Source organism: Slackia piriformis YIT 12062, assembly GCF_000296445.1.
Classification (GTDB): Bacteria; Actinomycetota; Coriobacteriia; order Coriobacteriales; family Eggerthellaceae; genus Slackia; species Slackia piriformis.
Genome location: NZ_JH815199.1, coordinates 230,687 through 287,320, shown reverse-complemented (window position 1 = coordinate 287,320; position 56,634 = coordinate 230,687). Strand labels below are relative to the sequence as shown.

General features: G+C 57.9%; 52 protein-coding genes and 1 tRNA gene (2 of these 53 only partly in view). 20 read left to right on the top strand and 33 right to left on the bottom strand.

Translation table 11 applies throughout. The annotated features are described in order from the left end of the window. On the top strand, positions 1–547 hold the 3' portion of the coding sequence (locus tag HMPREF9451_RS09165; RefSeq protein WP_009140015.1) for a sulfite exporter TauE/SafE family protein. The gene continues 212 nt to the left of window position 1, outside the view; only the last 547 of its 759 coding nucleotides appear in the window; the start codon falls outside the window, past its left edge; the stop codon is at positions 545–547. Positions 548–562: 15 nt separating this feature from the next. Here HMPREF9451_RS09165 and HMPREF9451_RS09160 read toward each other — a convergent pair whose 3' ends face one another. From HMPREF9451_RS09160 to HMPREF9451_RS09120, 9 genes are all read right to left on the bottom strand, one after another. After that, positions 563–940 carry a hypothetical protein gene (locus HMPREF9451_RS09160; RefSeq protein WP_009140014.1) on the bottom strand — a complete coding sequence of 126 codons (378 nt, stop codon included), beginning with the start codon at positions 938–940 and terminating at the stop codon, positions 563–565. A 134-nt stretch (positions 941–1,074) separates the two neighbouring features. Beyond that, positions 1,075–3,216 carry an NAD-dependent DNA ligase LigA gene (gene ligA, locus HMPREF9451_RS09155; RefSeq protein ID WP_009140013.1) on the bottom strand — a complete coding sequence of 714 codons (2,142 nt, stop codon included), beginning with the start codon at positions 3,214–3,216 and terminating at the stop codon, positions 1,075–1,077. 88 nt (positions 3,217–3,304) lie between these two features. Next, positions 3,305–4,156 (bottom strand): ankyrin repeat domain-containing protein, encoded by an 852-nt coding sequence (locus HMPREF9451_RS09150; RefSeq protein ID WP_009140012.1) that lies wholly within the window; start codon positions 4,154–4,156, stop codon positions 3,305–3,307. Between the two features lie 175 nt (positions 4,157–4,331). Continuing rightward, positions 4,332–4,922 carry an HdeD family acid-resistance protein gene (locus HMPREF9451_RS09145; protein WP_009140011.1) on the bottom strand — a complete coding sequence of 197 codons (591 nt, stop codon included), beginning with the start codon at positions 4,920–4,922 and terminating at the stop codon, positions 4,332–4,334. Between the two features lies 1 nt (position 4,923). Then, entirely contained in the window at positions 4,924–5,910 is a 987-nt protein-coding gene (locus tag HMPREF9451_RS09140; RefSeq protein ID WP_009140010.1) for an ADP-dependent NAD(P)H-hydrate dehydratase, read from the bottom strand. A gap of 16 nt (positions 5,911–5,926) precedes the next feature. Next, positions 5,927–6,439 carry a holo-ACP synthase gene (locus HMPREF9451_RS09135; protein WP_009140009.1) on the bottom strand — a complete coding sequence of 171 codons (513 nt, stop codon included), beginning with the start codon at positions 6,437–6,439 and terminating at the stop codon, positions 5,927–5,929. An 84-nt stretch (positions 6,440–6,523) separates the two neighbouring features. Continuing rightward, the gene (gene glmS, locus HMPREF9451_RS09130) at positions 6,524–8,359 is read right to left on the bottom strand and encodes a glutamine--fructose-6-phosphate transaminase (isomerizing) (protein WP_009140008.1); all 1,836 of its coding nucleotides are present in this window, start codon (positions 8,357–8,359) and stop codon (positions 6,524–6,526) included. A gap of 314 nt (positions 8,360–8,673) precedes the next feature. Next, a complete protein-coding gene (locus HMPREF9451_RS09125; RefSeq protein WP_009140007.1) occupies positions 8,674–9,189 on the bottom strand; it encodes a ferritin in 516 nt (171 codons plus the stop codon). Positions 9,190–9,395: 206 nt separating this feature from the next. Then, positions 9,396–10,256, bottom strand: coding sequence for a DegV family protein (locus tag HMPREF9451_RS09120; RefSeq protein WP_009140006.1), 861 nt, complete (start codon positions 10,254–10,256; stop codon positions 9,396–9,398). A 160-nt stretch (positions 10,257–10,416) separates the two neighbouring features. On the opposite strand from HMPREF9451_RS09120, the gene HMPREF9451_RS09575 reads away from it, so the two are divergent. Then, complete coding sequence (locus HMPREF9451_RS09575) at positions 10,417–11,085, top strand: DUF1836 domain-containing protein (RefSeq protein ID WP_051001045.1); 669 nt, start codon at positions 10,417–10,419, stop codon at positions 11,083–11,085. Further along, positions 11,079–11,540 (top strand): nitrous oxide-stimulated promoter family protein, encoded by a 462-nt coding sequence (locus HMPREF9451_RS09110; RefSeq protein ID WP_009140004.1) that lies wholly within the window; start codon positions 11,079–11,081, stop codon positions 11,538–11,540. Before HMPREF9451_RS09575 ends, HMPREF9451_RS09110 begins: the two co-directional genes overlap by 7 nt. A gap of 98 nt (positions 11,541–11,638) precedes the next feature. On the opposite strand, the gene HMPREF9451_RS09105 is transcribed toward HMPREF9451_RS09110, so the two are convergent. Beyond that, complete coding sequence (locus tag HMPREF9451_RS09105; RefSeq protein WP_009140003.1) at positions 11,639–12,433, bottom strand: ZIP family metal transporter; 795 nt, start codon at positions 12,431–12,433, stop codon at positions 11,639–11,641. Between the two features lie 119 nt (positions 12,434–12,552). On the opposite strand from HMPREF9451_RS09105, the gene HMPREF9451_RS09100 reads away from it, so the two are divergent. The 3 genes from HMPREF9451_RS09100 (at position 12,553) to HMPREF9451_RS09565 (ending at position 15,526) form a co-directional block, all read left to right on the top strand. Further along, positions 12,553–13,746, top strand: a complete 1,194-nt coding sequence (locus HMPREF9451_RS09100; protein WP_040626947.1) for a pyridoxal phosphate-dependent aminotransferase — start codon at positions 12,553–12,555, stop codon at positions 13,744–13,746. Between the two features lie 178 nt (positions 13,747–13,924). Continuing rightward, positions 13,925–14,470 carry a hypothetical protein gene (locus HMPREF9451_RS09570; RefSeq protein ID WP_009140001.1) on the top strand — a complete coding sequence of 182 codons (546 nt, stop codon included), beginning with the start codon at positions 13,925–13,927 and terminating at the stop codon, positions 14,468–14,470. Between the two features lie 84 nt (positions 14,471–14,554). Next, complete coding sequence (locus tag HMPREF9451_RS09565) at positions 14,555–15,526, top strand: response regulator transcription factor (protein ID WP_009140000.1); 972 nt, start codon at positions 14,555–14,557, stop codon at positions 15,524–15,526. 56 nt (positions 15,527–15,582) lie between these two features. Here HMPREF9451_RS09565 and HMPREF9451_RS09090 read toward each other — a convergent pair whose 3' ends face one another. The 5 genes from HMPREF9451_RS09090 to HMPREF9451_RS09070 form a co-directional block, all read right to left on the bottom strand. Continuing rightward, positions 15,583–17,301, bottom strand: coding sequence for an FAD-dependent oxidoreductase (locus HMPREF9451_RS09090; RefSeq protein ID WP_009139999.1), 1,719 nt, complete (start codon positions 17,299–17,301; stop codon positions 15,583–15,585). A gap of 147 nt (positions 17,302–17,448) precedes the next feature. After that, a complete protein-coding gene (locus HMPREF9451_RS09085) occupies positions 17,449–18,138 on the bottom strand; it encodes a DUF554 domain-containing protein (protein WP_009139998.1) in 690 nt (229 codons plus the stop codon). A 148-nt stretch (positions 18,139–18,286) separates the two neighbouring features. Next, positions 18,287–19,573, bottom strand: a complete 1,287-nt coding sequence (locus tag HMPREF9451_RS10170) for a DUF4190 domain-containing protein (protein ID WP_009139997.1) — start codon at positions 19,571–19,573, stop codon at positions 18,287–18,289. 147 nt (positions 19,574–19,720) lie between these two features. Next, complete coding sequence (locus HMPREF9451_RS09075; RefSeq protein WP_009139996.1) at positions 19,721–20,017, bottom strand: hypothetical protein; 297 nt, start codon at positions 20,015–20,017, stop codon at positions 19,721–19,723. 271 nt (positions 20,018–20,288) lie between these two features. After that, positions 20,289–22,016 carry an FAD-binding protein gene (locus HMPREF9451_RS09070; protein WP_009139995.1) on the bottom strand — a complete coding sequence of 576 codons (1,728 nt, stop codon included), beginning with the start codon at positions 22,014–22,016 and terminating at the stop codon, positions 20,289–20,291. A gap of 332 nt (positions 22,017–22,348) precedes the next feature. Between HMPREF9451_RS09070 and HMPREF9451_RS09065 the strand changes: the two genes are divergently transcribed. Next, positions 22,349–23,782 carry a helix-turn-helix transcriptional regulator gene (locus HMPREF9451_RS09065; RefSeq protein WP_009139994.1) on the top strand — a complete coding sequence of 478 codons (1,434 nt, stop codon included), beginning with the start codon at positions 22,349–22,351 and terminating at the stop codon, positions 23,780–23,782. Here the strand turns inward: HMPREF9451_RS09065 and HMPREF9451_RS09060 are convergent. The 4 genes from HMPREF9451_RS09060 to HMPREF9451_RS09045 all read right to left on the bottom strand — a co-directional run bounded on the left by HMPREF9451_RS09060 (position 23,779) and on the right by HMPREF9451_RS09045 (position 27,702). Then, positions 23,779–24,198 carry a PaaI family thioesterase gene (locus tag HMPREF9451_RS09060; protein ID WP_009139993.1) on the bottom strand — a complete coding sequence of 140 codons (420 nt, stop codon included), beginning with the start codon at positions 24,196–24,198 and terminating at the stop codon, positions 23,779–23,781. The two genes, HMPREF9451_RS09065 and HMPREF9451_RS09060, sit on opposite strands and share 4 nt — an antisense overlap. Before the next feature lie 152 nt (positions 24,199–24,350). Continuing rightward, positions 24,351–25,751 (bottom strand): APC family permease, encoded by a 1,401-nt coding sequence (locus tag HMPREF9451_RS09055; RefSeq protein ID WP_009139992.1) that lies wholly within the window; start codon positions 25,749–25,751, stop codon positions 24,351–24,353. Positions 25,752–26,110: 359 nt separating this feature from the next. Beyond that, positions 26,111–27,013, bottom strand: a complete 903-nt coding sequence (locus HMPREF9451_RS09050; RefSeq protein WP_040626858.1) for an acetamidase/formamidase family protein — start codon at positions 27,011–27,013, stop codon at positions 26,111–26,113. Positions 27,014–27,282: 269 nt separating this feature from the next. Next, on the bottom strand, positions 27,283–27,702 hold the full coding sequence (locus HMPREF9451_RS09045) for an Rrf2 family transcriptional regulator (RefSeq protein ID WP_009139990.1): 420 nt from the start codon (positions 27,700–27,702) through the stop codon (positions 27,283–27,285). A 230-nt stretch (positions 27,703–27,932) separates the two neighbouring features. On the opposite strand from HMPREF9451_RS09045, the gene HMPREF9451_RS09040 reads away from it, so the two are divergent. Together HMPREF9451_RS09040 and HMPREF9451_RS09035 are read left to right on the top strand one after the other, a co-directional pair. Continuing rightward, positions 27,933–28,622, top strand: coding sequence for a beta/alpha barrel domain-containing protein (locus tag HMPREF9451_RS09040; protein ID WP_009139989.1), 690 nt, complete (start codon positions 27,933–27,935; stop codon positions 28,620–28,622). 755 nt (positions 28,623–29,377) lie between these two features. Next, positions 29,378–30,334 (top strand): helix-turn-helix transcriptional regulator, encoded by a 957-nt coding sequence (locus tag HMPREF9451_RS09035; protein ID WP_009139988.1) that lies wholly within the window; start codon positions 29,378–29,380, stop codon positions 30,332–30,334. A 24-nt stretch (positions 30,335–30,358) separates the two neighbouring features. Here HMPREF9451_RS09035 and HMPREF9451_RS09030 read toward each other — a convergent pair whose 3' ends face one another. Next, the gene (locus HMPREF9451_RS09030; protein WP_232204118.1) at positions 30,359–30,958 is read right to left on the bottom strand and encodes a TetR/AcrR family transcriptional regulator; all 600 of its coding nucleotides are present in this window, start codon (positions 30,956–30,958) and stop codon (positions 30,359–30,361) included. A 357-nt stretch (positions 30,959–31,315) separates the two neighbouring features. On the opposite strand from HMPREF9451_RS09030, the gene HMPREF9451_RS09025 reads away from it, so the two are divergent. Next, a complete protein-coding gene (locus tag HMPREF9451_RS09025; protein ID WP_009139986.1) occupies positions 31,316–32,338 on the top strand; it encodes a DUF5692 family protein in 1,023 nt (340 codons plus the stop codon). A 213-nt stretch (positions 32,339–32,551) separates the two neighbouring features. Beyond that, positions 32,552–36,292: a phosphoribosylformylglycinamidine synthase gene (locus HMPREF9451_RS09020; protein ID WP_009139985.1), complete on the top strand. Its 3,741-nt coding sequence runs from the start codon at positions 32,552–32,554 to the stop codon at positions 36,290–36,292. 91 nt (positions 36,293–36,383) lie between these two features. On the opposite strand, the gene HMPREF9451_RS09015 is transcribed toward HMPREF9451_RS09020, so the two are convergent. Further along, positions 36,384–36,623, bottom strand: a complete 240-nt coding sequence (locus HMPREF9451_RS09015) for a hypothetical protein (RefSeq protein ID WP_009139984.1) — start codon at positions 36,621–36,623, stop codon at positions 36,384–36,386. Between the two features lie 168 nt (positions 36,624–36,791). Here HMPREF9451_RS09015 and HMPREF9451_RS09010 point away from each other — a divergent pair, with 168 nt between their 5' ends. Then, positions 36,792–38,111 (top strand): Y-family DNA polymerase, encoded by a 1,320-nt coding sequence (locus tag HMPREF9451_RS09010; protein ID WP_009139983.1) that lies wholly within the window; start codon positions 36,792–36,794, stop codon positions 38,109–38,111. A 158-nt stretch (positions 38,112–38,269) separates the two neighbouring features. On the opposite strand, the gene HMPREF9451_RS10015 is transcribed toward HMPREF9451_RS09010, so the two are convergent. Beyond that, positions 38,270–38,581 (bottom strand): hypothetical protein, encoded by a 312-nt coding sequence (locus HMPREF9451_RS10015; protein ID WP_009139981.1) that lies wholly within the window; start codon positions 38,579–38,581, stop codon positions 38,270–38,272. 115 nt (positions 38,582–38,696) lie between these two features. On the opposite strand from HMPREF9451_RS10015, the gene HMPREF9451_RS10010 reads away from it, so the two are divergent. Both HMPREF9451_RS10010 and HMPREF9451_RS08995 read left to right on the top strand, forming a co-directional pair. Next, complete coding sequence (locus HMPREF9451_RS10010) at positions 38,697–38,975, top strand: helix-turn-helix domain-containing protein (RefSeq protein WP_187364061.1); 279 nt, start codon at positions 38,697–38,699, stop codon at positions 38,973–38,975. 273 nt (positions 38,976–39,248) lie between these two features. Then, complete coding sequence (locus tag HMPREF9451_RS08995) at positions 39,249–39,935, top strand: phosphoribosylaminoimidazolesuccinocarboxamide synthase (protein ID WP_009139979.1); 687 nt, start codon at positions 39,249–39,251, stop codon at positions 39,933–39,935. 82 nt (positions 39,936–40,017) lie between these two features. On the opposite strand, the gene HMPREF9451_RS08990 is transcribed toward HMPREF9451_RS08995, so the two are convergent. The 5 genes from HMPREF9451_RS08990 to HMPREF9451_RS08970 form a co-directional block, all read right to left on the bottom strand. Next, entirely contained in the window at positions 40,018–40,773 is a 756-nt protein-coding gene (locus HMPREF9451_RS08990) for a PDDEXK family nuclease (RefSeq protein ID WP_009139978.1), read from the bottom strand. Positions 40,774–40,780: 7 nt separating this feature from the next. Continuing rightward, complete coding sequence (locus HMPREF9451_RS08985; RefSeq protein ID WP_009139977.1) at positions 40,781–42,295, bottom strand: YARHG domain-containing protein; 1,515 nt, start codon at positions 42,293–42,295, stop codon at positions 40,781–40,783. Between the two features lie 126 nt (positions 42,296–42,421). Continuing rightward, on the bottom strand, positions 42,422–43,273 hold the full coding sequence (locus tag HMPREF9451_RS08980; protein WP_009139976.1) for an N-acetylmuramoyl-L-alanine amidase: 852 nt from the start codon (positions 43,271–43,273) through the stop codon (positions 42,422–42,424). Positions 43,274–43,297: 24 nt separating this feature from the next. Beyond that, complete coding sequence (locus tag HMPREF9451_RS08975) at positions 43,298–44,416, bottom strand: zinc-ribbon domain-containing protein (protein ID WP_009139975.1); 1,119 nt, start codon at positions 44,414–44,416, stop codon at positions 43,298–43,300. 113 nt (positions 44,417–44,529) lie between these two features. Then, positions 44,530–45,393, bottom strand: a complete 864-nt coding sequence (locus HMPREF9451_RS08970; RefSeq protein ID WP_009139974.1) for a TIGR02452 family protein — start codon at positions 45,391–45,393, stop codon at positions 44,530–44,532. Here HMPREF9451_RS08970 and HMPREF9451_RS09560 point away from each other — a divergent pair. Together HMPREF9451_RS09560 and HMPREF9451_RS08960 are read left to right on the top strand one after the other, a co-directional pair. Further along, the gene (locus HMPREF9451_RS09560; RefSeq protein ID WP_083851927.1) at positions 45,341–46,450 is read left to right on the top strand and encodes an SOS response-associated peptidase family protein; all 1,110 of its coding nucleotides are present in this window, start codon (positions 45,341–45,343) and stop codon (positions 46,448–46,450) included. The two genes, HMPREF9451_RS08970 and HMPREF9451_RS09560, sit on opposite strands and share 53 nt — an antisense overlap. Before the next feature lie 151 nt (positions 46,451–46,601). Continuing rightward, positions 46,602–47,363 (top strand): IclR family transcriptional regulator, encoded by a 762-nt coding sequence (locus HMPREF9451_RS08960; RefSeq protein ID WP_009139972.1) that lies wholly within the window; start codon positions 46,602–46,604, stop codon positions 47,361–47,363. A 115-nt stretch (positions 47,364–47,478) separates the two neighbouring features. Here the strand turns inward: HMPREF9451_RS08960 and HMPREF9451_RS08955 are convergent, their stop codons facing one another. Next, entirely contained in the window at positions 47,479–49,146 is a 1,668-nt protein-coding gene (locus HMPREF9451_RS08955; RefSeq protein WP_009139971.1) for an FAD-dependent oxidoreductase, read from the bottom strand. A 434-nt stretch (positions 49,147–49,580) separates the two neighbouring features. Between HMPREF9451_RS08955 and psiE the strand changes: the two genes are divergently transcribed. After that, positions 49,581–50,018, top strand: a complete 438-nt coding sequence (psiE, locus tag HMPREF9451_RS08950) for a phosphate-starvation-inducible protein PsiE (RefSeq protein WP_051001049.1) — start codon at positions 49,581–49,583, stop codon at positions 50,016–50,018. Between the two features lie 405 nt (positions 50,019–50,423). Here psiE and HMPREF9451_RS08945 read toward each other — a convergent pair. The 5 genes from HMPREF9451_RS08945 to HMPREF9451_RS08925 all read right to left on the bottom strand — a co-directional run bounded on the left by HMPREF9451_RS08945 (position 50,424) and on the right by HMPREF9451_RS08925 (position 54,111). Next, a tRNA-Met gene (locus HMPREF9451_RS08945) sits at positions 50,424–50,500 on the bottom strand. A 156-nt stretch (positions 50,501–50,656) separates the two neighbouring features. Continuing rightward, on the bottom strand, positions 50,657–51,079 hold the full coding sequence (locus tag HMPREF9451_RS08940; protein WP_009139969.1) for a PaaI family thioesterase: 423 nt from the start codon (positions 51,077–51,079) through the stop codon (positions 50,657–50,659). A gap of 207 nt (positions 51,080–51,286) precedes the next feature. Next, complete coding sequence (locus HMPREF9451_RS08935; protein WP_009139968.1) at positions 51,287–52,357, bottom strand: class I SAM-dependent methyltransferase; 1,071 nt, start codon at positions 52,355–52,357, stop codon at positions 51,287–51,289. A 23-nt stretch (positions 52,358–52,380) separates the two neighbouring features. Then, a complete protein-coding gene (locus HMPREF9451_RS08930; RefSeq protein WP_009139967.1) occupies positions 52,381–52,998 on the bottom strand; it encodes an NUDIX hydrolase in 618 nt (205 codons plus the stop codon). Continuing rightward, positions 52,999–54,111, bottom strand: coding sequence for an aminotransferase class I/II-fold pyridoxal phosphate-dependent enzyme (locus HMPREF9451_RS08925; protein ID WP_009139966.1), 1,113 nt, complete (start codon positions 54,109–54,111; stop codon positions 52,999–53,001). A 295-nt stretch (positions 54,112–54,406) separates the two neighbouring features. On the opposite strand from HMPREF9451_RS08925, the gene HMPREF9451_RS08920 reads away from it, so the two are divergent. The 3 genes from HMPREF9451_RS08920 to HMPREF9451_RS08910 form a co-directional block, all read left to right on the top strand. Beyond that, positions 54,407–55,687 (top strand): aminopeptidase, encoded by a 1,281-nt coding sequence (locus HMPREF9451_RS08920; RefSeq protein ID WP_009139965.1) that lies wholly within the window; start codon positions 54,407–54,409, stop codon positions 55,685–55,687. 246 nt (positions 55,688–55,933) lie between these two features. Beyond that, positions 55,934–56,506: a CidA/LrgA family protein gene (locus tag HMPREF9451_RS08915; RefSeq protein WP_009139964.1), complete on the top strand. Its 573-nt coding sequence runs from the start codon at positions 55,934–55,936 to the stop codon at positions 56,504–56,506. Continuing rightward, a protein-coding gene (locus HMPREF9451_RS08910) for an LrgB family protein (RefSeq protein ID WP_009139963.1) crosses the window boundary here: on the top strand, positions 56,506–56,634 show its start. 567 nt of this gene lie beyond the right edge of the window; the window shows 129 of its 696 coding nt (coding positions 1–129); it begins with the start codon at positions 56,506–56,508; the stop codon falls past the right edge of the window. Before HMPREF9451_RS08915 ends, HMPREF9451_RS08910 begins: the two co-directional genes overlap by 1 nt.

The following is a 56,634-nucleotide window of genomic DNA, read 5'->3' as shown; positions in this document are numbered from 1 at the left end:
GCGCCTGGCCGTACCCGCAGCGCTCGGGGCCTTGGCGGGATCGGCTATCGGAGCCAAACTCGCTATGCTCACGCCCGACAACGTCTTCGAGATGCTGCTTATCGTGGCTCTGCCTTTCGTGGCCTTCGCCGTCTTGCGAAAGCGCGCCATAGACATTCCCGACGACGTTTCCATCTCGCCCCGCAAACAATATGCCATCGTTGCCGCCGTCTCCGTTTTGATAGGAGCATATGACGGGTTTTACGGACCGGGAACCGGGACGTTCATGCTCATAGCCTTCACAGCCGCAGCGAAGCTTCCCGTGAAAGAGGCATCGGGCGAGGTAAAGGTTGCCAACCTTGCCTCGAACATCGCCGCACTCATCACGTTCCTCATGCACGGCGTCGTATGGATCGGGCTGGGCTTGACGGCAGCCGTATTCAGCATCGCGGGCAATTATCTTGGCGCAGGAATGGTCATGAAAGACGGAACGAAAATCGTAAGGCCCATCGTCATCGTAGTGCTGGGGCTGCTTTTTGCGAAAGTGCTATTCGACCTGATGGCGTAAGAAAGCCGTACAACCCTAGACGAACTTGCCGATGAGAAATCCCGCAATGACGCCGACCATGGCAACGAGGACCGTGAACACGCTCACGAGCCAATCATGACGACGGTCTTCTTTTCGGTGACGCTCGATGCGAAGGACCTCGGCCCGTTCTTCGTCCACTATGCCGAGATACGAATACCCTTTTGCCAGAACCTCGACCACATAGGGGTTATTGTCCTTGTACATGGCCCCGATCATACCCATCTGGTCAAGGCGACGCATGGCAGAGCCGGCTTCGGTGTCGCGCTTCACGAACGCAAGCGGACCCTGCTTTCGTTCTTGACGACGAGCGGTTTCCAGCTGAATCAGTCGGCGAAGAACCTTCTCGTCATATGCGCTCAACCTGTCTTGCATGGCATACCCACTCCCATCGTGCCTATGCGGTCAACTTGTTTCAAATGCGTAGTATAGCGCAGCATGCCAGGCGCGGAACGGATTGCTCCGAACGAATGGCGCTATCAACGCCATTCGTAAAACCCCTCGTCGAATCACTCCTGCGTACGCGCCGCGATTCCGGCTGCTTCAAGCGAGCCGGCCTCGAGCAAACGAAGCAGATCAGCCTCAGTAAGCACGGGCACGCCAAGAGCGATCGCCTTGTCATATTTGCTTCCCGCGGCTTCGCCGGCAACCACGTATCCCGTCTTCTTGGAAACGCTGCCCGAAACCTTCGCACCCATGGCCTTCAAACGCGCCCCGGCCTCATCGCGCGTCATGCCGCTTTCCGCAAGCGACCCCGTCAGGACGAAGGTGATTCCCGCAAGGGTCTGCGGCACTTCCTCGCCCGCCGTGGCGTCCTCCATGCTAACCCCCATGCGCTCGAGACGGCGGATGACCTCGCGGTTGTCCTTGTTGGCGAAAAATGCCCAGATACTCTGCGCAATGACGCCGCCGATACCATCCACTTCAGCAAGCTGTTCTTCGGTTGCTTCCATCAGCGCAGCCATGGACGGAAACGCCGACGCAAGCTGCTCGCCCGTGGTCTTGCCGACATGGCGAATGCCCAGGCCAAACAGCACACGGGCAAGCGGACGCGTCTTGGACGCCTCAATCGACGCAATGAGCTTCGCGGCAATGGTCGACCCTAGATGAATAGGCTCGCCCTCTTTGTTGACGCGTCCCGTCTCAAGCGTTGCAAGTTCGTATTCCGTCAGGCTGTAATAATCCGCGACATCGCGCACGCGCTCGCTTTCCACCAAGCGCGCGACAATCTCTTCGCCCATGCCGTCGATATCCATAGCACCGCGGCTCGACCAATGCAGCAGTCGTTCGAGCGCCTGCGCCGGACAATCCATGGAGATGCACCGAAACGCCGCTTCGCCGTCTTCGCGCACAATAGGGCTGCCGCAACTCGGACAGGACGCGGGCATTTCCCACGGCATTGCGCCTTCGGGACGCAGGCTCAGCACCGGGCCGAGCACTTCAGGAATTACGTCGCCGGCCTTACGCACGATAACGGTATCGCCCACGCGCACGTCTTTACGATGCACTTCGTCAAGATTATGCAGCGTCGCACGCGCCACCGTGGAGCCCGCAACGCGCACGGGGTCGAGCTCGGCCACCGGGGTGATAGCTCCGGTTCGGCCAACTTGCACCGTGATGTCACGCAGGAGCGTGGTCTTTTCTTCTGGCGGAAATTTGTAAGCAATCGCCCAACGCGGAGCTTTCGCGGTGAAGCCTAGCTCGCGCTGCACGGCAAAGGAGTTCACCTTGACCACTACGCCGTCGATTTCATACGGCAGCACCGAGCGCTTCTCGGCAACGTCCTCGCAAAACGCGTGCACCTCGGCGGGCGTGGCGCACAGCTTGACATCAGGGTTGACGTGAAAGCCGCAATCGCGCAGCCACTGCAGCAGCTCCCATTGCGTGTCCGCCTTGATGGACTGCGTGTCGGCAATGGCGTATATGAAGGTCGAGAGGTCGCGACCTTGCGTAATCGTAGGGTCCTTCTGACGAAGGGACCCCGCAGCCGCATTGCGCGGGTTGGCGAACGGGGCTTTGCCGTTTGCGACGGCAGCGGTGTTCAAGGAATCGAAGCTCGCCTTGGGCATATACACCTCGCCGCGCACTTCCACCGAGCCGTCTTCGTCGGAAAGACCCGCGATGCCCTGGTCGCGCAGGCGCAGCGGCACATCACGCACGGTGCGCATGTTCACCGTGACGTCCTCGCCCGTCGTTCCGTCTCCGCGTGTAGCAGCCTTCGCCAAAACGCCGGCATCGTAGGTCATGGCAATCGAAGATCCGTCGATCTTCAGTTCGCATACGAATTCGACGTCACGACCAGCCGCCTCGACCGTACGTGCGGTCCACGCGTCAAGTTCATGCAGGTCCATAGCGTTATCCAGAGAGTACATGCGCTGGGCATGGCGGACGGGAGCAAACTGCTCGCCGACGTAGCCCCCAACGCGCTGAGTGGGCGATGTGGGGTCGACAAGCTCAGGGTTTTCGCGTTCAAGCTCGCGCAGCTCGCGCATAAGAGAGTCGAAGGCAGCATCGGAAATTTCAGGAGCGTCCTTGGCGTAATAGAGATACGTGTGATGCTCTATTTCACGACGCAACTTTTCAATGCGCGTTGCCGGATCGCTTACCACCGAGGCAGCATCCAGCGCGTCAAACATGCTCTCTTGTTCCATGAACGATCTCCGATTCCTCGCTCTTTCCTGGTTTCGCGTGCTTATGATACACGCGCAGACAAAGCGATGCGCTCGGACACACCATTCGTCACAGAGGAACCCTATTCAAAGCTTCGGACTGTTCCTCTGCAGAAATCTCCCCGTCCTCAACCAGTCCTTCCAGATAGCGCTCGAAATAATCCCGAGGAACCAATCCCTGGGAATCGGGCACGTCCGTGCGAGCGCCGGCGTCGACGAGCAAGGCGGCCACTTCCACCGTGTAGTCGACGCGGGCATGCGCGTTTGACGAATCGGGGCTCCAAAGACCTCTTGCCACCCAATGAAGCGGTGTCGTGCCGGAACCGGATGCGCTTGAACAGCCGGGGTCGGCTCCGAATTCCAAAAGAACACGAAGAACTTCGCACGAAACGACAGGGCTTTGAACGGCGATAAGAAGAGCGCACTCTTCTTCGTCCGCATTATCAGGGTCGGCAATGGGCCTGTTGAGGTCTACGGGACGGCCCTGCTCTTCGGCATGCTCGAGCACGGCGCGAAGGCACACGGCATCGTTGTAAGAAAGGGCCTCCCACACAAGGCCCTCATACGAGTTCTCCCCGGATGAAGCAAGGGAGCCCTTCGACGACACAAGCGCACGCTGCAGCCCATCTTCGTCATGAGAGGCGATGGCGCTTACGCACGAGCTGTAATCGGACGTGAAACCGCCGGGAAGAAAAACCGCCGCGAGAAAAATCAGAACGGGGATGCTTACGACATAAAGCGCAATGGGGATGGCAACGAGCCATCCGAGCTTTTTACCCTCCGCCGCACGACGCTTGCGCCGAAGGAAGAATACGATGCTTGCGACTGTCGCAGCCACGAAGCAGCCGAGCGCCACGAATCCGACAACAAGAAGAAGCACCCCAAGCGCCATCATCGCCGAGAAAAGAAGCGTAAAACCCACGGCTTTGCCTCCTGTCTGCCGCTTTTGCGCGGCAAGCATGGCTTCGTGCGAACATGCGACCTGCTGCGCGACACCCGTCGACGCCGAACGACGCCGCAAGCGCGCCAACCCGATCGACCTGCAAACGTGCCTTAGGCGAAATCCCTTGCGCTGCAGGCACGTCGCCTCGCACGACCTACCAGAGCGTGTTGGTGCGGTCGCGCCCGATGGGGAGGCTGAAGACAATCATGTCAACGGCATGAACGCAAGCAAACAGGCCAATAAAGATACCCAGATAAGCCGGCCATATGCACAACAGGATTCCCAAGATGACTTCCGCAGCTCCGGATATCCCCAAGAGGCCGCCCATGCCCGCGCCCACCGCGAAGAACCGCCGCGCGACCACAAGCTGAACAACGCCGAAAAGGACGGCGCCCAGGCCGAGTATCCACCCAATAAATGCAACGCCCAGCATAGGGAAAAAGAGCAACACCACCCCGAAAACCATGAGCATGATGGCAAAGAAGAAGCTCCAGCCGCTCTGTTCGAAAAGCGTATTGCGGGAACGAAAGTAGGACATTAGATTGATAACGCCCGAAACGACGATCAGCACGGCCGCCAGGACGTTAAACCCCATGAGAACCTCAAGCGGGCAGAAAACGCAGACCAGACCGAAAACAAGGAGCAGCACGCCCGAAAGCAGCTGCATCCAGTTCACCGATCCACCGCTGCGGCCGGGTCGGAATTCGTCGCGCGAATCCATGAGCTCAATAGGAATATTGCTCATTTCAGTTTCCTTCTTTCTGAAGCTTGCGCACAAGCGCCGAAACGGCCGGAGCAAGGTGGCTCAAAACGTCTTCGGCAGTCACGCAGGTCTCTCCCAGATCGACCGACGCCAAAACTCCCGCGCGAGCATGGACGAACGTCCCGGCAACGCAGGCGTCATACGCGCTGACCCCCTGCGCCAGCAAAGCCCCTATTACTCCCGCAAGAACATCACCGGTTCCCGCCTTGGCAAGAGCAGGCGTTCCTTGATACAAAGCCGAAACGTCGCGGTCGCTTTCTTCGTCGCCCGATGCAATGAAGGTATCAGGGCCTTTAAGCACGCACACGACGCCGAAAGCCCGAGAGAGGGCAAGCGCCATTTCCTGAGGAGTGGAATTGCCCACCAGCGCACGGGCCCCTCGTGCCGCAAATTCTTTGGCATCCCGCGCAGACCCCAGAACTCCGCGCGAAGCCGTCTGCTCAAGGGCACGTTGCTCGTGAAGAGCCTGCAGCATTCGAAGCGCCTCGCCGCCATGAGGGGTCACCACCGTAGGAAGCCCTTCGATGAAGCGCTTTTTCAAAGCCGCCATGCCATCGGGCATGGCGAGCGCCGCAAGCCCTCCACCGTCCACAAGTACGGGAGCGTCGGTGGACTCAAGCACATCCACCACCAAACGCAGTTCCACCTGGGTGCCCCTCATGCCGCAGCCGACGACCGTCGCGCGCGGGTGGCGCTCATCTTGATTGTGGGAAGCGCTCGCATAATCACCTGCAGGAAGCGTTACCACCGAAGGCTGCACCGCATGAAGAACGCGGGCCGCCTCTTCGCACACATACGCCCTGATGTAGCCTGCGCCCATCCTGTTCGCCGCCGAGACCGCAAGAATCGCGGCCCCTACGAAAGCCTCGCTTCCCACCACAAGCTCGCACACGCCGCGTGTGTACTTGTTGTCGTTAAGGCGGGGGAAGGGCAAAGCCCGCGCTGCTTTTTTCGACGTGATTGACTTCATGATGCGCACCTTTCTCTCATTGCCCGTGGACCTCGTCCGCTTTATGCGCCGTTGCGCTGCTAAGGTCGTCGAGCATGCCTCGCATCTCTTTGAACTGCTGGGCGAGTTCGGCTTTGACATCGCGTCGGCGTTCGCGCTCCACCTGGGAAGCCTCGGTAATGGCAACAGCGTTGGCCACGGCAACGCTGTGCGTATAGGTAAGAGAGAGAGGGATATCGAGAACGCCCTGGTCTTTCGCTCTTGCCGCCGCTTGTCCGTGCAAGGCAACGGTGGGCTTTCCCCGGCTATTGCGCACGACTTCGACATCAGTCATGCGCATGCCGTCTACGAGAATGCCCGTGCCAAGCGCCTTGCATACCGCCTCTTTGGCCGCGAAGCGCGCAGCGTAATGCGTTGTGGGATTCGCCTTGGACTCGCAATAGGCGCGCTCGGCCTCGGTGAAAACCTTCGCGGCAAACGAGGGCGTACGCTCCATCACGCGACGCATGCGCGCGATTTCTACGATATCAACACCAAGGCCGACCGTCATAAGCATTCCTTTCGTCTTTTCGCCATTGTACTCCAGACGAAAGGGGCGACCTGCGAAAACAGGCGAAAAGTACCTCCCTGAAAACTATTCCACGGTCACGCTTTTCGCGAGGTTGCGGGGCTGGTCTACATCGCAGCCGCGCGCAAGGGCTATGAAGCGCGCGAATAGCTGCAAGGGAACGCTCGCCGTAATGGCGCTGAAGCAGTCACGGACTTTCGGTATGTACATCACGTAGTCGGCGTGCTTCTTGATTTCCTCGTCCCCTTCGGTAGCAAGGGCGACAATGAGCGCGCCGCGCGCCTTGCACTCCTGGATGTTGGATATGACCTTGTCGTACGTGGGGCTTTTCGTCGCAACCACAATTACCGGAAAGCCTTCGTCAAGCAGAGCGATCGGCCCATGCTTCATCTCTCCCGCCGCATAGGCTTCGGCGTGAAGGTAGCTGATCTCCTTGAGTTTCAAGGCCCCTTCGTAGCAGATGGTGGAACCTATGCCTCGCCCGATGAAAAGAGCGTTATCGGCGTCCTTGCACGCAAGCGCCGCTTCTTCGATGGCGCTCGTATCCGACAGAATCTGCTCAATCTGCTGGGCGGTATCCGCCATTTCGCGGAACAGCATGCGAATCTGGGCCGTGGTCAGGCCGCCGCGAAGCTGGCCGAGCAGCATGGCGAGCAGCGTCAATGCCGCAACCTGGCCGAGGAAGCTCTTCGTGGCCGCCACGGATATCTCTTTATTCGCCTTGATATAGATAACGCCGTCGCTTTCGCGGGCAACCGGACTTCCCACCACGTTCGTCACGCCGAAAACCTTCGCGCCCTTGATGCGCGCGTCGCGAATGGCTGCAAGCGTATCGGCGGTTTCTCCAGACTGAGACACGGCGACCACCAACGTGGACGGCGTGATGATGGGATTGCGATAGCGAAACTCGCTTGCCACCTCCACCTCGCACGGAATACGGCTCCACGCCTCTATGAGGTTCTTGGCGATAAGGCCCGCATGGTAGCTCGTTCCGCATGCGATGATGTACACGCGGTCGATCGCGGCAAGTTCGTCATAGTTCAAAGACAGCTCGTCGAACTGAAGATGGCCGTTGACCATGCGGCCCGCCAAGGTGTCGCGAATGGTGCGTGGTTCTTCGTGGATTTCCTTGAGCATGAAATCGGGGAAACCGCCCTTTTCCGCTGCGTCGATATCCCAATCGACATGCGTGACTTCCGGGTCTGCGCTGCATCCTTCGGCATCGAAATACTCGATGACGCTCTCCCCGCCCTCGCACGTCAGCTTAGCGAACATGCCGTCCTCAAGCACGACGACATCGCGCGTCTGATCGATAAGGGCAACGATATCGCTGGCCACAAGCGCGCCATTCGGTCCTTTGCCTACCACGATGGGGGAGTCTTTGCGGGCGCACACGATAACCCCGGGCTCGGACTCGCACACAACGGCGAGGCCGTATGCGCCAGCAAGTCTGTTCGTCGCCGCCTGCACCGCCGCGAGAAGGTCTCCGTCGTAGGCTTCCTCGACAAGATGGGCTACCACTTCGGTATCGGTCTCGCTTGAAAAGATATGGCCTCGGCCGATGAGCTCTTCTTTCAAGCTGGCGAAGTTCTCTATGATGCCGTTATGAACAACCGCAATATCGTTCGCGCATCCCGTGTGCGGATGGGCGTTGCGCTCGCTCGGCTTGCCGTGCGTCGCCCATCGCGTGTGACCGATGCCGCAAACGCCCTGTATGTCCATGGACTCAACCATGGCCTCGAGGCCAGCAACTTTGCCGACCTTGTGCTTGACGTTGAGCCCGGCTTCGGTTTGCACGGCAATACCGGCAGAATCGTAACCGCGATACTCCATGCGCCTCAAACCGCGAAGAAGAATCTCCTTCGCTTGCAACGTGCCCGTATATCCGATGATTCCGCACATAACGAATCCTTCCGCAAATCAAGCCCGCGAGCTAACGTTCGAAAAAACGAACGCGGAGAGTTTAGAGCTTCGCTAAAACACTCGGAAATTCGCAGCGGCAAGCGGCGCGATGAAGCGGATTCTCGGCGCGAAAAAGGGATTTTATGGTTCCTTTATGCATAACTGCAATCAATACCATTCCATTCATACATAAAGATATTGCATGGTGCGACAGAGGCTCGAAAAACTGCTAGGCAAACGAAAACCCGGACAAAGAAAAAGCCGCATCGAACCAGGCGATGCGGCTTGGGCTTTGCCGAAATAAAATGCGGCACTTAGGCGTTTGCCAGCGGAGAAGGAACGCTGTATACGCGAGCGGCGTATTCCCTGTCGAGGTCATAAAGAGCCTTGGCATCGGAGCCGAACAGACGCATCTTGGTGACCATCTCGTCCGCGTTGGCCTCTTCTTCCATCTGCTCATCGATGAACCAATCCAAAAACTTCATGCAGCGATAGTCTTTTGCCTCGACCGCGGCCGCATAGATGTCGTTGATGAGTGCGGTGACATATTTCTCGTGCTCAAGGGCGGCCTCAAGCGGGCCCATGAAATCCGTGAAAGTCTTGTCGGGCTGAGCGATGGCGCTAAGCTTCAGCTTCTGGCCGTTGTCGTGCAGATAGTTACGGAAGATAAGCGCGTGATCGCGTTCTTCTGCAGCCTGGATCATGTAGTAGTTCGCGTATCCGGAAAGACCCTCTTCCTCGTAGTGGTCGGCGAACGACATGTACAGGTATGCGCTGTACAGTTCGGCGTTGATCTGCTGATTGATGAGCTCGTACACCTTTTGATCCATGGTGCGATTCCTTCCTTCTGCAGGCCGTTCGGCTCCATCGTCCAATAGATGTATTGTACGATGCGACGCAGGCCAAACCGCAAGCATCAAAAAATCAGCATGGTGAAACAGGGCTTTCGCCCCCTGTCAAGACATGTTTCGCCCGGCGGCCGCAGAAATCCCGCAAGCATCGAAGCAGACGCGATGCGAAAACGCCTTCAGTCTGGCTATTCGATGATCTGCGCGCCTATACCGATCAGCCCGGGGCCGGTATGAACGACAAGCGCGGGAGAAATCTGCTCGAACAAGATTTCCTCGGCGTTCGGCAAGGCCTCCTTGGCCTTCCCCAGCAAAGCGCGAGCCTCCTCCTCCGCGCCGCCATGCACCACCGCGAAACGATACCTCGATGCGCTGCCCACGTGCTTCTTCGCCAGCGCAAGGGCCTTCTTCAGCGAAGCCTTGCGTCCGTGGGCCTTCGCGATGGGCACATACACGCCCTCTTCGTTGCACGTAATGACGGGTCGGATATCGAGCGTCGAGCCGAGCGAGTACGTGACCTTGCCGATGCGCCCGCCCTTGTAGAGGTATTCAAGAGTATCCACGCAGAAGAAAGCGCATGTCGATTCGGCATAACGACGGGCCCCGCGAACAACCTCGTCGAACGAGAAGCCCTGCTGCACCATGCGAGCAACCGCAATCGCCGTCAGACCCGACCCAAGCCCGATGTTCTTTGTGTCGATAACCTCAACATGGAGATTCGGATACCCCGTGGCAACACTCTTGAACAAGTCGTGCGTTGCGGAAAGCCCGGACGAGATGGACACGACAACAACATGCGTCACGCCCGCTGCAACGAATTCGTCGAACGCCTCCGCCACATCCGACGGAGAAGGGGTGGACGTTTTCGGGATTTCTTCGGCGAAACGTGCGTATACCTCATCGGGCTGAATATCCACGCGATCGCGATACGCCGCATCGCGATAGTTGATATGCAGAGCAATGACGCGTATCCCCAGCTCTTGCGCAAGGCTCGGGGGAACGTCGGAGCACGAATCCGTCAGCACCGCGATTTTTTGCATAGTATCCATGTTGTCCTTATCTGCAGTCTATCTAGTTTTTAATACTAGATTATGTGTTAGCCTATATTGTGTCAAGCAATGTGGATTTTAGAAGAAGCGAGGCATACCCACCCAATGCGGCAGCCGAAACCGACGAAGCATTGGTAAGCTTGCCTCCATGAAAGACGCCATGAACACTGCACACGAAACACAACGAAGCGCCGACACGCATCCTGCAAAAGCTCGGCGTACTCGCCCGCACAACAGCGAGGAAGAACGGCTCTTCGTTGCACATATCGACGGGCTTCATATCCCACGCTATGCAGAATTGCCCGACATAGAGCTTTATATGGACCAGGTTCTCACCTACACCGACAATCAGCTTCGCCCCCTGTTTCCCAGGGAAGAAAAGATCCTGACCTCGTCCATGGTGAATAACTACGTCAAGCAAAAGCTCATTCCAACGCCTCTGCACAAGCGTTACGGCCGAGAGCACCTTGCCCTGCTCATTTTCGTCTGCCTCATGAAACGAACCGTGCCCATCTCGGACATTCAGCGGCTTTTCGCCATCCAGAGCGCAACCTATCCCGTACAACGCGCTTACGACTTCTTCTGCACCGCCGTGGAGGAAAGCCTGCGCGCGCTTTTCAGCGGATCGGTTCGCGCCGACGCCCTCGGCGAGTGGGAGCTTGAAAAGCCCCGCGGATTCACCTTCGCCCTTTCGTTTGCAAACGGCAGCGAGCTCACGCCCGCGCGAAGGCTTGTCATCTCCGCCGCAACAGCAACGGCAAACAAAATCTATATAGAGAAATGCCTCGAATTCATGGAGCTCGACCTTGGCGAGGATGAGCAATGGTAGACCACGAAAAACGCAGCGAAAACAGCGTCGACAAGACGGTCGAACGCACCTACGAGCGGCTGGGAAAGCGCATTCGCGATCGGTTTTCGGACAAAGCCGTCGCGCGAGACATCGTCACGCTGGGAGGGATGACGGAAATATACTGCGCGGACCATCACGACCCCTCCGAGCGAGTCCCCTTCGAAAGCGAGGCGACGAAAGCAGGGGTGTATCCTACGCGCAAAATCCCGTCTCTATGCCCCAGCTGCGCGGCGCATCTGCGCTACGGAGAAACCCGCCGCGCGTTATGCAGACGAGAACCTCGCCCCTCGTGCAAGACATGCGCCAACCACTGCTACGAGCCCGAAGAGGCGGCGTGGCAGCGCATGGCCATGGCTTACGCAGGACCACGCGCCTTGTTTCGCGGACATGCCATCGAAGCAGTGCGGCACCTGATTCAAACGAGACTGAGATAGGCGAGCTTTCTTGCCGGGCCGGATGCGGGCGTTTCTTTCGCGCCTCGCAGCCCCATGCGGCATTGCGTCGCGGCCGTTCGTCGCATCGCGCTGCAATCCTAGCCTAGGGCAACATCGAGCACCATCATGGTGAGGAAACCCAGCATGACGCCAGCGGTTCCCCAGTTGGAATGTTTGCTCAAGTGAGCCTCGGGTATAAGTTCCTCAACCACGACGAACATCATCGCGCCGGCCGAAAAGGCGAGCATCCAGGGCATGTACGGCGTTATGAGGCCCACGCCAAGAACGACAAGGCAGCCGAACACCGGCTCGGCCAGTCCCGAAAGAGCGCCCATGGCAAACGCCTTCGGCCTGCTCATGCCCTCCTGAACAAGCGGCAACGACACCGCAGCACCTTCGGGAATGTTCTGTATGCCGATGCCAAGAGCAAGGGCCGTAGCCATGCCTGTCAACGTTGGGTCTCCGCCGGCCTGCGCCGCCATGGCGAAAAGCAAACCGACGCTCATGCCCTCGGGTATGTTATGAAGCGTCACCGCAGTGAAAAGCAATGTCGAACGTCCCCAGCGGGAGGGCAGGCCCTCGGGCTTTTCTTTCCCCATGTTGAGATGAGGCAAGAGGGCATGCAGGACGAAAAGGAACGCCGCACCCAGGACGAAACCGCCCGCTGCGGGAATCCAGCCGATTTGACCCGCCTCTTCTGCTCGCTCAATCGCAGGAATGAGCAGACTCCACACACTTGCCGCAATCATAACGCCGGCGGCAAACCCGAGAAACAGCGTCTGGGCAACACCGCCGCGCTTGCCGCGGATGAGAAAAACCGCCGCAGCGCCGAGCGCCGTGCATGCAAAAGTGAAACCTGTACCGGCGGCAGCGCCGAGGAAAGCATCCGTCATGTTCTTCTCCCTTTCGCGCCCCTAGCTCACACCGAGGCCCAGCAGAGTACGATAATATGCAAATCGTACGACATATCGCAACGGCGACCAAGGCGAGCAATCGCAGAATCGAGGGAACCATGATAAACCAGCGCATGTTCGAACTGGGCGACGAACCTTCCGCCATCCGCGAGCTTTTTGCCTACGGGCTGGCGCGCAAGGCCGAAATAGGAGCCGATAACGTTTTCGACTTCAGCCTTGGCAACCCGAGCGTCCCCGCTCCCCCATCCATCAAAGAGGCAATCCTCGATATTCTCGAGCAGCCGGCCGAACAAGTGCACGGATACACGCCCGCGCAAGGTGCCATCGGCGTCCGCAAGGCCATCGCAGAATCGCTCAACCGTCGCTTCGGTACGGCATACGCCGCTGAAAACCTCTATATGACCGTTGGCGCCGCAGCATCGATTTCGATTTCCATCAATGCTTTGGCAAACCCCGAAGACGAGTTCATCGTGGTAGCCCCGTACTTCCCCGAATACAAAGTATGGATCGAAAACGCAGGATGCGTATGCATCGAGGTTCCCGCGCGCGTTACCGATTTCCAGTTGAACATCGAGGCCATCGAGGACGCCATTACTCCTCGGACAAAGGGCATCATCATCAATTCGCCCAACAACCCCACGGGAGCCGTGTACCCTGAATGCGACCTGGTGGAGCTTTCCAACGCGTTGCGACGCAAACAAGACGAATACGGCCATGCAATCTATCTTATTTCCGACGAGCCTTATCGTGAAATAGCATACGGCGAAACCAAAGTCCCCTTCGTGCCCGAGCTCTTCGAAAACACGCTTGTCTGCTATTCGTATTCGAAATCCCTCAGCCTTCCGGGAGAGCGCATTGGCTACGTGCTGGTACCCCCGACGATGGAGGATTCCAAGCGCGTTTACGCGGCCGTATGCGGAGCGGGTCGCGCTCTTGGATTCGTATGCGCGCCGGTTCTTTTCCAGTCCGTCATAGAACGCTGCGTCGACGAGCCATGTAATATCGATGCCTATCGCAAGAATAGGGATCTGCTCTATAACGGCCTTACCAAACTCGGCTACGAATGCGTCGCGCCGCAAGGAGCGTTTTACCTGTGGATGCGTGCGCTTGAACCCGATGCGCAGGCTTTCTCCGAGGAGGCAAAAAAGCACGAACTGCTGATTGTCCCGAGCAACAGCTTCGGCGTGGAGGGTTGGGTGCGCATAGGGTACTGCGTCGATTACTCCGTCATCGAGCGTTCTCTTCCCGCATTTGCGAACCTCATGAAGCATTACCAGGTAAGCGGATTCTAAGGAAGACCCGCGGCGAAGCGTGCGCTGCCGTGCGCTTCGCCGCGCGCAAGAGCTTGGTCTACAATAATCGAACCCGATGCATAATGCGCCAGCATCCTCAACGCTGGCGCATGCCGTTCGAAAGGACCTCATGCTCTCTTTTCTGCGAACCAGCTCAAATTCAACCTCGGATTCCCTGATGGGCCTTTCTCCGTCTAGGTTTGGCTGGAGCTTTCTTCTTGCCTGGGTCTTCTGCGTCTTCTACCTGGGAACAATCGACTGCCGCTTTCTCATAGAACCCGCACTGCATAGCAAATCCCTGCCGTTTTTGACGCAGCTCATTGTGTCGGGCCTCCCCGTTTTCGCATCCATTGCAACCATCGGCTACGCCATAGCCACCGAACCCCGCATGGGAGAAATCGCCGACCGTCCCCGCATGCGCGTAGTCTCTCCCCTTATCGCCTCGATAGGAACCATCGCCTACTTCCTCCCCTTACCCGACAGTACATGGGCACTCCCCGTCTTCATAGCGGCATCCATGGCTACGGGAATAGGCAGCGGCTTCATGTGGCTTCTTTGGGGTTCGTTCTACTCCCGCATCCCCCAAGATCACACTGAAGTGCTCGCTCCGGCCTCCGCGGCCATCGCAGCGCTTCTGACTTTGGCATCATCCGCTATGAGCGGGTGGGTAGGAATCGCATTCGTAGCGTCATTCCCCATCATCTCCGGCATGAGCCTTGAATGAGCTTTGAGGAATGCCCCGCGAAAAGGGGCCGACCAAAACAAACACCATCGAAGCGAACCGTCCGCCGCGCACGCGCTGCGGTCGATGGGAAGAACCGTCCTCGGAATTCTGGTCGCTTGCGTTTTCGTTTGCCTTTCAGGAGGCTTTCTTGACGCCGACCCCTACATAAGGCCCGAAACGCCCGTCAACCAAGCTTCGATCCTCGTGGCCCTTGTTTTCGCCATGGCGCTCACGGCCGTTGCCGTCGTAGGTCCGCGACGAATTTCGATTTCGTTTTTCTACCGCTGGATGTGCCCCGCTTTGGTGCTCGGATTCGCATCCGTAATCCTCCTGCCCGACCCCTTCGGCAGCATAGTGGCTTTCATTACGTCCATTTCCGCGCGATTCGCTTTCTGCCTCATCACGCAGATGTTTTTCGCACGATTCGCTGAGAGCGGAAAAGCAACCGCAACCCAATCGTTCGGATGGGGATGGATCGGGGTTCATCTTGGCGACTTCATCGGCGTGTTTCTGCTTCTCATGCTTCAAAACTTCCCAATCGGCAATTTGGGCGGTTTTGAGAACGTAGCAGCCGGCTGCATTGTCGTGCTCGTGTTCGCCACGATGTTCGTGCTCGATGACGAAACAAGCTTCCGCACACAGAACCCCAGCGCAGAAAACGCCCCATCGATTATCACGCCTTCAAAGAAAAGCGAGGAATTGACAACCGCGCGTCCAGGAGATAACGCAAACGAGAGCATCGGCCGCAACAGTGACGCGCAAGCAGGGCAGCGCACCCCGCTTCAGGACGCTGAAGAGCCGGCGGCGGACCAAAAAGAACAAGCCGGCAATGACGCCTCATTCGAGGAGGCCATCCTCTCGATTTCGAAAACGTTCAGGCTCACCCCGCGCGAAACGGAGGTCTTCTCTCTTTTGGCCCGGGGTCGCTCTATCCCCTACATTCGCGACGAACTCGTGATATCGAGAGAAACCGCCGCAACCCACGCGAAGCATATCTATGCAAAACTCGATGTGCACAGCCGCCAAGAGCTTATCGACCTGGTAGCGAAGCACTAAAAAGAGGAGGAGCCATGTGGGCTCCTCCTCTTCAAGGGAGGGGCGTGAATAAATGCCTACTCCACGCCGAGAGCGTGCTTTGCGGCAATGCGGCCAAACGTTGCCGTGCGGCCTGCGTTGATACCCGTGAAGTTGCTCGGGTAATTATGCGGGTAAAAACCGCCCTGATCGTTGCCGCATACATAGAGGCCCTCGATGACCGAGCCATCTTTGCGAAGCGGCTGGCTGTTTGCATTCGTGATAACGCCGTGGATAGTCACCAGAAGCTCGCCGCCAATACGCGCCGCATAAAACGGGGCCTGAGAAACATCGCTTAGACGATATGCCGGCTTTCCGAAATCGACATCCTCCCCCGCTTCGGCCAACTCGTTGTAACGCTCGACCGTGGCAAGAAACGTTGCCTTCTTCTCGGCGTCGAAGCCCATGGCGTCGGCGAGCTCTTCGAGCGTGTCGCACTTCTTCAAGGATCCGTTTTCGATACGCGGGTTGAGCCAGAACTCGTCGAGATGCTCGGGCGTAATAGCCTCGCAGTCATACACATCGGCATTGAAAGCCGTTCCTGCAGGAGCAGGGGCGAGACGGGAGCAACCGCAGGTGTCAAACCGAACGATGTCTTCCCAATAATTGCCGTCCCATACAATCCAGGAATAATGACCCGGCTGGTTCGCGCCGCCCGCATAGCTCATCGGATAGCACTGGTCTTCGTTCATAAAACGCTCGCCGTTGATGTTGACATGCAGGAACGGCTGGCTGCCGGGAAGGAAGATATCGCCGCCGGTATAAGACCCGTCGAATTCAAACCCATCGGGCAGAATGGCGCGATTCCAAATCATGGCCGCACCGCCCGCCTCAAGCTCGGCGCCCGCCCACAACGCCATGCGAATGCCATCGCCGGTTTCGGTGTTGCTGTCTCGCAGCGCACACCAGTTGGTATTGCCGGGGCACAGGTCCTGCAGCATCTCGTCATTCGCACCATAGCCGCCCGTGCACACGATAACGCCCTTAGATGCATTGGCCTGGATAACCTTTCCGTCGTTGTCGACGGCAATGACGCCGGTCACCTTTCCCGAATCATCCTGCACAAGCTGCTGGACAGGCGTCAGAAAGCGAATCTCTCCGCCGAGTTCGTTCTGGAAAACATCCGCCATAACCTCGAGATGCATATATGCACCATAGTTCGGACCTTCCGGGTTGTACTCGTCAAGGCACGGGTTGTAGCACATGGCGGGATAATAGGCGTGCGGATCGTCGGGGCAATGCCACTCGAACGGGAAAAGCATACCCTTGGGGCCAAGCGTCTCTTCCATCCACTCAATCATTTCACCGGACTTTTCTGCCCAAGTCTTGTAGAGGAGTATGTTCGCATCGCCAGATTGCGTCATGTTGGCATGATTCAAAAGCGTAGGAACGTCCTCATGATGATCGGGAGCGAGATTGGAATTGAGCGCGCCGATTGCCTCGCGTGCCGCCGCAATAGCGCCGCCCTTCTCGAACACGAGAATCTTGGCGCCTTCTTGGGCGGCCGTGGTTGCGGCGGGAAGGCCGCCGTTGCCGGCACCGACCACAACGATATCGACGTCGACGGTCTCATCTATTTTTTCGGGCATGGCCGGCTTATCGCGCCATGAGCCCTGCTGCCCGTCTGCGCCATCCTTAGCATCAGACGAGCTCGTGCTCGGAGCACAGCCGGTCAGCGCGGCCCCGGCCGCAGCAAGCGCGCCCGTTGCAGCAAAGCCCGTCAAAAAGCTACGACGATTCATTGCATGGTCTTTCATGATCCCTCTCCTGTTCGTGCCAGAGAACGTATCCGCCTCCCTCTTGGCGGCGTTTCTACGACTTCGACACTACAGGAGCCACCCCTGAAAACCATCGCCCTCTTGCGGGTATATTTCTTCAAAATACTTGGTCAGAAAAGATATACCCTAAAGCAGGTGAGACAAAAGAGGCGCAATCGGGCACCAAAGAACGGGCACGGCGAGGGCAGGAAGGAAATCGAGCGTTTTGATCTCCTTGAGTCCCAAAATCGAAATGCCGGACATCATGATAAGGCATCCGCCCACGATGGAGAGCTCGGTCATCATGCTCCCCGAAATGAAATCGCCCAAAAGAACCGTGAGCGCATAGATCGAACCCTGCCAGACGAATAAGACCACAGCAGCAAGGCACATGCCCACTCCGTAAGTCGAGGCCAAAACCATAGACGTCACGAAGTCGAGCATGGCGTTGGTGAACAGGAACGTAGCGTCTCCGTACAATGCGCTCTGCACGGGACCCAGGATGGAAAGCGTGCCTACGCAAAACAGCAGGCATCCCGTAACGAGACCTTGACCGAGCTCCTTGCCGCCCCTACGTGACGTGGCATTCCCCATGCGCTCCCCTAGACGAAGCGAAGAGCCGATGGCGCCACCTATGGCAAGACTTGCAATGAAGAGCACCGGGTACGAGCTGTTCGACATATTCTGAACGGCGGAGTTGATGCCGAGAACCATTGCCGCCACGCCCATAGCGGTAAACAGCGTGCTGCTCACGCGCTCGCTCATAACCCTTTTCAGCGTGCCGCCTATAACACTGCCCGCCACAATGGCGATAACGTTAACGATAGTGCCTATCATGTTGCCACTTTCTGCCTGAAGCTTTACCGAAAACGCTTGAAGTATACGCCCTGCGCATACCCGCATGCTTCAAAAGCGGCCCATACGCAAAAGGAAGTGCGGCATGCCGCACTTCCTTTCAAGGTGTACCTATGTCGCTACCAAAGGCCTAGAACGTCGAGAAGACGTAATCCAGCTCCTCTTCAAGGGAGTCTTCGAGAATCCGCCACGTTCCGCCCTCGTTGACTATGTCGAATGCCGCATAATAGTCGCTCATTGCGGTGCTCTCGGCCATGGCCTGGGCGTACAGCTCGCCAACCTTTGCCTTGGCGGTTTCGAGGTCGGCCGCATCTGCCGCGCCCGAGCTAACGTATTCATTGAGCAGGTCACCGAAAAGCGAGCCCATTTCAAAGAAATCGCGCTCGGTGGTATCGACATATACCGTTGCGGTAGCTCCGTCGGAATCGATATAGACGCTATCGATGGAATAGTCGAAATCGGTCGTAGCCCACGCGGCAACTTCATTGGGGTCGATGCCGAGGTCGCTCAGGCTCATATCCACACCGTCGATAGTGACAAGATCTTCATCGTCGTATTCGGCGCCCAGAGCGCTCAAGGCCGCAGAATCAGCGTTTTTGTACTTATCGAGCTCAGCCGAAACAAGGTCGGCTATTGCCTGCTCTTCGGCGCCCATATCCTCCGCAAGGGGAGAAGAGGTCGTAGGAACATCGGCGGAGGGAACGTAATCGCTTTCATAGGCGTTTATGCCACCTATGATACCCATGGTCAAAACGAACGAAAAAATAGCCCATAGGATAGAGAAGACGATGCCGATGATGCCGCAGACCTTGCCGCCCGTGGTCTTTCCGCTTTTACCTGCAAATTTCACGGCCTTGGACGCAAGCACGATGGCGACAATGCCCAGAATAATACCCACGATGGGGATGAAGGAAAACACGATAGCGAGAATACCGCAGATAAGCGCACCCGTCGCTTTGCCGCTCGACGGGGCGGAATAATTCGGAGCAGGAGGCGGCGGATAGGCGCCATAGGGAGCCTGCGCAGGACCAGGAACAGGCTGGGCCGGCTGCTGCGCGGAGTCGAACGGCTGCGTTGGCGCGGAAACGGGCTGATGCGGAGTTTGCGGCATCTGAGCAGTGCCCTCGACCTGAGGCGCCGAAGCAGGAGCGGCTTGAGGGGCCGCAGGAGCCGTCGGGGCGACGGGGGCCATCGGAGCAGCAGGCTCTGCAGGAGCTGCAGGCTCAGCAGGAACGGCAGGCTCTGCGGGAGCTGCAGGCTCTGCGGGAGCTGCAGGCTCTGCGGGAGCCGCCGCAGGAGCAGTGGGAGCAGGAGGCTCTACAGGAGCCGCCGGAGCTGCGGGCTCAGCAGAAATATCGGATTTCGGCTGATTATCAGGCGCAGGCTGAGGGGCCGCAGGGCCTTTCTTTTCTTCCATGATTCTTCCTCCTTGTGAAAGCGTCTGCGAATCCGAGTATCATCGCTAGATCATACGCGAAGTATAGCAACGAACGCCGCCGCGAAAACGCCACTCGCCTTGGATTTGCTGCCGAATCGGCGAAAGGAAGAGCCCTTCGACCCCGGGCTATGCAGCCGCTTGTTTCTCCGCCGCTTCGGCCGCATCGAGCTTCTTGTTGCGGAAATATACCCCCCAGTTCACGGCAAGACATGCAAGGTTGATGAAATACACCGCAAGCACCCAACTTATGGATCCGGAACAGAATTTGGCCGCAATACCAGCAATATACCCCAAGCAAATAAGCGTCAAGAATTGCCAGCTTGCACCGGCCGCCGTACGAGCCCTGTAGCTTTTGAGCGCGTTCATCGGCCACGATAGTCCAAAACACACCAACATAATCGCTTCGAGTATTTCCGCTGCCATCGCCCATCCCTTCTCGCTCGTTCAGGCGCGCGGCCCAAACATCTTGGATTCAATCCGCACTATGATAGCTCCGCTCTCGAAGCGCGCCAATCAAAACCGTGCGCATTTACGCACGGGAAATAAACATCACAGCTCGAAGACACGCCCTGGACGCATGAAGGCAAGACGGCAGCATGCAAGCACACAGCGAAAAGGCGGGCCGAAGCCCGCCTGGAAACAAGGAACGCTCAAGGGAGGGGTATGCGCGTTCCGGAGTATGCGAGAAATAGGTCTACATTGCAGACACGAGCTTGACCACGTGAAGCGCCTCGGTCATCGTACGGCCGCATGCGAAGCCGTGGAGCTGATCGGGGTAGTTACCGCTGAAGACGCTGCCAGAGCAGTCGCCCGCCGCAAACAGGCCCTCGATGACATGACCCTGCGTGTCGAGCGCCTGGCAGTCGTGGTTAATTCGAATACCGTCAATGGTGGTCAGAAGCGTGCCGCCGAGCGTGGCACCGAAGAACGGAGGGGTGCGCAGCTCGGAAAGACGGTACGCCTCCTTGAAGAAGTCGGTGTCTTCCTGGGCGTCGAACAGCTCGTTATAGCGCTCGCACGTGGCGAGGAACGTCTTTTTTGCATCGGCGTCGAAGCCCAGCTTGTCGGCCAGCTCGTCAAGCGTATCGGCCTTCTGCAGACGGCCGTCGGCGAGCTCTTTCTCGAAATAGGCGTCCAAATCGTACGAGCCGTCGTCCTTCTTGAACGCCAGCACGCCCATACGAGTGCCGGCCGAGCAGCCCAGCGTGTGGAAGCGCTGCACGTCTTCGCCGAAGTTGCCGTCCCATACCGAAATATAGGTGCCGTTAGGCTGCTGGGCGGCGGCGTGCGGAAGGTAGTCGTAATCGGCCGACTCGTTGGCGAAGCGCTCGCCCGCCATGTTCACTTTCAGGAACGGCTGCGTGCCGGGATTGAACTGGCCGTTGCCCGGAAACTGCGGGTCGCCGGCTTCGATGCTCTCAGGCGTATAGCCGGCCGGGGTTCCAGGAGCCACCAGGCCGCGGTCGAAAATCATCGTGGCGCTGGTGAGGTCTTTGGCGGCGCCTGCCCACATGGCGGCCTTGATGCCCATGCCTTTGTTGTTCTGGTTATAGCCCAGAGCCGTCACGCTTTTCGCTGTAACGGGAGACAGCGCCTCCACCATGGCGGGATTGGCCGCATAGCCGCCGGTGGCGAGCATGACGCCCTTCTTGGCATTGACCTGGACGTATCCGTTATCGGTTTCGAAGATGGCGCCGGTCACCCGACCGCCCTCTTCACGCACCAGCTTCGCCAGAAGATGGCCGTAAGAAACCTCGTAACCCGCTTCGTTGATATGCTTCTCGAACAGGACGTTGCGCTCTTCGATGCCGTCGCGTCCGCCGTCCTTGTTGCCGTAATGATGCTCGAACGGAGGCGTATAGAACGACGTGCCGCCCATGCCGCCCGGCATATCGTTCTCATCGGCGATAACCACGGCGCCGGACGCGCTCATGATGCCGTCGACGAACGCGAACATCTCGCCCGATTCGTCCATCCACATTTTGATGAGACGCTGGTCGCAATTGCCCGAGGAATAACGGATGATTTCACCCATCAGACGCTGACGGTCCACAGGTTCGCGATCGGCGAACGGAGGCGTATCGAGCGCTGCGAACCAATGGCGCGTTGCGCCCACCTGCGTGCCGCCCTCGCACACCATGAAATCAATCCCCTGGTCGGCCGCATATGCCGCTGCCGCCATGCCGCCGTTGCCCGCGCCGACAATCAACAGGTCGCATTCCTTGGTTTCGGCGATATCGGTGATTTCGGGGGCTTCGCCCAACCAGTCGGCGACGCCATCGGTTGCGCCCTTGTCTTCCGCATCGGCCGTCTTGCCCTCTCCTGCCGTGCTCGGAGCGCAACCCGCAAGCCCGGCGGCGGCTAAGGCACCCACGCCCGCAACGCCCGCCAGGAAATTACGACGAGATACTTCTGCTGCCATGTTGAATCCCTCCTTGGTATTCTCCCTTGCAACGACCCAAAGTCCATGCGCCTGTACGCGCAGAAGACGCGAGCGCAGTCGCTCCTCGTCTTGAGCATTCGCTTTTCGACGAAGCGATTCGGAAGCCCGACAACCTCGAGCCGTTGCAGAAACTGATTCGACTCTATACGCACAAGGAGAATTCGTCACTTCCCCACACAGGGGCATTCTTCATAAAATCCCTGATGATAAGCGTCACCCTGACAGGGGTATCTTGAGAAAGGCGAAAATGGGCATCGATTCGCTCGCCCGAAAACAATACAATGGGCTCCGGATAATAGGAGGGGTATCCAATGCAACAAAGCAAAGGGAAGCGGGCTCTTGCGTGCGCTTTCGGGGCCGTCGTGCTCATGGGGCTGTACGGCTGGATTCAAAACAGCGTGCTGTTTCCGCGCTTTGCGGAATTCTTCCCCGTCGGAAGAGAGCTGGACACGGCTGTGCGCGCCCTGCTTTACGTAGGGGTCACCTTGGCAGCGGGCAATAGGCCGGGGATTCTCGATGCGAAGACCATCGCGGCAACAAGCGTCATCGCCACGGCAAGCTCTACCGCGCTTATCTACGCTTCCGTGGTTTTGCAATCGGCGATTATGGCCACAGCAGGCATTGTGTTTTTCGAAATCGGCCATATCTGGATCGTCGTATTCTACGGGCTGGCCATCTGTCTTTTACCCACGCCCCGACATACAGCGATCGCTGCGGCATTCGGCATAGCCGCAAGCAATTTGCTAGAACAGGCAATGGGCATCCTGCCACTTGAAGCAGGCATGACCGCCATGGCAGCGCTTCCCCTTGCGGCGCTTGCGCTTTCGTGGATGTCCGCATCGCAATACCTCGCACGGATGCAGCATGCGTCTACGCCGTCAGACCTCGAAATCGCACACCCGAGCGCTTTCCTTAAACCGACGCATGCGCTTTTCGCCTGCATCTTGGTATTCAGCATCGCTTCGGGATATGCGCTCACGCTCAACGAAGTGGACAACGCCCCGAACCGCAGCCCCCTTGAATGGACGGTCCTGCTCGCCGTTGCCGTGGCGATTGTCCTCGCCCGCAAACCGGGCGGAGAGGACGCGCTTTTCTCGTTTTCGGCGCTGCTCGTCATTGCAGGGTTTCTTGCCGCCCCGTTCACGTTCGACAGCAACGCCCCCATGGCAAACGCCCTGTTGCGCATCGGAAGAAACTGCTTCGACATCCTTTTATGGATGACCGTAGCCGCCATTGGCAAGCAAAACCCCTTCGCCCTGCTCGTCGCACTTGGCATCGCAAACGCCGTGCGCGCCCTAGGAACCATCGTTGGAGCGATAGCAGGACATACGGCAAACGATTTCGTTTCCCTCGGCGGACAGGAGGCGCACTTCATAACCGCCTGCGCACTGTTCGTGTTCATAGCGTTTCTTTGGCTCGGGTTTCGAAAGTTCAGCTTCGAAGAGACCATAAACGGCGTCGAAAGCCCCGAAATCACCACGCAGCACAGCGCCCATGAAGACTCCTTCGAAGAAAAATGCGCGCAGATCGGAACCGCGCACGGGCTGACGGAACGCGAGACGGAGATATTCCTCTGCATGGCGCGCGGACGCAACGTGGGCTTTATCCAGGAACACTTCGTCATATCGCGCAACACCGTGAAAACGCACGTGAAGCGTATCTACAAAAAGCTCGACGTGCATTCGCAGCAAGAGCTCATAGACCTGGCGGAAAGCAGCGCGGCGCCCGAATCGCAGCGCGTCTAGCCCCGCCTGAACCCCGTCACATTCATGCGAGCCACGGGATTGCCCGAAGAATCCGTCACGTCAACGCGAGCGAAGCAGAGGCTTCGTCCGTCTTTCTCCACCCGGCACTCGGCAACGAGCTTGTCGGTCTTCGCCGTCCCGAGAAAGTCTATGCTGCAATTCGTGGATACCGTAGGAGGATTGCCCACGTTCGCCGCAACCGCGAAAGCGAAGTCCCCCATGGTGAAAGGCACGCCGCCCATAACCGACCCGAGGCCATTACGATGATTGTCGCCCAGCAATAGCGAAACGCGGGAAAATCCCGGCCTTGCCTCTTCAATCGCTGCGCCGCACGCCACCGTGGCATAGCGATCGTTCGAAAAAAACGCGCGAATCTCCTCGAGCGTCGCTTCTCCCGAGATAACGATATCTGCCATTGCCGATCCTTTCCCTACGCCTTTCGCAAACCACGTGTTACCGCTTTACCGAGCAGCACGTGAAATAAAAACGGCTCCAGCATAACGCCGGAGCCGCAGATGCGCCTATTGTTCGACCCGCAACGATGCGTGTCGAAACAGACTCGAAACACTTATGCGTCCAGATGCTTGAACGCCTCGGGAACCTCTTTGAAGCCCTTGGACTTCACGGCAGCCACAATCATGCCGATAACGAACCACGTGACACCCATTGCCCAGGTCATCGGCTGGAAGCCGGCAAACACATACGCCAGAATCGCGATGCCGATCCAGGGGCAGATCAGATACTTCACGATATCGCCGAAGCTCTTACGCTGCTTTTCCTTAACGAAGAAGAACCAGAAGGTGGCAAAGTTCAGCAGGATGAACGAGAACAGCGCGCCGAAGTTCACCAGCGTGGCCAAGTCGGCCATACCGAGGATGCCAACCAGAATCAGCGCAACAACACCGATGAAGATGGAACCAACCCACGGGGTCTTGAACTTGGGATGCACCTTGCCGAAGATGCGGGGAATCACGCCGTCGCGACCCATGGAGAACAGCAGGCGGGAAGCGGCGAGCTGTGCGTTCATGATATTGGCGATGCCCACAGCCACGATATTGACCACCAGCATAATCTTCATGAAGATGTCGCCGCCGATAAGCTGGCAGCCATAGAAGAACGCGTTGTTGGCATGCTCTTCGGTCCACGAGGCCCAATCAGGCTGGATGAGCGAGGCCAGGTAGGTTTGAACGGAGAAGCACACGATGATGATGCCCAGGGCAATCATGATGCCGCGACCGATGTTCTTCTCAGGCTCGCGGGTTTCCTCGGCCAGCGTGGAAATGCCGTCGAAACCCAGGAAGTTCAGCGCAGCAATGGAGATGCCAGCAGCGATGAAGGTGGGGGTGACTACCTCAGGCTGCCAGATCGGATCCATATTGAACTCGCCGGCACCGCCGCCGCCCATGATGAAGTTGCAGCCCAGAGCCACAAACGCAATCACGGCCACAATCTCAACCGCGAAAATGACGAAGTCTACGCCGCGCGTCATGGAAACGCCGCGGATGTTCACGAACGTGTTGAACGCCACGAACACGATGACCCACAGCCACCACGGGCTGCCCGGAACCAGCATGACGCCCCAGTTTGCGACCATGGTGTAAAGCAGTGCGGGGGTGATGCAGTAATCCAGCAGGATCATCCAGCCGGACATAAAGCCCACATGGGGGTTCAGGCCGCGCTGCACGTAAGAGTATACCGAGCCTGCAATGGGGAAACGCTTGCTCATGCGCACGTAGCTCAATGCCGTGAAGCCGATGGCCACGAAGCCAACGAGGTACACCAGGGTGGACATGCCCAAACCCTGCTGCTGCACCAAGCCCCAGATAGAATGCGGGGCGATGATGACCATAAACAGCACGCCGTACAAAACGACGTCCCACAGACCGAGGCCGCGACGCAGCTCCTGTTTGTAGCCGAACTGCTCAAGCGAAGCGTTCGCGCCCTTGGCGGCAGTCTTGTTTTCCGCCATTAGACACCTTCTTTCGAATCCGAACCTACCTTCAGACGCGATCGAAGCCGGATGCTTGCAACTCCATCCGGCTTCGGTCTTGTCTGATTTGTTGATGTCGTGGATTCTATCACTTTGCCGCGCTAAAGCAGAAGCAAAAGAAGGAAGCAAAATGCTCTTTTGAAACCCTTGCGGCAAACGGTGCAATTGATAAGGCGAGCGGCATTTTTTCGCAAGAACGCGCGTTTAGGCACCTCGCAGACGGCGAACTTCGCCCGACATTCTTGCAAACAAAAGCGCCTCGCGCTCGACACTCTCAAAAGCGGCGATAACGCGAGGCGCGGCAAGTCTAGCCAGCAGGACCAAAACGCGGGCGGCAATTACGGACGCGGAACCAGCGGCGCGAACTGGGGGAGCTTCGGCGTGCCGATACGCAAGGAAAGCTGCACCTCGCACGGCTCACAGCCCTGGCTGATTTCGACATCGGACTGGATGGACATATACATATAGGTCTCGACCGGATCCCAGCCCGTAACGTTCATAAGCAGACGCTGCATCTCTTTCGAGCCGTTCATGAGCGCTTCGTCATATTTAGGAGCGTTGGCATTGACGTACCATTTGTCATGGGTTTCAAGAACGGGCCAATGAAGCTCGAAGTTCTTGACCAGCTGAACCTTGACGGTGATCTCCGCAGGAATCTCAATGCCCGTGCCGCACAGTTCGCCGTCGCCCATGGCGGCATGCACATCGCCCATCTGCAGCAATGCACCCGGAACTCGAACAGGCAGATACAGGCGAGTCCCCTTGGTGATCAGCTTGTTGTCCATGTTCCCGCCATGCGATCCCACGAAGCCGTCGATCACGTCTTCGCCGGCAGGAGCCGTGCCAATGACGCCGATCATCGGGTTGATGAGAATCTTCACGCCGTTGAAATCCGCCACGCCATCTTTGATTTTAATTTTCTTGGTGCGATAGTCGGTGCCCTCGAAAAGCGGACCGCAGTGATCGTCGGTGGCAACGGTCCCTTCGTCAGCAACCTCGATTTCGTAGATATCCACCACAAGCACATCGCCCGGCTCGGCACCTTCGATATAAACGGGACCGGCTGCGGGATTGGCGAATCCGTACGTATAGTCCAAATCGGCCATCGTGGTCTTCTCGTCGGGAATACGATTGCTGAAGCAGTCTTTGGTGACGAACTTGAGCATCTCGCCCGGCTGTGCCGTAGCGCACGGCGCATTGTCCTTGGAAAATGCGTAAACCTGCTCTTCAATGACCTGCATGTCTTCCCCTTTCGCGCGAGCGCAATCGATTATCGGCCGTGCTCCTTGCAGTACGCAGCGGCCTTTCGGATGTCGTAGCATCATGCCTCCATTTACGGGAATAGCACACGGCGGCATCTCTTTCCCTTTCACTATCGTACTTTCAGGGCGCAGGGTGAAGACCCTTCTTGCGGGTTCGGCAAAACAAGAAGACCGACGGAGTCGGCCTTTCTTAATCGCTACAGCAGAAACGAAGACCGGACCTTAAATAAACCCATCGGGCACGCGCGCTACGACGGCAAACGACCCAGAAGGTCCTGCAGGGTCGTTTGCCTCAGGCGGTTCTCGAGCGCCCGCTGGGCGGCTTCAAGTTCTCCATCAAGGATTTTGTGAATCGCACCCCCGATGGGACAATCGGAATTCGGCGAATCATGAAAGGCGAACAGGTTGCTCTCCGTGCTTTCCACGGCTCGAAACACGTCCAGAAGCGTCACTTCGTCGTAATTCTTCACTACGCTTGCCCCGCCGACGCCGGGCTCGACCATGATGATGCCCGCATCCTTAAGCTGGCAGAACAGCCTTCTGATAACAACGGGATTCGCCCCCGTGCTTGCGGCGACGCGTTTCGAGGTAACGCGACAATCCCCCGAAAACCGAACGATATAAAGCAGCGAATGCACTGCCAGGGTGAATCTGGTGGATATCTGCACGAACCCTCCCGTCAAACGACGAACGCAGCCAGAACAAACGCCAGTGGCAAAAAGGCAAGCAAAAGCGCCCTTCGCAATCCCCAGCGCCGAATAAGCTGGGGATTATTCTGCAAAAACCTTGATAAAAGTTGGTTTCGAATCGGTAACGCTCGGCTACGAACCGAACAATCTCCGAACCCTCAGCCTACACTTTCCAATACCGCAATACTACAAGGCAGGAGGTGAGCGGCATGAGCGAGGCCGACCTTTTCGAAGTTGAGGGCACATTGCGCGGCGTGGGAATTCGGGTCCCCGAGGCGATCAAACAATGCAGCGGAATATCGCTGTACGGGCGCTGCATGAAGTCGCTCGTCTTCTCGACTGACGTCGCCGTGATACGAAACGTCGATGCCGATGCCGTTTTGGCCGTCTATCCGTTCACATGCCAGCCTGCTATCACTCAGGCACTCCTCGCCGTTTCGGAAGTTCCCGTGCTCACCGGCGTGGGCGGCTCTCTTACGACCGGACAGCGCGCAATCGATTTGGCCGTTCATTCCGACATGCAAGGCGTAGCGGGCGTCGTAGTCAACGCGTCCACGGACCCGCGTACCATCGCAGGCATGGCCGAACGCGTCGACGTGCCCATCGTGGTCACCGCTACGAAGCTCGATGCCTTGGTTCACGACCAGATTGCTGCAGGAGCCCGCATCGTCAATGTGGCCGCGGCAAAAGAAACCGCCTATGTCGTGGAGGATTTGCGCAGGGCCTATCCGAATCTTCCGATCATGGCGAGCGGCGGGCCAAACGACGAAACCATTCTTGCCACGATAGAAGCCGGCGCAAACGCCATTTCTTGGACGCCGCCGAGCCTCCAAGAGCTCGAGCGACGCGTCATGAACCGCCACCGCCAGAAAAACGACCTCACCTTTTTCGCCGCGTAGCTCATTGCGCTTCGAGCACCTCTGCGCTTGAAGCGGCAAGGCCAACCGCAGATTGTATTGAGGCCGTCCCTACCAATCGCATCATCTCTCATATTCAGCCGCATAAACGAATCGAGGCCGTCAGCACCACACTGACGGCCTCGATTCGCATGTATATGCTGCCTGCGACACAGGGGGGGGTGATGGCAGCGTTTTTGGCTGTACCCGGTCGAAACAAAGGGGCATTGGGGGCAAATCGACCGGACCAGCGGTGAACCGCACACCCGACCGACGAAGGTGCGACGCAACGTCGCACCACGCATCCTCTCTCGAAAACGAATCCGCGCCTCTCTCTCGCGAGCTCGCCTTCATGCGCCGCCGTCGGGTAGACAATGCTGCAGCGATTTGGTTCAGCCATAAACCAAATCGCCGAGCCATGGGTGTCGCTTGGATGCCGGCTTCAATCGGACGGGGATTCAACTTCGTTTGCGCCCTGGCCAACATCGCAAAACGATTATGCAAGCACTTCCCTTCCTTTGAAAAGGTATAAGGCATGTATACAAGCGGGATAAAACCTGGTGTATTTCCGCGCTTAAACCCATAAACCATATATAAACCCCTGATAAGAGCTCTATTTTTTCTTTGGACAGACGTCAAAAACTCCCCGAAAACATGCCAATATCGCCGTTATCGAGACAATACGGAAGACAAACATCTATGTATTACGCTACCATGTCGGTGTTTTCAGAAAGCATTCGCGATGCGAAAGGCGCCGAATGGAACTCCTCTACTTCCACCTCACGGTCATCGTGCAGCTTATATCCGTCATTACATCAGCAGCGTGCCTTGCCGTGTATTTGGTTTCCCACCGCCGAACGTTTCTCTTCGCGTTCTGCGGTTTTCTCTTCTACTTCATCGACGTGTCGCTCATCTTCCAAGATGAATTCGTCAGCATCGCGACAAACCTCGAATCCGACCCGCTCTATTTGACGCTTCGTTCCCTCGGATCCATGGTTTCAGGCGGAGGCATATACATTTCGCTCTGGCTTCTTGTATGCGATTTCGTCGGCGAAAAACGGACGGCGCTTCTTGCTATCCCCGGCGCGATATTCGTCGCAGGAAGCCTTGCCGCGCTCTTCCTCATTCCTTCGAGCCCTCTTGCCCGCTTCGCCTTCTATTCCATGCGAACGCTGCTTCTGCTCTGGATAGTCGTATTCATCGCTTTTCGCTACATCACCACGCTCGACCCTATCGAACGGGGCAGGATGCGCCGGCACAAAGCGCTCTACCTCGCCCTCGCAGTTGGAGGAGCTTGCATCTTCCTTGAAGATATTGCTTCGTTCTTCTACGGAATAACGCTTTTCCCCGCGACGCATTTCAACGGCGAGCGGAACTACTCGGAAGAGATTCTCATGCTTATCTGCGCGGCGGCCTCATGCGTAAGCGCCTACCGGGCGCTCTCCCTTCGCTACGAGAACCCTCCCACGCGAGAGGACGACCACGTCGAATCGGCGATCGAAGGCAACCTTGAGCTCTACGCCAAAAGGCACAAGCTCTCCAAGCGTGAGATGGAGGCGCTCAAGCTTATCCTCCTTGGCCTCGACAACCAAAACATCGCTTCCACCATGGGCGTTGCGCCAAGCACGGCGAAAGTGCACGTGCACAACATCCTCCAAAAGACAGGACACCCAAACAGACAGGACCTTATCCAGGATTTCTGGCGCACGTGGTAGGACCCTCTCGAACCAAAAGCCCCGTCAGACTCCGTCGCCGCGTGGCGATTCGGACCACGGAGGCGGTTGCAGCACGCGCATGTCCACCCGCAACGTCTGGGCGATAAGCCGCGAGATTTCGTCATCGGTAATGTCGGGCTTCGCCTTCATCAGCCCGACAACCCCGTACAGCACCAAGGCGAAGGTCTCTGGAACCAGGTCGATCTCCACGGTTCGATAGGCAGTGTATTCCGAGACGATGTTTCGGCAGATGCAGTCGACCGCTTCGCGCACGGCCCTTGCGGCGAATTCGTCGCGCATCCCCAATTCATCGAGCACGCTAAACATAGGGCGCGGCTCACCCGAGGACATATAGAGAACATGGCGAAACGTCGCGACGCATTTGCGCAGTTCGTCCGGGGTGTTCCCAAAGACCCTCTGCTCGTTCCACGTCGCCACACTCTCCACGATGTCTTCGACGTAATCCTCGACGACCGCCTGCACGACGGCATCTTTGTCCTCGAAGTAATAATAGAGAAGCGTGCGCGTTATTCCCGCCTCCTTCGCCACGGCGGTAAGCGTCGTCTTCTTGACCCCGTCACGTTCGAAAAGAAGTCGCGCGGCCAGCACGATATCCCCAGGCACGCCTTGGCATCTTTTGCTCGTCCGCACGCATCGCGTAACCGTATGAATCGGCTCGGGCCAGCCGCAATTCGCTGCACTTGAATCCGAAAAAGCCACGACAACCCCCTCCGAAAGCACGAGTTAGCACAACGCTTCTCACAGAGTACTTCGAAAACGCCCTTCCTGGATACCTGCAGAAGAAGAAAGCGGGGTCTGCCTCGAAAATCGGGAAGACGCGGCAGATGCCGATCTTCTTGCCGAAAAGAGGCAATCACCCGCAGCTTCTATTGTCATATCAAGCATCAATCGTCAAAACGCAAAAAAACTGGACTGATAGCATGCGAAAAACAGGGAACGTTCGATACCAGGAGGTGCTCCATGTTTTTCTACGAACCCCTATCCGCCACCGCATGCATCAGTGTGGTTCTCTACCTCGTCTTCCTCATAGGCATGAACGAGCTTTCTCGCGCCAACAAATGGATCGGCGGGGTCCTGTTCATCGCCCTTCCCGCCGTTTTGACCGTCTTCGTCTGGCCCCACACCGCCGTCGAGGGCACAGGAGCCGGCACGTGGTTTCAGTGGGTGAAAACGTACTCGTGCCTCGCCGGAGCCATTCTGGGCTGGCTGATTGTCTACTTCCCCGCGTTCCAGAAGAAGTACATCGTCTGCATTCCGCCTGTCATCTTCGCAATCAACATCCTGGAAGCCTGCATCCGCGATTTCCAGCTTACGGGCGTCAACGGCATCGTGGACGGCTACATGGTCGTAGGAGGACCATGGAACGTCATCAACGGCATAGCCGGCATCTTAAACGCCGTCTGCATCTGCGGATTCTTCGGCATCATCGTCAGCCGCGGTAAAAAGAAAGACTACGTCTGGCCCGATCAGCTGTGGTTCTGGATCATCGGATACGACCTGTGGAATTTCGCATACACCTACAACAGCGTTTCCGACCGCTCCATGTACTGCGGCCTCATCCTTCTTGCCGCATGCACCATTCCCGCTTTCTTCATCAAGCGTGGAGCCTATGCGCAACACCGCGTGCGCACCCTCGCCTTCAACATGATCGTCACGATGACCATCCCCTGGTTCTACCTGCACCCCGCATTCGTCGTTCACTCGACGAACAGCCCCGCCGCACATATGACCATTTCCGTCATCGCCCTTCTGTTCAACATCTGCGTATTCGCCTATCAGGCATACACGATCTTCGGCAAGAAACGCAATCCGTTCAAGACGGAGCTGTACTACGACAATCCGAAATTCCAGCGCGTATATCTTGAGAGCGTGGACGTACCCGCCGGCAAAGAACAAGAAGCGCTTGAAAGGCTCATCGAGCACGGGTACGACGCCGCATGGGACGAGCACGGACGCGTACGCGCATGGCGCGATTCCCAATAGCAAGAACAATATTGCCCATCTAGACAAACGCACGAAAGCCCGCCTCCTCTGCGGGTTTTCGTGCGTTTTCTCGTATGAATTACCCGTTCCCAGGCAATAATGCGCCCCGTTTTCTGCGCAAGGCTTTATCATGAAAAGATACGCGCCTGCAACATAATGGAGCATGCGCATTCCATCCGACTTCTACCACGACTCCGGGAAGGCAGGAAACCCATGGTTTCTCGTATTTACGTTGAGAAGAAGCCCGGCTTCGACGTCGAGGCGCACCAGCTTTTGCATGAGCTGCGCACCATCCTCGGCATCGAAGGCCTCACGGGCATCCGTCTCATCAACCGCTACGACGTTGAGGGCGCAAGCGACGAACTGTTCGAGCAATGCGTTCCCACCGTTTTCAGCGAGCCGCAGTCCGACAATGCATTTGCCGAACTGCCCGCCGCAGAAGGCGCGGTTGTTTTTGCCGTCGAACCCCTGCCCGGCCAGTTCGACCAGCGCGCCGCCTCTGCAAGCGAGTGCATTCAGCTCATCAGCCAGGGCGAACGTCCCGAGGTCTTGAGCGCCAAAGTCTACATGCTCGAAGGCGCCCTTTCCGACGAGGATATTGCCGCCATCAAGCATTACGTCATCAATCCCATCGAAGCGCGCGAGGCATCCCTCGAAGAGCGCAGCACGCTGAAAATGGCGCATCCGACGCCCGAGGCCGTCGAAGTCATCGAAGGCTTCCGCGAGCTTGATGAAGCGGGCCTTGCCGCCTTCATCGCCGAGCGCGGCCTTGCCATGGACGAAGCCGATATCGCCTTCTGCCAGAAGTATTTCGCCGAAGACGAACAGCGCGACCCCACTATCACCGAAATCAAGATGATCGACACCTACTGGTCCGACCATTGCCGCCACACCACCTTCGGCACCGTTCTTGAGAACGTGCAGATTGACGACGAAGCCGTGAAGGCCGCATTCGAGCAGTACCTCGCCATGCGCCACGAGCTCGGCCGCGACGAAAAGCCCGTCTGCCTCATGGACATGGGCACCATCGGCGCCAAGTGGCTCAAATCCAAAGGCATCCTGAAAAACCTTGACGAATCCGAAGAAATCAACGCCTGCACCGTCAAAATCAAGTGCGACGTGAACGGCGAAGAGCAGGATTGGCTCTATCTTTTCAAAAACGAAACCCATAACCATCCCACGGAAATCGAGCCCTTCGGCGGCGCAGCAACCTGCGTGGGCGGCGCCATCCGCGACCCCTTGTCCGGTCGCAGCTACGTCTACCAGGCAATGCGCGTGACCGGCGCGGCAGACCCCACGGTTCCGGTGTCCGAAACGCTTGAGGGCAAGCTGCCCCAGCGCAAGCTGGTCACCACCGCCGCAGCAGGCTATTCTTCCTACGGCAACCAGATCGGCCTTGCAACCGGCCAGGTCAACGAGTTGTACCATCCCGGCTATGCCGCAAAGCGCATGGAAATCGGAGCCGTCGTGGGCGCAACGCCCGCAGACCACGTTCGCCGCGAAACCCCGGCTCCGGGCGACATCGTGGTGCTTCTTGGCGGCCGCACCGGCCGTGACGGCATCGGCGGCGCAACGGGCTCTTCCAAAGCGCACAATCTTGAAAGCATCGAAACCTGCGGCGCAGAGGTCCAGAAGGGTAACGCCCCCGTCGAGCGCAAGATTCAGCGTCTTTTCCGTCGCAAGGACGCATGCGAAATGGTCAAGCGCTGCAACGACTTCGGCGCTGGCGGCGTCTCTGTCGCCGTGGGAGAGCTGGCAGACGGCCTGTCCATCGATCTGAACCGCGTTCCCAAGAAATACGACGGCCTTGACGGCACCGAGCTGGCCATCTCCGAAAGCCAGGAGCGCATGGCCGTTGCCTTGGCGCCTGAGGACGTCGAGAAATTCATCGAGCTCGCCCATGAGGAAAACCTCGAGGCAACCCCGATCGCGGAAGTTACCGAAGAGGCCCGCGTTCGCATGACCTGGAACGGCGATGCCATCGTCGACGTCAGCCGCGCGTTTTTGGCATCCAACGGCGCGCCGAAAAGCCAAGACGTCCACATCGAAAAGGGTGGCCGCTATACCCCCGAATGGAAGGGCGACACCCTCGCGGAACGCATGCTCGGCCTGGTGACCGACCTCAACGTCTGCTCCAACAAGGGCCTTTCCGAGCGCTTCGACTCCACCATCGGCGCTGCCACCGTGCTCATGCCGTTCGGCGGCAAGAACCAGCTCACCCCCGCTATGGCCATGGCCGCCAAACTTCCTGTTGACGGCGAGACCACCACGTGCTCCGGCATGGCATGGGGATTCAACCCCTATCTGTCTTCCGCCAATCAGTTCGAGGGCTCCTATGTGGCCGTCGTAGAAAGCGTCGCTAAGCTTGTTGCCGCAGGCTTCGAGCGCGAAAACGCCTACCTGACCTTCCAGGAGTACTTCGAGCGCCTACGCAACGAAGCACAGCGCTGGGGCAAGCCCGCTGCCGCAGTTCTCGGCGCGCTAAAGGCGCAGGTAGAACTTGGCGTCGGCGCCATCGGCGGCAAAGACTCCATGTCCGGCAGCTTCGAGACGCTCGACGTTCCCCCCACCCTGGTCAGCTTCGCTACCGCCGTGGGCCACGTGGATCGCGTCACCTCCCCTGAATTCAAGAAAGCCGGCAGCCGCGTCGTGCTGATCGAGCCGGCTTACAAGAAAGACTCCGCCATGCCCGAGGCCGAAGGCTTCCTCGACGCCGTGGATGTTGTTGAGGGATTGATCGACGAAGGCAACGCCCTCGCCGTCTCCACCCCTGGATTCGGCGGCCTTGCCGAGGCTCTCTTCAAGATGTGCGTCGGCAACGGCATCGGTCTCAAACTCGATGAGAACCTCTCCGCAGACGCCCTGTTCGACTTGAACTACGGCGCGTTCGTGGTCGAGCTTGCCGATAGTGCAGAGCTTCCCGAAGACGGCGAGCTTTTGTCCGTTACCGAAATCGGCCAGACCACCGAGGCATACGAATTCGTCGCTGCGGGCGAAACCCTCAATCTCGCCGAGCTCCAGGAAGCCTGGGAAGGCGCCATCGAGCCCGTATTCCCGTATCGCAGCACCGATGAAGACCGTGCCGCAGCCCCGAAGGTCGAACCCGTCACCTACACCGATGCTCTGCCTTTGACCTACTGCGGGTCGATTGCCAAGCCACGCGTCATTATTCCGGTGTTCCCGGGCACGAACTGCGAATTCGACACCGCCCATGCGTTCGAACGCGCGGGCGCCGAAGCGCAGACCCTGGTCATCAACAACCTCACGCCCGCCGCAGTTGCCGAAAGCACCAAGGCGCTCGTCGAGGCCATTAAGAACAGCCAGATCGTCATGCTGCCTGGCGGCTTCTCCGGCGGTGACGAGCCCGACGGCTCCGCGAAGTTCATCACCGCGTTCTTCCGCGCCCCCGAGGTCACCGAGGCCGTGCGCGACCTGCTGCAGAACCGCGACGGCTTGATGCTGGGCATCTGCAACGGCTTCCAGGCGCTCGTCAAGCTGGGTCTTGTGCCCTACGGCGACATCCGCCCGATGGACGAGGCCTGCCCGACCTTGACCTTTAACGAAATCGGCCGTCACCAGAGCCGCCTGGTGCGCACCCGCGTGTCATCCAGCCTTTCGCCTTGGTTCAGCAAGTGCGAAGTAGGCGATATTCACACCGTGGCCATCAGCCACGGCGAGGGCCGCTTCGTCGCGAGCCCCGAGCTTGCCGCTCAACTTGCTGCCAACGGCCAAATCGCCACGCAGTACGTTGACGAGGCGGGCATGCCGTCTATGGACCTGAGCGTGAACCCCAACGGATCCGTCATGGCCATCGAAGGCATCACCAGCCCCGACGGACGCGTACTGGGCAAGATGGGCCACACCGAGCGTAACGGCTACGGCCTGTACAAAAACGTGCCGGGCAACACGTTCCAGCCGCTCATCGAAGGCGGCGTGAGCTACTTCACCGAATAGCACGCAAGCCAAGCCCGAATACAAGATCCCCGCGGCCGCGAAGGGTTGCGGGGATCTTGTTATATGAACGGCATGGCGACGGTTCGCAAAGTTAGCGCCGTTCTTCGTCTTTCGCTTCGTCTTTCACGCGCATGCTTTCTTCCATGTCCATCTGCATAAGCGTGCCTATAAGCTGCTGCTGGAAGCGGGCGCGCACGAATTCCTCGTCCGTATCTTCCATGTCTCCCTCTATGACCTGCCTTGTCTTCTCGTTGGAAGCGTAGGCGTGGTAAAGACGAATTCCGCCCAGGTCTATGCTGTCTACCCGCGTCTGCCATTCTTCAAGATTCATGCAATTCCCTGCCTTCTCAAAGTCCCCTTTGTCTTCCCTGCGATTCATGCGTCAAAGCACATTGGCTTCAGTGTAGCGAAGCGTGCCGTTTTTCCCTCGAACACCCTTCGACTTTAGCATATCTTGCACTATAATAGGAACACTTGTTCGTATTTTTTGGGAGGCATCGTGGAAAGGCAGTCCAAATGCGCAGACGTCTATATCTGCATAGACTTGAAGTGTTTCTACGCGTCCGTGGAATGCATCGCACGCGGCCTCGACCCTTTCGAAACGAACCTCGTCGTCGCCGATCCGGAAAGGTCGCGCACCACCATATGTCTGGCAATCACGCCGGCGCTGAAAAGGATCGGGGTCAAAAACCGCTGCCGCGTGTTCGAAATCCCCGATGAAGTTCCCTACATCATGGCCAAGCCCCGTATGAAGCGCTACATGGAAGTCTCTGCGCAAATATATGCGGTCTACCTCCGCTACGTCTCCCCGGATGACATTCACGTATATTCAATAGATGAATGCTTCATCTACGCCACGCCCTATTTGCGCCTCTATTCGCTCGGTGCGAAAGAATTCGCGCGTATGCTCATGGATGAGGTGCGCGCTGCAACGGGCATCTGCGCCACAGCAGGCATAGGGACCAATCTGTTTCTAGCGAAGGTCGCGCTTGATATCACGGCAAAGCACGTGCCCGATAATATCGGGGTGCTCAACGAACGATCCTTCATAGAAACCCTTTGGACCCATCGTCCCATCACCGATATCTGGAACATAGGCCCCGGCATCGCCCGTAGGCTCGCGCAGCACGGCGTTCACGACCTCAAAGGCGTCGCGGAACTCGACCGCCGAATTCTGTACAAAGAGTTTGGCGCCAATGCCGAGTACCTCATCGACCACGCCTGGGGGCAGGAGCCGTGCACCATAGCGGACATCAAAAACTATGTGCCCAAAGAGCACTCCACCGTCAACGGGCAGGTGCTCCCTTGCGATTATTCGGCAGAAGACGCCCGCCTCGTCATGCACGAGATGATCGACGCAAGCGTGCTCGACCTTGTAAGACGCGGCTTATTGACCGATCGCATCTCCCTTTTCGTGGGCTACGCCAATAGCACCCATCCGCAAAGCAGCCGATCCGATCCGTCCACCTGCGAGCACTCCGAAGAGCCGTCCCATGACGGATGCTCCATGACGCTTGACGCTCCCACGGACTCCTCGCTGTTCATAACCGCCGAATTCGACCGCCTCTTCAATAAGGAGGTCAACACCTCCCGCCTCATCAGACGCATAAGCATGGGGTTTTCGGAGATAGACGCAGAAAGCCGCCAAACCGTCCTTTTCGACGAAAGCGAGTCCAGGAGAAAAGAAAGGAGCCTTCAAGAAACCGCCATTGCCGTGAAGGAGAAATTCGGAAAGAACTCCCTGCTCAAAGGTATGAGTCTTAAAGAGAAGGCAACCGCAAGAGAGCGCAACAATCAAATTGGAGGCCATCATGCATAACGCGCCGAGAAACCTCGTTTCCGAAAAGGAACCAACGCCGACAGGCGGCCATGCGCCTCACGCCCATCGCGCCGTGCGGCACCCCGACCGCGCACGTCAATTCATACCCTTCGCAGCTTTAAGGGGATTCGAAGACATGCTTCGCGAGCAGGAGCGCCTCAGCGCCCTTCGTGCCGATTCTCCTCGTCAAGACAGCGCTCGGCCTCCTCGATAACACGGCTCAAGGAATCCGACTTCCACCGAACGTATGCCGACTCCATAGCTTCGTCGTCTTCGTCCTCGTCAAGGAGCCGGGCAAAACGCATGCCTCCGTATTTTCGCTCGGCAAGCTCGCACAGATCGTGCAAAAACGCCTCGAGGTCGTCCTTTCTCAACGCAACACCGCATAGAAGCTCGGCCTCGCGAGGGTCGTCGTTCGCATCGTATATCGCTAAGGCAACGTCAAGCCGAGAAAAATCGAGGTCTTCCATTCCTTGCTCCCTATCCAGCATTCGCCTAGCCGCGCTTCTTCGTTGTGCCCATCCTATCCTCTTTTGTAACATTCTATGGTTACAGCATCGGCCGAAGCGTCCGTACGCTAACCATATGATCACATTCGACGCGTACAAGACACAACTCGGCCTCAACATCCTCCGCCACCGAGAGCGGACAGGGATGAGCCTGCGCGAGTTCGGGCTCATGGCCGACGTCCATCCAAACCAAGTTACCCGCATAGAACACGGCAGGGTGAACCCGTCCCTCCAGACGCTGTATCGCATTGCCGAAGCTCTCGAAGTCGACCTTTGCGATCTGCTTCCGAAAAATGATCACGACGTTCGCAAGAACGACGGCCAGGAGCCGAATCCGTTTCATTACTTCCTCTAGGACGTTTTCTCTAGAGCGACCCCTCGAGACGCCTCCCCCGAAGGCGACCTCTTCTGGGCATTCGTTTGTATTGAAAGATTCCTCTAAAACGTTTTCCCAGGGACAACTCCCTTAAGCTACGACTTTCTTGCTTGCACTTTGCCCATTTTGTTTCCGACATGTTTCGAAAAACCAAATTCTGTCAGGAGATGAAGAAGTTGGCTCCATGCTATGCTTATGAGAGTAAACTGTCTCCGTTACATCATGGCCCAAAACATGCGGAAAGGATTCTCCATGGCTCATGAACTCGTGTACTCCGGAAAGACCAAAGACGTCTTCGCTCTGGAAAACGGCAACTACCTGCTGAAGTTCAAGGACGACTGCACGGGCAAGGACGGCGTTTTCGATCCCGGCGAGAACTCCGTGGGTCTCACGATTGAAGGCGTTGGCGATGTGAACCTGCGCATGTCCATCTACTTCTTCGAGAAGATCAACGCTGCCGGCATCAAGACTCACTATGTGAGCGCCGACCTCGACAACACCACCATGGAAGTCCTCCCCGCCAAGGTCTTCGGCGAAGGCCTCGAGGTCATCTGCCGCCACAAGGCTGTCGGCTCCTTCTATCGTCGTTATAAGCAGTATGTCGAAGAGGGCGCAGACCTGCCTGCCTATGTTGAAACCACTTTCAAGAACGACGAACTCGGCGACCCGCTGGTCACCAAGGACGGCCTGGTTGTCCTCGGCGTCATGACCGCTGAGCAGTACGACCAGCTCAAGGACATGACCCAGAAGATTACCCAGATCGTCGCCGACGACCTGAAGGAAAAGGGTCTCGTTCTTTACGATATCAAGTTCGAGTTTGGCTACGACGCCAACGGCGATGTCATCCTGATTGACGAAATTGCCTCTGGCAACATGCGCGTATACAAAGACGGCGAGTATATCGACCCGATGACCCTCTCTGAGCTCTTCTTCGCATAAGCCTTAAGAGCAATCAGAACACGCAAAGCCGCGACATCCGTTCCTTCATGGTCCGGGCGCCGCGGCTTTTTATATATGAACGCTAAAAAAGCGAATCGGGAATAATCAGGCCCCTGCCGCATTCGTCACATGCGCATGCCGAACCTCCGCAAGCGTCCGCCGCGAGCACGCAGCCGCAATCGGGACATACGAATTCGCCCGAGGGCGTCGTTGCGGCGTATTTCATGACACGGCCGACCCTGCTCGACCCTTTGCCGTCTTCGACCGCAATCCGAAACGTCTCGGGCGGCTCAAGCCCCACGATGACAAGAGGCGCCGGCAGCATGGTTCCGAGGGGCTTCAAATACTGCACGTAGTCTTCGTACGTACCGACTGCGCTATCGAATCCGCCAGCCTCTTTCATGGCCTGCGTTGCCGTAATCACAACGCCGCCGCTAGTCTGGATGGCCTTTTGCACATGATTGAGCTCGCTTGCCAGGGTGGGCTTGATAAGGTTCCATGAAATGTCGGAACGATGGTTGAAAGCAACCTCAACGCTGAGCGCATCCTTGGCGAAATCCAATCGCCAGGTGCCTTTCGCCGCGCGCCCGTACTCTTCGTCGGCGAAAATATAGCTTTCGGGCTCCCATGCGCGCTTGACCAGCTCCGCCTTAACCAGACGATTGATGGCCTGCGATATCGATTTTGCCTTGCGCGCTTCGCCCTCGAATTCCTTGATGATCATATCGTCGGAAATGCTCGCAAGCGCATCTTCTATTTCGCCCCACAGGCACGCGTATTCCCCCAGCTCTCTAAAGAGAAAGTCCGCATGTCTGTGTCCGTGAATCCTGTATTTCATAATGCGACTAGTCGATATAAGGAGAATTGCGGTCTTGCTCTATCTTGGCCATGCGCTCGATATTGGCCTTCTCGTTTGCATTCAACATAGATTCGCTGAATTCCTCGGGCGTATAGCGAGGGTCATACCAACTCTTCGAGCCAAAATACTCCTGCAAGTCGCTGTTTTTGAAGATACGGCCGTGGCGCGCGAAAATCTCGTTACGAGAAAGGTAAAGCTCGTAATCCGACATTGCTTCAAGCTCGGCATTGGAATACGTCCTGGAGGAGCTGTCCGAGAGGACATAGCCGTCGGGGTCGGAAAGCGAACCCTCTCCGCTCTTCTTCGAAGCAGACGCGTTATCCGAAGCCTCCGCCACCTTGAAGCTCGCGAGAATGGCGATGACCTCCTGCTCGGTCTGCTTGTCAAGCTCTTCGCTAGTCATGCATGTGAAGCTAATCCAGGAACTGTAATCGAACGCCGGAAGCCCGGATCCCATATCCATATACGAGGGGTTTTTCAGCGCAGCATCGGGAATGACGGCATAGACCGTGCCGTTATCGACGCCGTCAACACGCAGCGTTGCGCGCACAACCCCGAAAGAGCCCAAGTCGCTATGGTCATTGGCCTGGACACATGACGGAACGAAAGACGAATCCGCCACGCGTTCAACGTCGACGAGCTCGGCAACGGCGCTACCGGAAGGATACGAGCCCCAATGCTGATACGAGACCTCGGCACCGTTGCGCACGTTCTCTACGCTTACATGCTCGCCCGAAGCCGCTACCGACTCGTCCACGACGGCCCACCCCGAACCGGGATACTGGAACGTGAACGCAGGGTACGTGATTTCGTTCACTTCCGAGAAACGCGTCGTGTAACTGTCCGTGAGATTGACAACCACAGGCTCGGAAGTTGCCTCTTCGTCCTTTTCTTCCTCAGCAGAACCTTCCGTCGATTCAGGCTGCTGGACCGCAGGGGCAGAATCCTGCGCAGAGCCTTCGTCGGAAGTGGGCGCCAACCCCGCCTTGCCGAAGACAAGCACGACAAGAACGATGACGACCGCCAGCAGCACGACCGCAATGCCGATGCCAATGAACAGGGGCTTCTTCGACACCGTGGACGCTTGCTGCCTGGACGCATCGGACATAGCAGGAGCCCCCTCGTTCGGGGCGAACGCGCTTTCGACGCTTTCGACGCCTTCGACGCCGTAGAGCGCTTCCGTTGCCTGAGCGGCAGCGTCCCTGTCGTCTTGGGCTTCGCGCGCCATATCGGACTCGACGTCGACCATCACCGTTTCATAACCGGAAGGCGTCGCAACGCCTTCGAATCCGACGACCGTTGCGGCGTCGACAGGTGCGACGACGCCTGCGGCATCCGAAGATGCAACGGCGCCAGCAGACGACTCCGAGGAGGCGTCCGCGCCTTTGCCCGCGACGGGATTGCCGCATTTCGTGCAGAAAGAAACCCCTTCTTCCAGCGGAGAACCGCATGCCGTGCAGTAGCCGTTCGTTCCTTGGGATGTTTTATCGTGCTGCTCCATGAATCCCCCTCGCAAATACCGACGCAACCAGGCGTCCTCTATAGTACCGAATCTCCTACGCGCCAGCCCTCAAGCGCCCAAGCGGACGCGCGGAAATTTTGATGCCGCACGGTGCGCCCCTATGTCCTAGGGAGCTTCGTGCGCCCGACATTCCTTATAGTTCGCGAAATACGAAGCGAACTCAGGAGACGTATCCGAATTGCCCGTTCTCCACGCTTTATGGTCAATTATCTCGCTTTTGAATCCGTAATAAGCGTCGATGTAGGCAATCAAAGCGTCAAGGGATTGCAATTGCTCTTCGGGATAATCCCCCTCGCCGCCTCTATGAACCATCTCTATGCCGATCGAATACGAGTTCATACCGTAGTCGGATGCCCAATCGCCGATAGGCGTCGTGCCAACCTTATCGTCTCGGCTTTCATCCTCCACGCCGAACGCCGCGTTATGGCCCGTATCCCCAAAGCCCGCATGGTGGGCAATTTCATCCAAAGAAACGCACTGGACGATAGAGCCGTCTTTGTTCACGATGAAATGCGCCGCGACACCGTTTCCGCTCGCATCCCACCAGGAGATGACGGACGCCGCGTCCGCTGATCCTTCGGTATCGTGCAAAACAATGTATTTCTGATACTCCGCAGGCTTAGGACCGTGCGAAAACGAACCCCGATAATCCTCCGACAAAGCAAGCGACGCACGCAGCTCTTCGGCGGAAGGGCGCGCCGCAGCGGCCTCTTCCAGAAACGAAGACCACTCGTCGAGCATCTTGAACAGAGCCGGAGAAGCCTGACGAAGGGCGCCCGCGAAAACCGACCTACCGCCTTCGTCGCCGTCGAAAGATGTACGCGCATCGCCGCCATACGCGTCCGAAACGCCGAAGGCCATGGCCCCAAAAAGAGAGCAGGCCGCAATCGCACGGCCCGCTCTTGGAAGAATTCGATGTGCAACGCCGCCTTGCTGTGCTGCATTCATGCGAATCATACGTTCATCCCGTTCTTCTATCGCCTACGAAAGCGATTCCTTGGAATCTTTCGCCTCTTCGGCCCACTCAGGCGCAAAGCGAGCAACCCACAGGCCGACAGCACGCATGGACCACACCTCGGCAAGGCCGTTGAAGAAGAAAAACAACGCACCGATCACAAAGAACATCACGCCGAGTGCTGAAATGATTCCGAGCACTGCGCCAACGGGGTCGTAGGAGAACATCGACATGGCGCCAAAACCGCTATAGCTCGAATAACCGTACGCCATGGAAGACCCCGCGAACGAAACTGCAGCCATGATAAGAAGAATCAGAACAAGGACCAGCACGAAAACGACATTGACGATGATGGCCGGTACGCACGCCGCAGCAAGCAGCGATCCGATGCGCTTCTTGTATGCACGGAAAATCTCCGACAGCTCGAACGCCTGACCCAAGGCCTTGTACACAGCCATGCGCATAACCGCCAGCGAATAGAAAGCGCCCGCAAACAGGTTGATAGCGAATACAAGAATGAACCCGATGAAGGGAATGAAGTTCAGGGCGAACATCCAAACGTTGGCTATATTGAGCAACGTGGTCAGCAGCGCCATGAACAGACCCGTCAAGAAGGTCTTCCGGTCGAACACGCCCTTGGGAAGCGGAGCGTTGCTGCCGCGTGCGGCTTGAGCGCCCCACTGCACGTTATAGCCCGACGCGTAGAATGAAAGGATGGGCACGCATTTCATGACCATAAGGAGCAGTACGCGCTTGATCCAGCCGGGCGACGAGATAATATCGTGAAAAGCAGCGCCCAGGCATCCCCGCTGAGTAGGCATGGGCGGCTGACCCTGATGAGGAGTCTGACTGTGGGCCGTGTAGCTTACGCCCGCCTCGGGACGGGCGTAGGGATTAGCGGAGTTTTGAGGCTGCGTCGGAGCATAGCCGACCGGAGCCTGAATCGGCTGGGCAGCAGGCTGAGGAACAGCGGGCTGCGAAACGGCAGGCTGATAAGCGGGAGCTGCCTCCTGGACCGGGCTGAAAGCCGATGTTTCAGACGACGAAACGGAGGCCTCGACCGCAGGCTCCTCGACCTTCGATCCGCACTTTCCGCAGTACGCCGAGCCCTGCGATAGTTCATTGCCGCATTTCTGACACTGCATGAAAACCTCCACTCTCTTTGCGCGGTTCACCTGTCATGCGACAATCGAAGCATGTCGCAGCCGACCGCGAGAACCGCGATCGCCGTCGGCTTTACCAGTATAAACTTTTACTTCTATGAACGAAATGTCACGCCTTCCGGAAGGTCGATGCCAGAGATATCGAAGGCGTCCTCATCTTCGATGCCTCCCTCCTGCACGACGGCAGGAGCCTCTTCCTCCTCCGGCTTGCCGAATGCGGCGTCGAAGGCATCGAAATGCACTCGCGGAACGGCAAACACCACGCGAGCGAGCGAACCCGGATGAGCATCGATCCATGCATTGAAAAGCTCGATCACCTGCGACGATGCGTATCCCAGATTTCCGCAGGCAAACGCGCCGCACACGAGCGTTTCGCATTCGTTTGCCACGGCAATGCGCAAAATGGTCTCGATGCGCGCCGCAAGAGCCGTATCGCACTCGCGCTCGGAGCGGTGGTTTTCGAGGGCGCGAACGCGCAACGGCTCGGAAATGGCCAGGACATCGGCCTTGCGCATGGTTCCGCCATGCTGGAACACCACTTCGGGGATGTACGCCGCACGATCGGTGCACAGCATGCCGCGTCGGTAATCACGATTCTTATCGTGGTACGTCTCTTTGAGGCCGCACAAAATCTGATACAGGTTGCTCTCGGAGCAAATAACCTGCTCGGGACCGAATGCGCCATCTTCGTATGCACCGCCAGGGCGCGTGAAGGCGGCCGGATCCACGATGAGGGTCTTGCCCGTCGCGTATCGATACGCGGCCTCAGGGACGAAAGCCTTGGTCACCACGGTTTCGGTAGACTCGAAAGCCGGCTCGCGGATGGAAAGCTCGCGACCCTCCCCTTCTTCATAGACGATCGTTGCCGCAACGGCCGCCTGCGTCTCCGCTGCAAACGCACCTTTCATGAGGGCTTCGTGCTTCGAAGCCTGGATTTTACGCTCTTCGCGATCAGCCATGACGCCTCCTGGTACCATCTCTCCTGCATTACGATCCAACGCGCACAGCGCAGGTCTTCGCAGCCCGTCACTCGCCGCATCGTTCGTATGCAATTCGCTTTATAACGAATCCATGATATCGAAGCCGCGAAGGCGGGCAATCGTCTTCGGAGAAAAAGCGGCGGGTAGTCCGAAAAGACGCGGCCTGACAGCGGCCTGCCAGCGCGGGCGAAGCGATACGTGGCGCAATGCAAGGGTAAACAGGACGGGAGGCCAAGCCATGTGCAAAAGGTTCACAATGCTGACCTGGGACGAAACTATGTCCGTTGTTCGCAGCCTCGAAGCGCATGCGCCCCTGAATCCTGTGCCCGACTGGCCTGCGCGACGCATAGACGCATTCCCCGATGCGGAAGTCAGCGTCATTGTCGGCGGCGGATGCGCACAGAGCTGCCGCGCCTGCCCATTTCCTTGCGGCAGCGGCCCCCGTCATTCGGACCAAGGCCCCCACGCGGCCAACGGCAACCTGCAGCCGCCTTTGTGCGGCACGCTCAACGTACGGCCCCTGCGTTGGGGCTATCCGATGCCCTCCGACGGAAAGCTCGTCTTCAACACGCGCCTAGAACGCGCGCCCTTTTCAGCCCTTTGGAGCGACTCGTTTGAAAAACGACGCTGCATTGTTCCCGTTATGGCATTCTACGAATCCTCGAGCAGCGAATACGCCCTGAACCCTACAGGCCGAAAAGTGAAGCAGACGTATCGATTCGGATGCGGCAAGCCTGCCGGCGAAAGCAGCGAAGAAAACCTCGAGGCAGCAGCCACAGAGCACGAATCTTCCGTAGAGACTCGCCCCCTTCTTCTGGGAGGGATTTGGCAAGACGACCGATTCTCCATTGCGACGACCGAGCCGAACGAAGCCGTGCGCCCAGTTCACGACCGTATGCCACTCGCACTTTCCATGCAGGGGGCTCTTGCTTGGCTTGCAGGAGACGCGGCTGCCGAACAGCTTGCCTCGTCGGACATGAAAAGCACGGCTCTTTACCCCGCGGTCCCCGAGCAGGAGCAACTCACGCTGTTTTAACGGACATTGCAGGCGCCTCGTGAGAATTCGAACGCATCGCGCAACATAAGCCCGACGCCGCCTCGCGGCATACGTCACGGCGCTGCATCCCAAAGAAACATATCTCCGCTAAACTAGAGCTCATGACGTCCATGCAACGGGGAGGGTAACCATGGAAGGTCAAAACGTGCAGGCGCTCGAACGCGCCTTCGATGTGCTCGAAACGCTATCGGAAACCCATGGCGGCATAGGGCTTTCGACGCTCGCCCAGAAGACGGGCCTCAGCAAATCCACCGCACATCGCATCCTCAAGACAATGCTCGAGCGCGGCTATGCCGAAAAGACCCTGGACGGCTCCTATAAACTGGGGTCGCACCTATTCGAGCTGATGAGCAATCATATCGATTCGCTGGAGCTGCAAGTTGAAGCCCAGCCGTACATGGCCGCCCTCGAACGGGCGCTGCATCTGCCCGCTTACCTTGGCGTACTAGACGGACCGTACGTAAGCATAATAGGCAAAGAGGCAACCCACAAAGCCGACGAAGATTTCACGCGTGTGGGCAAGCGCTACCCCGCCCACTGCTCGTCCATGGGCAAGTGCCTGCTTGCCTGCCTTTCTGCCGAAGAGCTGGAAGAGGCGCTCTGCGATTTCGGGTTCGAAGCGCACACGGCCAACACCATCACCCGCAGGCGCGATTTCGTGACGCATCTGCGGCAGGTCAGACGGCGCGGATGGGCGATGGACCACGAAGAATCCGAGCTGAATCATCGCTGCGTTGCCGCGCCCATTTTCGATTTCAGCGGCAAGGCAATCGCGTCGATAGGCGTAAGCGGCTCCAATGACGACCTACCCGATGGTCGCATCGACGAAGTGGCACAGTATGTAGTACGTGCTGCTCAGCGCACATCGAAATGCATGGGATACGTGGAATAAAACACGAGGCGCCGAAAACGGAAAAGAGATTCGCCCGGCTGGGGAGGGGAGCAGCCGGGCGAACTTTTGAACGGGGCGTTTTTCACATCGTCATTGCGGGAAGCCCCTCTTGGCCCTATGCCGTAGTGGCCGCGCTCTTGCCGGCGATGCGACCCCAGTTGAGGGCGCCCTGCAGGCAGGTGCCAGAGCCGGGATAGTAGGGTCCGATCCAGCCTGCGGTATCAACGCCTGCGCCGAACAGATGCGGGATGGGGTCGCCGTTGGTATCAAGCACAGCGGCGTCGGTGTCGATAAGCAAACCGCCGATGGATCCGATGTTGGTGTTCTGGGTCTTCCAGGCGAAATACGGCGCTTCGTCCAGCGCGGTCAGTTGCTTCACACGCCCGTATGCGGCGTCTTCGCCTGCTGCGCATGCGGCGTTCCAGGCTTCCACCGTGGCCTTAAGACTGGATGCGGGCATATCCAAAGCCGCGGCAAGATCGTCGAGCGTATCGGCCTGCACCATGCTTCCGTCTTTGAGCGCCGCCTCGCGGGCTTCCTGGCCGCCCGATGCGTTGTCAGACCACAGACACTTGGCGTCGGCAGAAAGCATCTTGTTGTCCATCAGCATGTACGTGCAACCGTCCATGCCGCCCTGAGCCATGGCGGCGTTGAACATCGCGCGGCAATGGAACGCATACGTAGTATCTTCACGCACGAAGCGATTGCCGCGTTGGTCGATCAGGATGTAGGGGATTTCGGGGTTCTGGTTGTTGGTATAGCTCCAAGTTTGCAAGATGAGGTCGACGCAACCGTGGAATGCGGTGTCGGCACCATGTGCCATGCCGATGCGAATACCGTCGCCCGTGTCGGTTTCGCACGTGGCAACCGCCTGGGTCTTGAGGTCCCAATACTGCTGCTGATCGTACTTGAAGGCCATGTCCTCATTGTGATCGATGGAACCCATGGCAAACACTACGCCCTTGTTCGCCTTGTAATTCTTGCCATCGGCAGTCGCCACGCCCACCACGGTGCCGAATTCATCCTGATAGATGTCGGTCACTTCGGTGTCGGTCATGATTTCGCCGCCCTTGTCCTGAACGGCCGCCGCTGCGTTGGTGGTCCACACCACGCCGCCGGTCTTCGTCTCGTCGGACGCGTCGGTGATTAGATGAATACGATCACGCATGTATTCGTCTTTCATGTACGGCGTGGGGTAGCAGCCGAACACGTTGGAGAAGGTGATGTTGAAGTTGTCGGCCATCCACTGCAGATTTTCGGGCGCGTTTTCGGCCATGCACTGCACCAGCTCTTCTTTGACCAGGCCTTCGCTGTCGGTCATCCAGAAGTTCTTGTGCAGTTCCGAGGTATCGTCGTCAACGCCGGCGATGTCTTTCTGCCACTGGGTTCCGGACGCCTGAATGGCGCCTTCGGCAAGGGCGGTGGTGCCGCCAATTGCACCAGCCTTCTCAAGCACGACGACAGAGGATGCGCCGTTTTCCAGTGCGGAGTACGCCGCGGTCAGACCGCTTCCGCCACCACCGCATACGATCACGTCGTATTCGCCGTCCCAAGAAGAAGGTACGGCAGCCCCGCCAGCCGAAGAGGACGAAGAAGGCTCTCCGGAGCTCTTAGGCGAGCAGCCAGCCAGCCCTGCGGCAGCCACGCCCGCAAGGCCCATTGCCGCTGCGGCCACAAAGTTACGACGCGACAAACCCTGAGGCTTCATGGGATCATTCTGAGCCGATGCGCCGTTGGCGCCTTGAGCCATATTCATAGAACGATTGTCCAAACCCTGCTTCATGGCACTCCCCTAACCTTGAGCATCTGCACCGATCGGCGCGCGTCGCCCGGCATATACCTGCTCGAACGCATCCGTTGCGCCCGTAGGCGACGCCGCCCGGTCAGTCACCCGCCTCCTTGCGGGCCTTTTATGATTAGGAGTATAGAAACCACGAAAAACGCACTCAACAGTTCCAATCCGTCCTGCGAACCGTCTGTTTCGTATCGTGGAACAAACGACGATCGTCCAGACGGGAAAGACGAATGAGAGAACAGGCGCTCTCGATCCTTAATTGCTATTGTTGTAGTAGCAATTATAGCTATCGGCGGGGGTTTATGGTAGGCTTCGAATACATGAAGCGCCAAGGATACGCTCCCATGCCCGAACGTCCCAAAGACGCCGAACGACCGCCTACCACCCGATTGACCTGCGGAGTCACCGCGAAGGATGAAGACATGGAAGACAATGCAGCAAAGCCCGCAAGCCTGCTCAAACGGCTTACGGATCCCAACTTTATTTCGAGGCTCATGCAGCTGTTCCTGTCGGGCGTGCTGTTTGTTCTGGGAGGCATCCTTTCGGTACTGCTTTTGGTAAGCACCTGGAACCTTATCATGCTTGTATTCGTCTCCCACGAAATGAGCGGCTCGGAGATTCTTGGATCGATCGTGACCTGGTTCCTCTACTTCGAGTTCCTGGCGTTGATAACCAAGTACTACCAGTCGGGTCTTCATTTCCCGCTGCGCTACTTCATCTATATCGGCATCACCGCCATCATCAGACTGATCATCCTCTACCATGACGACCCGGTGCACACGCTCATCTTCTCCGTCTCTATCCTCGTCCTCGTGGTGGCGCTTTATCTCGCAAACACGAAGCTGCTCAAGCGCGAGTAGCCTTCCGACGAAAGCCCGCCACGAAAACGCGGAACGCCGCCCGTTAGCTCTATGGAGCCGCCGTCGCATCTCCCTGGGACGCTTCGTCTTCCGGCGCCTCCTGCTGGGATTCTTCGGCAACGGGAGCATCCACAACGGGTTCGGAAGCCTTCGACATAAGCAAAAACACGCATACGCACCGCTCGAACCTTACTAGAACCTACTCGAACCTGAGGGATCGAGTAGGTTTTGCTCGTTTGCTTCGGTGCCGATTCGGCCGCTTGGTCAACAGTGGTCATCTGTGCCTGCCAGAGGACAAATATGTTTGCCCCCACTCAGCCCATTCGGCTCCGCAGGGTTTGAGAAGCCTATGCAAAAAAAGAAAACGCAGGCCAGAATTTCAATGTTCTGACCTGCGATAACATTTGGTCGCGGGGGCCGGATTTGAACCGACGGCCTCCGGGTTATGAGCCCGGCGAGCTACCAGACTGCTCCACCCCGCAATATGTAATGCCCTGTAAGGCGAAAAGTCATATTACGCGCACCGTTAAGGTTTTGCAAGCATTCAACCCGCTAACGGCATGCTTATCACTGTTTCTTCACAAATGAATATCCTACGCACGCACGACGTCGAACCGCCTTCGGCAACCATGTACGCGCTATTCGTCGTCTTTCAAGGGGCCAAGCAGAAACATGTTGTGCGTAGACTGGAAAAGCATCTTGCCTGTTGCAGCCTCGCGCGTAGTAACGCGAATGACCGCCGTAGAGCGTCCCTTATGAAGGGGTTCAGTCTCCACATCCACCTTGCAGCACGGCACCGCCTTGAAGAAATTGACCGTCGCGCTGTTGCATACATTGTTCACACCGAACGAATACGTGGCAAACCCGCAGCCGATTTCACCAATGAAGTATCCCGTTCCGCCGTGAATGCCGCCGCGATAATTGCCCAGGCTCGCAGGGATATCCATGGTGAAATGAACATAGCCCGGCTCTTTGACCTCAAGAATCTCGATGTTATCCCTAAACTCCGCGAGAGGAGGGATGTTGCATTTCATCTTCTCGATAAGCGCCGCGTCAACCATGGCAACCTCCTAGAATATAGGCGAGCACTGACTCGTTCATTGTCCGCCCATAAAGAACATGCCGCCATGGGCAAACCTTGAAGCTTGTCCATGGCGGCATTGCGCGAACGTGCGAGTTACCTCGCCTATAGCGATGTCGCATGAACGCGCGGGCTTCTCGGCGCCGCGCGCTGCATTGCCCGCAGCAACAGCGCAAACGCAGAGCCCTTACGCGCGCTCCACCAGATAGCAGCAGTGGATTTTCGGATTGCGCTCGAAATCGTACGGAATGGTCTTCTTCGTTATATCCGTGAGCTTTACGCCCTGAGCCTCAAGCGCCTCCATATCTGGCTTGAAGTTGCGCAGATTGCAACTGAACACCGCAACGCCGCCCGGGGCAAGCAGCCTTACCACGTGAGAAAGAAGCTTCACGTGATCGCGCTGCACGCTCCAGGTGTTTTTACCCATGGCCTTCGAATTAGAAAACGTGGGCGGATCAACGAAAATCAAATCAAAACGCTCGTCGCCCTTCACCGCGCGAACCATCCACTGCAGCACGTCCGCTCGTTCGAAACGATGCTCGGGGCCGTCGCAGCCGTTGAGAGCCATGTTGCGGCGCGCCCAATTCAGATACGTCTGCGACAAGTCCACCGTCAACGTTGACGCCGCGCCGCCCACGGCAGCATGCACCGTGCACGTGCCCGTATATGAAAACAGGTTCAGAAAACGCTTGCCGTCGGCCATCTCCCCCACCATTTCGCGCGTTACGCGGTGGTCGAGGAAGATGCCCGTGTCGAGATAGCTCCCCATATCCACTTCGAAGATATTGCCCGTCTCCTGCGTGAACATGAGGTAGCCCTCTTTTTGCTGGTCGACATACTGACCGCCGCCCTTTTCGCGACGACGCGTTTTCGCGAACACGCGACCCGACGGAATGCCCGTCACCGCAGACGCGATAGCAACTGCGTCCTCGAAGCGCGCCTCTGCCTTCGCCTGATCGATGGTTTTCGGCGCCTGATATTCGGCCACAATCAGGCAGCTCTGCCCCTCGCTTTTCCAAACGCCGTCGTAGCGGTCAATCGCCACGGCGAAATCGGGCAGGTCGGCATCGTAGATGCGATAGCACGAGATATCGTTTTTGCGCGCCCATTTCCGACGATCTTTCGCCACCTTCTTAAATCGTGCGGCAAACTGGTCCGAACCCTTGTCGCGCACGGGAACGGAAATCTCCGCACCCGTTTCTAAATTGGCCACCTTAATGGTTCCTACGTACTCTTGTGCAAAATGAAGCGGTGTCATGCAATTCCTTACAGAAGGGTTGTTTATACGAACAGAGGATTCGCAATCATTTCCAATACAAGCTGGCATCGAATGGAAAGCGGGTCGGTATTCTCCCGCAAAAACCGCTCAACCTCCGCGCGGGGCAGCTCGAACGACTCGATGAACTCCGTCGACTCAGCCCTCGGCTCGCATACACGCTCCACCTCGGCAAACACCATGGCGATGCTTTCGTCCCCCATCCCAAGCGACGAGTAGCCGGGCTGGAGGCACGTACGAGCGTTCGCCGGAGAGCCGTCTTCGTTGCGCACCAAGTCATAGCCAGTTTCCTCGCGAAGTTCGCGCGCCGCGCATTCGATCACGTCTTCGTTAGCCTCTTTCAAGCCGGCAGGAAACGCCACGCACATGCGATTCATAGGAAAACGAAATTCGCGAATGAGCAGAAAAGCATCGTCTGCCGTATGCCCTACGATGCACACGGCATCCGTTGAGGACCTCGCCGCAGCTTTATCGCGAATCTCCGCTCCGTACTGCTCGAGCCCTTTGCGGGAAACAACCTCGTAGTTCAGCCCTCGACCGTCGGGAAGGTCGTAGGTAAGAACGTATTTCTTCAGCCAGCCGTCGCTCACCTGCTCGACGCCCTTCAAAACAGGCAGGTCCATCTACAACACCTCCAGCTCGCGACCGACGCGCACGAAGGCATCGACCGCGCAATCAAGGTCTTCTTTCGTATGCGCAGCAGAAAGAATGCAACGAATTCGAGCCTTGCCGCGCGCAACCAAGGGATACTGGATGGCCTGGGCATAGACCCCTTCTTCATAGAGCGCATCGCTCATGCGAACAGCAAGAGCCTCATCTCCAATCATAACGGGAACCACGGGTGTTGTGGAAATACCCGTGTCAAATCCGGCGGCGCTCATCTTTTCGGCAAAATATGCACGGTTTTCCCAAAGGCGAACAACGCGGGAGTCGTCGGACGATATCATCCGCAACGCCTCTGCCGCCGCTGCCGCCAAAGACGGGGCCAAAGGCGATGCCGTCAAAATGAATGAACGGGCACCGACGCGCACGCGGTCGATAAGCTCCTGGCTGCCGGCAACGAAGCCGCCCATGACGCCGAAAGCCTTCCCGAGCGAGCCCGTTTCTACCTGCACACGCCCCTCGAGCCCGAAATGGGCCACCGTGCCGCGTCCCATAGGCCCCATGACGCCGTCACCGTGCGCGTCGTCGACGAGAAACGTAGCGCCATGGCGCTCGCACACATCCGCGATCGCGTCGAGGGGAGCCACATCGCCATCCATGCTGAACACAGCATCGGTCATGACCAGTTTATTCTCAGCCTCACATTCGACAAGCTTCTGCTCAAGGTCGGCAACATCGCAGTGCTTGTACACCGTGGTATGCACACGAGAAAGACGGCATCCGTCAATGAGGCTGCCGTGGTTGAGCTCGTCCGAGAAAATTTCGTCGCCCTTGCCAACGAGCACGGGAATCACGCCGACGTTTGCCGCATAGCCGGACGAAAACACCAACGCCGCTTCGGTGCCCTTGAAATCCGCAAGTTCGCGCTCAAGCTGCCCATGCACGGGAAAATCGCCCACGATATTGCGGCTTGCGCACGGTCCCACGCCATACTGGTCGAGTGCGGATTTCGCGGCAGCTACCAGCTCGGGAGCATCAGCCAGACCGAGATAATTGTTCGATGCAAGGTTGACGACGCTTTTGCCGGCAAGCACTACGCGACCCCCCTGCGGCGTTTCTGTTGTTCTAAACATGCCCACATCCCTTCTCGCGGGCGGCTTCTTCGCGAAAGCACACCGCCAAAAGCGCCGCACCGAGTCGTTACACGGCCCGCTCGCGAAGACCGCCGTTGAACCCTCTCTTTCTGGACCCATTGTACTCGCAGAGAGGAAGGCGGGGTCAGCCAACAGAAAGACGAAAAGCGAAAGATGCGCGAAACTTGTGCGCTACGCACAACCCGCACGGCGAAGGCGTACACTCATGCCGAACATAGCCCGTTCAACCGAACGCACCCACGCGGCACCGTCCGCCCCGAAAGAGAGGACCCGCATGACAAACCTCGCCATAAGCCCAACGAACAAAAGCAACGAAGAGTTCGACGCGAAACTGCGCGCCTACGCCCGCCTCATCGTCGAAGCCGGATGCGCGCTCAAGCCCGGACAAGACCTCTTCGTGCGCGCCCACATTGAGAGCGCACCCCTTGTTCGCCTGGTCACGCAAGAGGCATACGCTATGGGCGCACACCACGTCACAGTCCGCTTCTCCGACGAAGCAATCGAGCGCATGCACTTCGACAACTGCCCCATGGACGTCTTCGAGAATGTCCCAGGCTGGCTTGCAGAGCTCAACAACAGCATGGCTCGCAACGGAGCCGCCGTGCTCACCATCGATTCCGACGATCCCGAAGCCATGTCCGGCATCGACCCGCGCAAGCTGATCGCCCGCGCCCAGGCAAGCCACAAGGCGTGCAAGGAGTTTTACGACGCGCTCGATTTCGGCCGCTGCGTGTGGTGCATCGTCGGCGGCGCATCCCCCGCATGGGCCCGCAAGGTGTTCCCCGACCTACCCGAAGACGAAGCGGTCGAGCGCCTGTGGGAAGCCATCTTCACCACCGTCCGCCTGAAAAGCGCCAATGCCGATGAGGCTGTCGCGGCCTGGCGCGCACACCGCGACAGCTTCGCCGAACGCTGCGCCTGGCTGAACAGCCAGCGCTTCGACGCATTGCACTACACCAACGCTCACGGCACCGACCTCACCGTGGGTCTGACGAGAAAGCACTTGTTCAACGGAGGAGGCGATACCACCGTGGACGGCGTGCAGTTCTTCCCGAACATGCCCACCGAAGAAATTTTCTCCACCCCCGACCGCATGCGTGCAGAAGGCACCGTGGTCTCCGCCATGCCGCTTGCCCACAACGGCAGCCTGATCGACAATTTCAGCCTCACATTCAAAGACGGCCGCGTGGTTGATCTGCATGCAGAAACAGGCGAAGACGTTCTGCGCTCCATCGTGGAGACCGACGAGAACTCCTGCCGCCTGGGTGAAGTAGCTCTCGTCCCCTTCGACAGCCCCATTCGCAATTCCGGCGTGCTTTTCTACAGCACGCTCTTCGACGAAAACGCCAGCTGCCATCTTGCGCTCGGCCAGGGTTTCCCCGACTGCTACGAAGGAGGCCTGCAGATGAGCGCCGAGGAGCTGCTTGAGGGAGGCGTCAACAAAAGCGCCACGCACGTCGATTTCATGATCGGCACCGAAGACCTGAATATCGACGGCATCAAAGCAGACGGACAGCGCGTGCCTGTTTTCCGCAACGGTAATTGGGCCTTCTAAGCGAATCCGAGCAGACTCCGCACAGCGCGCGTATTACTCGCTTGTAAAAACATGCGCCGTCCGTAAAGAGAAACATGAAGACTTATCCATAATTCAACGCCCCGGAAGCGGCGGGTGTACTATGAGGCACCTACCGCTTCCGCATAACGCCGCTTCGCACGTGCCGCATTCCGGGCCTTCGCAACGAGTCGTTTCAACGGAAACGGGATATGTCGCAAACAAGAGGAAGTCGCACGGAAAACAGCCATGTCGAATACTCAATGCTCCGTCGAAACAGCAAAAGTCGATGAGCTTTCAAACGAAGAAAAAGAAACGGCGAACGCAGCTGCGGAATCGAGCGAAAAGCGTACCCGCCACACTGCAGGACCCCGCAGAAACCGCGCCCGCCACGCCGCAGAAACCGCAGGAAAGTTCGTTATCCAGCTCGCCTTCCTCATTGGCGTCTGCTACATCGGCAATGCCATAGCAGCAGCCATTCCCCTTGGCATACCCGGCAACATCGTGAGCATGGTGCTGCTGCTCGGACTGCTTATAACGGGAATGCTGCAGGCTACAAAGATTGACCTCGTCTCCAGCTTCTTGCTGAAATACATGCCCGTCTTTTTCATCCCCGCAGGCGTAAGCGTTATGGGATGCTTCCCCATGATCGCCGACCATCTGCCCCAATTCGCACTCGTCGTCCTTCTCACCACCATTCTTGTGTTTCTCGTCACCTCGCTCACCGTAACGGCGGTCATCAAGATACAGGCCAAAATCGCCGAGAAAAAAGGGCTTGAATTCGACACTTCCGTACCGCTTTCGAACGAAGGAGCGAACTAATGGACGCACACAGCGTTTTGGTAACGATCCTGAGCCTCGCTCTTTCTATAGGGGCTTTTGCCGGGTCTGTATGGCTGAACAAGAAAGTGAAGTCATCCCTCCTCAATCCGCTGCTCGTATCGGTAGCG

Excerpts from the sequence above, each read along its gene's own strand:
- HMPREF9451_RS09160 (WP_009140014.1), bottom strand. The coding sequence starts at position 940 with ATGCAAGACAGGTTGAGCGCATATGACGAGAAGGTTCTTCGCCGACTG.
- ligA (WP_009140013.1), bottom strand. The coding sequence starts at position 3,216 with ATGGAACAAGAGAGCATGTTTGACGCGCTGGATGCTGCCTCGGTGGTA.
- HMPREF9451_RS09145 (WP_009140011.1), bottom strand. The coding sequence starts at position 4,922 with ATGAGCAATATTCCTATTGAGCTCATGGATTCGCGCGACGAATTCCGA.
- HMPREF9451_RS09140 (WP_009140010.1), bottom strand. The coding sequence starts at position 5,910 with ATGAAGTCAATCACGTCGAAAAAAGCAGCGCGGGCTTTGCCCTTCCCC.
- HMPREF9451_RS09135 (WP_009140009.1), bottom strand. The coding sequence starts at position 6,439 with ATGACGGTCGGCCTTGGTGTTGATATCGTAGAAATCGCGCGCATGCGT.
- glmS (WP_009140008.1), bottom strand. The coding sequence starts at position 8,359 with ATGTGCGGAATCATCGGATATACGGGCACGTTGCAAGCGAAGGAGATT.
- HMPREF9451_RS09125 (WP_009140007.1), bottom strand. The coding sequence starts at position 9,189 with ATGGATCAAAAGGTGTACGAGCTCATCAATCAGCAGATCAACGCCGAA.
- HMPREF9451_RS09120 (WP_009140006.1), bottom strand. The coding sequence starts at position 10,256 with ATGGATACTATGCAAAAAATCGCGGTGCTGACGGATTCGTGCTCCGAC.
- HMPREF9451_RS09575 (WP_051001045.1), top strand. The coding sequence starts at position 10,417 with ATGAACACTGCACACGAAACACAACGAAGCGCCGACACGCATCCTGCA.
- HMPREF9451_RS09110 (WP_009140004.1), top strand. The coding sequence starts at position 11,079 with ATGGTAGACCACGAAAAACGCAGCGAAAACAGCGTCGACAAGACGGTC.
- HMPREF9451_RS09105 (WP_009140003.1), bottom strand. The coding sequence starts at position 12,433 with ATGACGGATGCTTTCCTCGGCGCTGCCGCCGGTACAGGTTTCACTTTT.
- HMPREF9451_RS09100 (WP_040626947.1), top strand. The coding sequence starts at position 12,553 with ATGATAAACCAGCGCATGTTCGAACTGGGCGACGAACCTTCCGCCATC.
- HMPREF9451_RS09570 (WP_009140001.1), top strand. The coding sequence starts at position 13,925 with ATGGGCCTTTCTCCGTCTAGGTTTGGCTGGAGCTTTCTTCTTGCCTGG.
- HMPREF9451_RS09565 (WP_009140000.1), top strand. The coding sequence starts at position 14,555 with ATGGGAAGAACCGTCCTCGGAATTCTGGTCGCTTGCGTTTTCGTTTGC.
- HMPREF9451_RS09090 (WP_009139999.1), bottom strand. The coding sequence starts at position 17,301 with ATGAAAGACCATGCAATGAATCGTCGTAGCTTTTTGACGGGCTTTGCT.
- HMPREF9451_RS09085 (WP_009139998.1), bottom strand. The coding sequence starts at position 18,138 with ATGATAGGCACTATCGTTAACGTTATCGCCATTGTGGCGGGCAGTGTT.
- HMPREF9451_RS10170 (WP_009139997.1), bottom strand. The coding sequence starts at position 19,573 with ATGGAAGAAAAGAAAGGCCCTGCGGCCCCTCAGCCTGCGCCTGATAAT.
- HMPREF9451_RS09075 (WP_009139996.1), bottom strand. The coding sequence starts at position 20,017 with ATGGCAGCGGAAATACTCGAAGCGATTATGTTGGTGTGTTTTGGACTA.
- HMPREF9451_RS09070 (WP_009139995.1), bottom strand. The coding sequence starts at position 22,016 with ATGGCAGCAGAAGTATCTCGTCGTAATTTCCTGGCGGGCGTTGCGGGC.
- HMPREF9451_RS09065 (WP_009139994.1), top strand. The coding sequence starts at position 22,349 with ATGCAACAAAGCAAAGGGAAGCGGGCTCTTGCGTGCGCTTTCGGGGCC.
- HMPREF9451_RS09060 (WP_009139993.1), bottom strand. The coding sequence starts at position 24,198 with ATGGCAGATATCGTTATCTCGGGAGAAGCGACGCTCGAGGAGATTCGC.
- HMPREF9451_RS09055 (WP_009139992.1), bottom strand. The coding sequence starts at position 25,751 with ATGGCGGAAAACAAGACTGCCGCCAAGGGCGCGAACGCTTCGCTTGAG.
- HMPREF9451_RS09050 (WP_040626858.1), bottom strand. The coding sequence starts at position 27,013 with ATGCAGGTCATTGAAGAGCAGGTTTACGCATTTTCCAAGGACAATGCG.
- HMPREF9451_RS09040 (WP_009139989.1), top strand. The coding sequence starts at position 27,933 with ATGAGCGAGGCCGACCTTTTCGAAGTTGAGGGCACATTGCGCGGCGTG.
- HMPREF9451_RS09035 (WP_009139988.1), top strand. The coding sequence starts at position 29,378 with ATGGAACTCCTCTACTTCCACCTCACGGTCATCGTGCAGCTTATATCC.
- HMPREF9451_RS09025 (WP_009139986.1), top strand. The coding sequence starts at position 31,316 with ATGTTTTTCTACGAACCCCTATCCGCCACCGCATGCATCAGTGTGGTT.
- HMPREF9451_RS09020 (WP_009139985.1), top strand. The coding sequence starts at position 32,552 with ATGGTTTCTCGTATTTACGTTGAGAAGAAGCCCGGCTTCGACGTCGAG.
- HMPREF9451_RS09015 (WP_009139984.1), bottom strand. The coding sequence starts at position 36,623 with ATGAATCTTGAAGAATGGCAGACGCGGGTAGACAGCATAGACCTGGGC.
- HMPREF9451_RS10015 (WP_009139981.1), bottom strand. The coding sequence starts at position 38,581 with ATGGAAGACCTCGATTTTTCTCGGCTTGACGTTGCCTTAGCGATATAC.
- HMPREF9451_RS10010 (WP_187364061.1), top strand. The coding sequence starts at position 38,697 with ATGATCACATTCGACGCGTACAAGACACAACTCGGCCTCAACATCCTC.
- HMPREF9451_RS08995 (WP_009139979.1), top strand. The coding sequence starts at position 39,249 with ATGGCTCATGAACTCGTGTACTCCGGAAAGACCAAAGACGTCTTCGCT.
- HMPREF9451_RS08990 (WP_009139978.1), bottom strand. The coding sequence starts at position 40,773 with ATGAAATACAGGATTCACGGACACAGACATGCGGACTTTCTCTTTAGA.
- HMPREF9451_RS08985 (WP_009139977.1), bottom strand. The coding sequence starts at position 42,295 with ATGGAGCAGCACGATAAAACATCCCAAGGAACGAACGGCTACTGCACG.
- HMPREF9451_RS08980 (WP_009139976.1), bottom strand. The coding sequence starts at position 43,273 with ATGATTCGCATGAATGCAGCACAGCAAGGCGGCGTTGCACATCGAATT.
- HMPREF9451_RS08975 (WP_009139975.1), bottom strand. The coding sequence starts at position 44,416 with ATGCAGTGTCAGAAATGCGGCAATGAACTATCGCAGGGCTCGGCGTAC.
- HMPREF9451_RS09560 (WP_083851927.1), top strand. The coding sequence starts at position 45,341 with ATGAGGGCTTCGTGCTTCGAAGCCTGGATTTTACGCTCTTCGCGATCA.
- HMPREF9451_RS08970 (WP_009139974.1), bottom strand. The coding sequence starts at position 45,393 with ATGGCTGATCGCGAAGAGCGTAAAATCCAGGCTTCGAAGCACGAAGCC.
- HMPREF9451_RS08960 (WP_009139972.1), top strand. The coding sequence starts at position 46,602 with ATGGAAGGTCAAAACGTGCAGGCGCTCGAACGCGCCTTCGATGTGCTC.
- HMPREF9451_RS08955 (WP_009139971.1), bottom strand. The coding sequence starts at position 49,146 with ATGAAGCAGGGTTTGGACAATCGTTCTATGAATATGGCTCAAGGCGCC.
- psiE (WP_051001049.1), top strand. The coding sequence starts at position 49,581 with ATGGAAGACAATGCAGCAAAGCCCGCAAGCCTGCTCAAACGGCTTACG.
- HMPREF9451_RS08940 (WP_009139969.1), bottom strand. The coding sequence starts at position 51,079 with ATGGTTGACGCGGCGCTTATCGAGAAGATGAAATGCAACATCCCTCCT.
- HMPREF9451_RS08935 (WP_009139968.1), bottom strand. The coding sequence starts at position 52,357 with ATGACACCGCTTCATTTTGCACAAGAGTACGTAGGAACCATTAAGGTG.
- HMPREF9451_RS08930 (WP_009139967.1), bottom strand. The coding sequence starts at position 52,998 with ATGGACCTGCCTGTTTTGAAGGGCGTCGAGCAGGTGAGCGACGGCTGG.
- HMPREF9451_RS08925 (WP_009139966.1), bottom strand. The coding sequence starts at position 54,111 with ATGTTTAGAACAACAGAAACGCCGCAGGGGGGTCGCGTAGTGCTTGCC.
- HMPREF9451_RS08920 (WP_009139965.1), top strand. The coding sequence starts at position 54,407 with ATGACAAACCTCGCCATAAGCCCAACGAACAAAAGCAACGAAGAGTTC.
- HMPREF9451_RS08915 (WP_009139964.1), top strand. The coding sequence starts at position 55,934 with ATGTCGAATACTCAATGCTCCGTCGAAACAGCAAAAGTCGATGAGCTT.